51 protein-coding genes (2 of these 51 running past the window's edge) are annotated in these 57217 nt (G+C 64.6%); 29 read left to right on the forward strand and 22 right to left on the reverse strand.

The genetic code is table 11. From position 1 onward, the window contains the following. Positions 1-1405: the 3' portion of a bifunctional protein-serine/threonine kinase/phosphatase gene (locus tag C8C99_RS03435; RefSeq protein WP_056640760.1), read on the forward strand. 353 nt of this gene lie to the left of the window's left edge; 1405 of the gene's 1758 nt are visible here — the last part of the coding sequence; its start codon lies off the left edge, out of view; the stop codon is at positions 1403-1405. 230 nt (positions 1406-1635) lie between these two features. Here C8C99_RS03435 and C8C99_RS03440 read toward each other — a convergent pair whose 3' ends face one another. Then, the gene (locus C8C99_RS03440) at positions 1636-2850 is read right to left on the reverse strand and encodes a nitrate/nitrite transporter (protein ID WP_056640758.1); all 1215 of its coding nucleotides are present in this window, start codon (positions 2848-2850) and stop codon (positions 1636-1638) included. A 574-nt stretch (positions 2851-3424) separates the two neighbouring features. Here C8C99_RS03440 and C8C99_RS03445 point away from each other — a divergent pair. Next, a complete protein-coding gene (locus C8C99_RS03445; protein ID WP_056640755.1) occupies positions 3425-5074 on the forward strand; it encodes a methyl-accepting chemotaxis protein in 1650 nt (549 codons plus the stop codon). Between the two features lie 87 nt (positions 5075-5161). Here the strand turns inward: C8C99_RS03445 and C8C99_RS03450 are convergent, their stop codons facing one another. Then, positions 5162-6187 carry a LacI family DNA-binding transcriptional regulator gene (locus C8C99_RS03450; protein WP_108624964.1) on the reverse strand — a complete coding sequence of 342 codons (1026 nt, stop codon included), beginning with the start codon at positions 6185-6187 and terminating at the stop codon, positions 5162-5164. Between the two features lie 168 nt (positions 6188-6355). Here C8C99_RS03450 and C8C99_RS03455 point away from each other — a divergent pair, with 168 nt between their 5' ends. From C8C99_RS03455 to C8C99_RS03470, 4 genes are read left to right on the forward strand one after another with little or no spacing between them, the layout of a single operon-like run. After that, entirely contained in the window at positions 6356-6877 is a 522-nt protein-coding gene (locus C8C99_RS03455; protein WP_233247152.1) for a gluconokinase, read from the forward strand. Beyond that, the gene (locus tag C8C99_RS03460; RefSeq protein WP_108624966.1) at positions 6874-7386 is read left to right on the forward strand and encodes a TRAP transporter small permease; all 513 of its coding nucleotides are present in this window, start codon (positions 6874-6876) and stop codon (positions 7384-7386) included. Before C8C99_RS03455 ends, C8C99_RS03460 begins: the two co-directional genes overlap by 4 nt. Before the next feature lie 2 nt (positions 7387-7388). Beyond that, the gene (locus C8C99_RS03465; RefSeq protein ID WP_108624967.1) at positions 7389-8681 is read left to right on the forward strand and encodes a TRAP transporter large permease; all 1293 of its coding nucleotides are present in this window, start codon (positions 7389-7391) and stop codon (positions 8679-8681) included. 48 nt (positions 8682-8729) lie between these two features. Beyond that, positions 8730-9749 (forward strand): TRAP transporter substrate-binding protein, encoded by a 1020-nt coding sequence (locus tag C8C99_RS03470; protein WP_056640746.1) that lies wholly within the window; start codon positions 8730-8732, stop codon positions 9747-9749. A gap of 142 nt (positions 9750-9891) precedes the next feature. Here the strand turns inward: C8C99_RS03470 and C8C99_RS03475 are convergent, their stop codons facing one another. Further along, on the reverse strand, positions 9892-10185 hold the full coding sequence (locus C8C99_RS03475) for a hypothetical protein (RefSeq protein WP_056640743.1): 294 nt from the start codon (positions 10183-10185) through the stop codon (positions 9892-9894). An 84-nt stretch (positions 10186-10269) separates the two neighbouring features. Continuing rightward, positions 10270-10560: a hypothetical protein gene (locus tag C8C99_RS03480; RefSeq protein ID WP_056640740.1), complete on the reverse strand. Its 291-nt coding sequence runs from the start codon at positions 10558-10560 to the stop codon at positions 10270-10272. A gap of 539 nt (positions 10561-11099) precedes the next feature. Between C8C99_RS03480 and C8C99_RS03485 the strand changes: the two genes are divergently transcribed. Further along, positions 11100-11537 carry a CBS domain-containing protein gene (locus C8C99_RS03485; RefSeq protein WP_056640737.1) on the forward strand — a complete coding sequence of 146 codons (438 nt, stop codon included), beginning with the start codon at positions 11100-11102 and terminating at the stop codon, positions 11535-11537. 207 nt (positions 11538-11744) lie between these two features. Here the strand turns inward: C8C99_RS03485 and C8C99_RS03490 are convergent, their stop codons facing one another. From C8C99_RS03490 to C8C99_RS03505, 4 genes are all read right to left on the reverse strand, one after another. Then, a complete protein-coding gene (locus C8C99_RS03490) occupies positions 11745-12557 on the reverse strand; it encodes an ABC transporter ATP-binding protein (RefSeq protein ID WP_108624968.1) in 813 nt (270 codons plus the stop codon). A 107-nt stretch (positions 12558-12664) separates the two neighbouring features. Next, positions 12665-13630, reverse strand: a complete 966-nt coding sequence (ntrB, locus tag C8C99_RS03495) for a nitrate ABC transporter permease (RefSeq protein ID WP_108624969.1) — start codon at positions 13628-13630, stop codon at positions 12665-12667. A gap of 63 nt (positions 13631-13693) precedes the next feature. After that, positions 13694-14938 (reverse strand): CmpA/NrtA family ABC transporter substrate-binding protein, encoded by a 1245-nt coding sequence (locus C8C99_RS03500; protein WP_108624970.1) that lies wholly within the window; start codon positions 14936-14938, stop codon positions 13694-13696. Positions 14939-15485: 547 nt separating this feature from the next. After that, positions 15486-16112: an ANTAR domain-containing response regulator gene (locus tag C8C99_RS03505; protein WP_056640724.1), complete on the reverse strand. Its 627-nt coding sequence runs from the start codon at positions 16110-16112 to the stop codon at positions 15486-15488. A 256-nt stretch (positions 16113-16368) separates the two neighbouring features. Here C8C99_RS03505 and C8C99_RS03510 point away from each other — a divergent pair, with 256 nt between their 5' ends. Then, a complete protein-coding gene (locus C8C99_RS03510; RefSeq protein WP_056640721.1) occupies positions 16369-17529 on the forward strand; it encodes a branched-chain amino acid ABC transporter substrate-binding protein in 1161 nt (386 codons plus the stop codon). 45 nt (positions 17530-17574) lie between these two features. Next, positions 17575-18615: a tRNA (adenosine(37)-N6)-threonylcarbamoyltransferase complex transferase subunit TsaD gene (tsaD, locus tag C8C99_RS03515; RefSeq protein WP_056640720.1), complete on the forward strand. Its 1041-nt coding sequence runs from the start codon at positions 17575-17577 to the stop codon at positions 18613-18615. A gap of 230 nt (positions 18616-18845) precedes the next feature. On the opposite strand, the gene C8C99_RS03520 is transcribed toward tsaD, so the two are convergent. Genes C8C99_RS03520 through C8C99_RS03545 form a run of 6 tightly spaced genes read right to left on the reverse strand, consistent with a single transcriptional unit; the run spans position 18846 to position 24829 of the window. Further along, the gene (locus C8C99_RS03520; protein WP_056640719.1) at positions 18846-20297 is read right to left on the reverse strand and encodes an aldehyde dehydrogenase; all 1452 of its coding nucleotides are present in this window, start codon (positions 20295-20297) and stop codon (positions 18846-18848) included. Between the two features lie 50 nt (positions 20298-20347). After that, the gene (locus tag C8C99_RS03525) at positions 20348-21058 is read right to left on the reverse strand and encodes an ABC transporter ATP-binding protein (RefSeq protein WP_056640716.1); all 711 of its coding nucleotides are present in this window, start codon (positions 21056-21058) and stop codon (positions 20348-20350) included. Beyond that, positions 21055-21816, reverse strand: coding sequence for an ABC transporter ATP-binding protein (locus C8C99_RS03530; RefSeq protein WP_056640715.1), 762 nt, complete (start codon positions 21814-21816; stop codon positions 21055-21057). Before C8C99_RS03530 ends, C8C99_RS03525 begins: the two co-directional genes overlap by 4 nt. After that, positions 21809-22741 carry a branched-chain amino acid ABC transporter permease gene (locus tag C8C99_RS03535; RefSeq protein ID WP_108624971.1) on the reverse strand — a complete coding sequence of 311 codons (933 nt, stop codon included), beginning with the start codon at positions 22739-22741 and terminating at the stop codon, positions 21809-21811. Before C8C99_RS03535 ends, C8C99_RS03530 begins: the two co-directional genes overlap by 8 nt. After that, a complete protein-coding gene (locus C8C99_RS03540; protein ID WP_108624972.1) occupies positions 22738-23616 on the reverse strand; it encodes a branched-chain amino acid ABC transporter permease in 879 nt (292 codons plus the stop codon). The genes C8C99_RS03535 and C8C99_RS03540 overlap by 4 nt, the downstream gene beginning before the upstream one ends. A gap of 4 nt (positions 23617-23620) precedes the next feature. Beyond that, positions 23621-24829, reverse strand: a complete 1209-nt coding sequence (locus tag C8C99_RS03545) for an amino acid ABC transporter substrate-binding protein (protein ID WP_108624973.1) — start codon at positions 24827-24829, stop codon at positions 23621-23623. Positions 24830-25044: 215 nt separating this feature from the next. Here C8C99_RS03545 and C8C99_RS03550 point away from each other — a divergent pair, with 215 nt between their 5' ends. The 5 genes from C8C99_RS03550 (at position 25045) to C8C99_RS03570 (ending at position 31110) form a co-directional block, all read left to right on the forward strand. Then, entirely contained in the window at positions 25045-26040 is a 996-nt protein-coding gene (locus C8C99_RS03550; protein ID WP_108624974.1) for a helix-turn-helix domain-containing protein, read from the forward strand. 264 nt (positions 26041-26304) lie between these two features. Beyond that, positions 26305-27696: an efflux transporter outer membrane subunit gene (locus C8C99_RS03555; RefSeq protein ID WP_233247153.1), complete on the forward strand. Its 1392-nt coding sequence runs from the start codon at positions 26305-26307 to the stop codon at positions 27694-27696. Between the two features lie 44 nt (positions 27697-27740). Continuing rightward, positions 27741-29123 carry an efflux RND transporter periplasmic adaptor subunit gene (locus C8C99_RS03560; protein ID WP_108624975.1) on the forward strand — a complete coding sequence of 461 codons (1383 nt, stop codon included), beginning with the start codon at positions 27741-27743 and terminating at the stop codon, positions 29121-29123. After that, positions 29120-29905 carry an ABC transporter ATP-binding protein gene (locus C8C99_RS03565; protein ID WP_108624976.1) on the forward strand — a complete coding sequence of 262 codons (786 nt, stop codon included), beginning with the start codon at positions 29120-29122 and terminating at the stop codon, positions 29903-29905. Before C8C99_RS03560 ends, C8C99_RS03565 begins: the two co-directional genes overlap by 4 nt. Further along, a complete protein-coding gene (locus tag C8C99_RS03570; protein ID WP_056640690.1) occupies positions 29905-31110 on the forward strand; it encodes an ABC transporter permease in 1206 nt (401 codons plus the stop codon). The genes C8C99_RS03565 and C8C99_RS03570 overlap by 1 nt, the downstream gene beginning before the upstream one ends. Positions 31111-31240: 130 nt before the next feature. On the opposite strand, the gene C8C99_RS03575 is transcribed toward C8C99_RS03570, so the two are convergent. Beyond that, positions 31241-31639 (reverse strand): Hsp20/alpha crystallin family protein, encoded by a 399-nt coding sequence (locus tag C8C99_RS03575; protein ID WP_108624977.1) that lies wholly within the window; start codon positions 31637-31639, stop codon positions 31241-31243. 92 nt (positions 31640-31731) lie between these two features. Between C8C99_RS03575 and C8C99_RS03580 the strand changes: the two genes are divergently transcribed. Next, positions 31732-33075: a branched-chain amino acid ABC transporter substrate-binding protein gene (locus tag C8C99_RS03580; protein WP_108624978.1), complete on the forward strand. Its 1344-nt coding sequence runs from the start codon at positions 31732-31734 to the stop codon at positions 33073-33075. 46 nt (positions 33076-33121) lie between these two features. On the opposite strand, the gene C8C99_RS03585 is transcribed toward C8C99_RS03580, so the two are convergent. The 6 genes from C8C99_RS03585 to C8C99_RS03610 form a co-directional block, all read right to left on the reverse strand. Next, the gene (locus tag C8C99_RS03585; protein ID WP_056640850.1) at positions 33122-33883 is read right to left on the reverse strand and encodes an ABC transporter permease; all 762 of its coding nucleotides are present in this window, start codon (positions 33881-33883) and stop codon (positions 33122-33124) included. A gap of 5 nt (positions 33884-33888) precedes the next feature. Next, positions 33889-34881: an ABC transporter ATP-binding protein gene (locus C8C99_RS03590; protein ID WP_108624979.1), complete on the reverse strand. Its 993-nt coding sequence runs from the start codon at positions 34879-34881 to the stop codon at positions 33889-33891. 177 nt (positions 34882-35058) lie between these two features. Then, on the reverse strand, positions 35059-36171 hold the full coding sequence (gene mltB, locus C8C99_RS03595) for a lytic murein transglycosylase B (RefSeq protein WP_108624980.1): 1113 nt from the start codon (positions 36169-36171) through the stop codon (positions 35059-35061). 162 nt (positions 36172-36333) lie between these two features. Beyond that, entirely contained in the window at positions 36334-38373 is a 2040-nt protein-coding gene (locus C8C99_RS03600) for a DUF3488 and transglutaminase-like domain-containing protein (RefSeq protein ID WP_108624981.1), read from the reverse strand. A gap of 115 nt (positions 38374-38488) precedes the next feature. Beyond that, on the reverse strand, positions 38489-39532 hold the full coding sequence (locus C8C99_RS03605; protein WP_108624982.1) for a DUF58 domain-containing protein: 1044 nt from the start codon (positions 39530-39532) through the stop codon (positions 38489-38491). Positions 39533-39535: 3 nt separating this feature from the next. After that, entirely contained in the window at positions 39536-40456 is a 921-nt protein-coding gene (locus C8C99_RS03610) for a MoxR family ATPase (RefSeq protein ID WP_056640673.1), read from the reverse strand. Between the two features lie 53 nt (positions 40457-40509). On the opposite strand from C8C99_RS03610, the gene C8C99_RS03615 reads away from it, so the two are divergent. From C8C99_RS03615 to C8C99_RS03655, 9 genes are all read left to right on the forward strand, one after another. Next, a complete protein-coding gene (locus C8C99_RS03615) occupies positions 40510-41463 on the forward strand; it encodes a histone deacetylase family protein (RefSeq protein ID WP_199226310.1) in 954 nt (317 codons plus the stop codon). A gap of 115 nt (positions 41464-41578) precedes the next feature. Beyond that, the gene (locus tag C8C99_RS03620; protein ID WP_108624983.1) at positions 41579-42364 is read left to right on the forward strand and encodes an enoyl-CoA hydratase; all 786 of its coding nucleotides are present in this window, start codon (positions 41579-41581) and stop codon (positions 42362-42364) included. A gap of 11 nt (positions 42365-42375) precedes the next feature. Beyond that, entirely contained in the window at positions 42376-43704 is a 1329-nt protein-coding gene (locus C8C99_RS03625; protein ID WP_108624984.1) for a mechanosensitive ion channel family protein, read from the forward strand. Between the two features lie 226 nt (positions 43705-43930). Beyond that, positions 43931-44680, forward strand: coding sequence for an electron transfer flavoprotein subunit beta/FixA family protein (locus C8C99_RS03630; RefSeq protein ID WP_108624985.1), 750 nt, complete (start codon positions 43931-43933; stop codon positions 44678-44680). Beyond that, on the forward strand, positions 44681-45613 hold the full coding sequence (locus C8C99_RS03635) for an electron transfer flavoprotein subunit alpha/FixB family protein (protein ID WP_108624986.1): 933 nt from the start codon (positions 44681-44683) through the stop codon (positions 45611-45613). Positions 45614-45689: 76 nt separating this feature from the next. Then, the gene (locus C8C99_RS03640) at positions 45690-47480 is read left to right on the forward strand and encodes an acyl-CoA dehydrogenase (protein ID WP_108624987.1); all 1791 of its coding nucleotides are present in this window, start codon (positions 45690-45692) and stop codon (positions 47478-47480) included. Positions 47481-47613: 133 nt separating this feature from the next. After that, positions 47614-48567 carry a nitronate monooxygenase family protein gene (locus C8C99_RS03645; protein WP_108624988.1) on the forward strand — a complete coding sequence of 318 codons (954 nt, stop codon included), beginning with the start codon at positions 47614-47616 and terminating at the stop codon, positions 48565-48567. Positions 48568-48824: 257 nt separating this feature from the next. Next, positions 48825-49955 carry an ABC transporter substrate-binding protein gene (locus C8C99_RS03650; protein WP_056642699.1) on the forward strand — a complete coding sequence of 377 codons (1131 nt, stop codon included), beginning with the start codon at positions 48825-48827 and terminating at the stop codon, positions 49953-49955. 251 nt (positions 49956-50206) lie between these two features. Then, a complete protein-coding gene (locus tag C8C99_RS03655) occupies positions 50207-51325 on the forward strand; it encodes an acyltransferase (protein WP_056642702.1) in 1119 nt (372 codons plus the stop codon). 65 nt (positions 51326-51390) lie between these two features. On the opposite strand, the gene C8C99_RS24140 is transcribed toward C8C99_RS03655, so the two are convergent. Then, positions 51391-52005 carry a hypothetical protein gene (locus C8C99_RS24140; RefSeq protein WP_233247154.1) on the reverse strand — a complete coding sequence of 205 codons (615 nt, stop codon included), beginning with the start codon at positions 52003-52005 and terminating at the stop codon, positions 51391-51393. A 297-nt stretch (positions 52006-52302) separates the two neighbouring features. Between C8C99_RS24140 and C8C99_RS24390 the strand changes: the two genes are divergently transcribed. From C8C99_RS24390 to C8C99_RS03685, 5 genes are all read left to right on the forward strand, one after another. Continuing rightward, entirely contained in the window at positions 52303-52500 is a 198-nt protein-coding gene (locus C8C99_RS24390) for a transposase (RefSeq protein WP_369818057.1), read from the forward strand. A 101-nt stretch (positions 52501-52601) separates the two neighbouring features. Continuing rightward, entirely contained in the window at positions 52602-53213 is a 612-nt protein-coding gene (pilV, locus tag C8C99_RS03670) for a type IV pilus modification protein PilV (RefSeq protein ID WP_158274153.1), read from the forward strand. A gap of 4 nt (positions 53214-53217) precedes the next feature. Then, positions 53218-54150: a PilW family protein gene (locus C8C99_RS03675; RefSeq protein WP_082576846.1), complete on the forward strand. Its 933-nt coding sequence runs from the start codon at positions 53218-53220 to the stop codon at positions 54148-54150. 13 nt (positions 54151-54163) lie between these two features. Further along, on the forward strand, positions 54164-54775 hold the full coding sequence (locus tag C8C99_RS03680; protein WP_158274154.1) for a PilX N-terminal domain-containing pilus assembly protein: 612 nt from the start codon (positions 54164-54166) through the stop codon (positions 54773-54775). A gap of 4 nt (positions 54776-54779) precedes the next feature. Next, a protein-coding gene (locus C8C99_RS03685; protein WP_158274155.1) for a PilC/PilY family type IV pilus protein crosses the window boundary here: on the forward strand, positions 54780-57217 show its 5' portion. Its footprint extends 2305 nt past the window's final position; only the first 2438 of its 4743 coding nucleotides appear in the window; its start codon is at positions 54780-54782; its stop codon lies off the right edge, out of view.

Below are 57217 nucleotides of genomic sequence, written 5' to 3' on the forward strand. Positions count from 1 at the left end.
GGCCCATGTGGGCGACACGCGCGCCTATCTGCTGCGGGGCGGCCGGCTGCAACTGCTGACCACCGACCATGTGATGGCGCAGCGCGACTTTGCGCACCAGCTCACCCGCGCCATGGGGCTGGACGACCATGTGGTGGTGGACTACAGCCAGGGCGAACTGCACAGCGGCGACCTGCTGGTGCTGCTGTCCGACGGCGTGCACGGCAGCCTGCCCGAGCGCGAGCTGCGCCAGCTTCTGCAGGCGGACGCGAGTGCCCAGGCCCTGAGCGAGGAGATCACGCGGGCAGCCCTGCGCCGGGGCAGCACCGACAACGTGACCGCACTGGTGGTGCGGGTGCAGGGGGCGCTGGAGGCCACCTTGCAGGACGAGTCGCGCCGGGCTCAGCAGCTGCCGGTGCTGCCGCTGCTCAAGGTGGGTGAGCCGGTGGATGGCTTGGTGGTGACGGCGCTGGTGGCCGACAGCGGCATCCACCGCATCTACCAGGTGCGCGACCCGGCCACCCAGCGGTTGTATGCGCTCAAGACCCTGGTGCCCGCTCGCGCGCACGACGCACAAGAGCGCGCCACCCTGGCGCATGAGGCCTGGGTGGCCCGGCGCATGCAGTCCGGCCACGCGGCCGTGCACCTGGCGCGCCTTACCACCTGGCCCCCGGAGCAGGGCGGCACAGCCCCCGGAGCCAGCGCGTTTTATCTGCTGTACGAATGGCATGCGGGCCAGACCCTGGGCCAGCGCCTGCGCGGACGCCAGCACCTGGGCGTGCCGCAGGTCGTGTCGGTGGTGATGCAGGCGGCGCAGGTGCTGGGCTGGCTGCACCGGCAAGGCGTGGTGCACCGCGACATCAAACCCGACAACCTGCACTTGGGCGACGACGGCGTGCTGCGGGTGCTGGACCTGGGCGTGGCCCTGTCGGGCCGCGAGCCCGAGGCCACGCGCCGCCTGCACGCGGGCACCCCCAGCTACATGAACCCCGAGCAGTGGCCGGGCTACGAAAAGAACGGAGACCCGGCCGGCCAGTTGCCCGATGCGGGCAGTGACCTGTATGCGCTGGGCGTCACGCTGTACCAGCTGTTGACGCACGGCCGCCTGCCCTATGGCGAGGTGGTGCCCTACCAGCTGGGCCGCTACCACCGCGACCCGGTGGCCCCCAGCCGCCACCACCCGGGCGTGCCCATCTGGCTCGACCACATCGCACTGAAGGCCGTGGCCCGCCAGCGGTCGCAGCGCTTTGAAACAGCGGAGGAGCTGCTGCTGGCGCTGGAGCGGGGTGCGTCACGCCCTTTGTCCGCCCCTGGCCCACAGCCCCTGATGCAGCGCGATGCCACGGCGCTGTGGAAGATCGCGTTGGCGGTGAGCGTGCTGGTGAACCTGTTGCTGGTGTACTGGCTGCTGTTTTTGCCGAGGTGAGGCGGTTGATTTGCTATTGAAAATATAGCTATCTGTGCAGATGGCAAAAGCACTGGACAGTGATTGGACTTGAAATGTGCCGTGGCGCAGTGCGTTGACTGGCCATGCGCCGCTCACGCTGCGTGCGCGTCCACCCTTTTAGCTTCGGCCCACTTCGTTTCACTTTGCTTCGCAACGTGAGCCTTCGCTGGAAAGGTGGCGAGCGCTTGCGCGCTCACCGGCTACGCCGGTCATGCGCTGCGCGCACGTCCACCCTTCTCCGCCCACGTGCGGGTCCAGCGGATCTGCATCACCCGCAGCAGCACCAGCATGGCAGCGGCGCACACCGCGATGCCCACAAAGCCCCACAGGTAGGTGCCGGTGTACTGGCGCGAGAAGCCCATGCCGTTGGGGATGAGGCCACCGCCCAGTGCGCCGATCTCGCCAATCATCGAGCCCGCTACGGCCGTGGACAGCGGCCAGCGCAGCGGCACCAGCTGGAACAGCGCGCCGTTGCCCGCGCCCAGTGCCGCAAAACACACCAGGAACAGCAGCATCGTCACCGGCAAGGAGTTTTCGGCCAGGCCGCACAGCACCATGCTCACGGCAGTGACGGCCAGTACGCCCGTGAGCGTGTTGACGCCACCCCAATGGTCCGACAGCCAGCCACCCATCACCCGCAGCGCCGCCCCCAGAAAGGCCGCCAGCATGGTCAGTTGCCCCGCCTGCACCTTGCTCACGCCAAACTGGTCGTAGAAGTAGCTGGGCAAGAAGGCCGTGAGGCCGATGAAGCCGCCAAACGTCACGGCGTAGATCAGGCTGAATGCCCAGCCGTCCTTTTCAAACAGGCAGGCAATGTGCTCCCGGAACGTGGCATGGGGCGCCAGGTCGGGTGGCTCTTTGGCAAAGACTGCCATCACCACGGCGGGCACGGCCACGCCGACGGCCGCAAAGCCGTAGACCGCCTGCCAGCCAAATTTCTGGGCCAGTGCAGGTGCCAGCAGCGCGGCCACGGCGGTGCCCACATTGCCCGCGCCCACGATGCCCATGGCAAGGCCCTTGTAGCGAGGCGGAAACGAGCCCGAGCCCAGCGACAGTGCCACGCCAAAGCTCGCACCCGCCACGCCCAGCAGGATGCCCAGCGCCAGCAGGTCGTTGAAGGTGTGCACGAACAGGTAGCCATAGCCCATGGCCAGAAAGATGCCCGCCATCTCGACCAGGGTGGCGCGCTTGCGGCCGATGTACTGCGCCAGGATGCCCAACGGAAACCGCATCAGCGCCCCCGCAAAGATGGGGATGGACAGCATCATGCCCATCTGGGTGGGGGAGAGCTGGAAGCTCTCGCGGATGAACGGCGCCATCGCACCGTTGATGACCCACACCGCGCACGAAAAGCCGAAGTACAGAAACGACGCCCACAGCGTGGGTGCGTGGCCGGATTGGAGGAACTGGCGGAATGAAAGCATGGGATTTGCACAAATAAAGGTAGCGGTGTTCACAGCCTTCGTCGGCCATAAAACAAAAAAGGCGACCACACCAGGCGGAATCGGTAAACCGATACAGCCGGTGGGGACGCCTTCGTCCTTGCCGCCCTTGTGTGCGCCGTTGCACAGGGCATGCGCAGCCCTGTAGAGGCCGCTGTGCTAGGTGCTTGCAATGCCTGTGCCAGATGGATTGCACCAACCCGGTGCCCGAGTGCGCCAGCCCCCCAGGGCGGCATACCTTGCATGCGCTGATGCCGCAACGCTAGGCGGTTGCGCCCTTGCCTTTTTGCCTTGTGTTGGTGCGTGGCACTGCACAGGGCATTGCCAAAGCCAAGCACGCCTTTTACCCAGCATTGCGCAATGAGATATTCTGCATAAATGATATTAATGATGTAAAATTGATGAAAATTTATCAATTGTGCGGAATTGTTTTTTCCCCCAGGTCTCGTGAAATTACGCAATTAACGTTTGCTTTTGTCACGGTTGCGTCCTTAAGATGGTTCTCACGCGGGACCAGCGGCGGTGCAGGGGTAGGACTTTTTCTAGGAGTTTTCCGATGAGAATGAATCTTCCAGTCAGTCAGCATGAATATGCGTTCCCCAAGGGCCAGACCCTGGTCTCCACCACCGATCTCAAGGGCCGCATCCTCTACTGCAACCCGATGTTCATCGAGGTCAGCGGGTACGAAAAGGAAGAGCTGCTGGGCCAGCCCCACAACATCGTGAGGCACCCCGACATGCCCGAGGAGGCTTACCGCGACATGTGGGAAACCATTGCCAGAGGTGTTCCCTGGTCGGCCCCGGTCAAGAACCGGCGCAAGGACGGCACGTTCTACTGGGTGATGGCCAATGTCACCCCGCTCATGCAGGGCGACCAGCCCACGGGTTACATGTCGGTGCGCACCGAAGCCACGCGCGAACAGATCCAGGCGGCCGAGGCGCTGTACCAGCAGATGCAGGCCGAGAAGCAGTCGGGCACGCTGGTGCACAGGCTGTCGGCCGGGCAACTGGTCAAAGACACCTTGTGGGGCCGCGTGGCCCGGGCGCTGTCGCTGGGCCCGCTGGGCAAGATGATGGCGTGCACCCTGGTGCTGGTGGTGGCCTCGTGGTGCGCTGCCCTGCTGGGCGGGCATACCGTGTCGCTGGCCTCGGGCGCTGCGTGGCTGGGGGTGGTGGTGCTGGCGCTGGGCATGGCGGTGTACCTGCACCAGGTCACGGTGGCGCCGTTGTCGCAGATGCTGCTGTGGGCCAACCGCATGGCGGCGGGCGACCTCACCCAGAAGATCTCTGCATCGCGCAGCGACACCGTGGGCCAGTTGCAAAAGGCGCTGGCGCAGCTCAACGTGAACCTGCTGTCCATCGTGCGTGATGCCCGTCAGGAGAGCGAGCACATGCAGGTCTCCACCCGCGAGATTGCCCAGGGCAACCAGGACCTGTCATCCCGCACCGAGGCGCAGGCCAGCAACCTGCAGCAGACGGCTGCGTCCATGGAGGAGATCACCGGCACCGTCAAACAGACCGCCGAGTCCGCGCGCCAGGCGGCGGTGCTGGCCACGCAGGCCACCCAGGTCACCGAACGCAGCAGCGCGGCCGTGGACGGTGTCGCCAGCACCATGAAGCAGATCCAGGCCGCATCGGGCCGCATCAGCGAGATCACGCAGCTCATCGACTCCATCGCCTTCCAGACCAACATCCTGGCCCTGAATGCGGCGGTGGAGGCTGCGCGGGCCGGGGACCAGGGGCGGGGCTTTGCGGTGGTGGCCTCCGAGGTGCGCAGCCTGTCGCACCGCACGCTCTCGGCCGCCAAGGAGATCCGTCAGCTCATCGACGACTCGGCCACCAAGGTAACCGAGGGCCATGAAAAAACCGACGCTGCGCAGAAAACCATGACCGAGTCGCTGGAGCTGGTGCGCCGTGTGAACACGCTGATCGGCGAGATCCACAGTGCCTCGAACGAGCAGCTCAGCGGCATCTCGCAGGTCAACTCGGCGGTGGCGCAGCTGGACACCATCACGCAACAGAACGCCGCGCTGGTGGAAGAGAACGCGGCATCGGCTATGCAGCTCAACGGCCAGGCGCAGACCATGACCGAGACCGTGCAGGTGTTCCGCATCGACGCCTCGGCACCTGCCCACTCGCGCGATGCGGTGGCGCTGCGCAAGGAGATGAAGGCCTCGTCCAGCAGCCGGGCGCTGGCGCCGGCCTGAGTTTGCGAAGCCGCTCCGCATTGGGGGCGGCCCATGAACTCGGTCGGCGTCTTGCCAGGGGCCGGGCGCGATGCGGCGAGGCAGGCGCTATGTGCTCTCGCGCACTGTCAGCTCAAACCCCAGATTCACCGAGTTGTGCTCGGGCGCCTCACCACGCATCAGCGCCAGCAGCATGCGCGCGCTGGCCTCGCCCACGGCTGCGCGGGGCGTGCGCACCGTGGTCAGTGGCGGCAGCATCTGGTCGCTGCCCGCCAGGTCGTTGAAGCCTGCAATCGCTACCTGGCCGGGCACCGACAAGCCCAGGCGCTGTGCCGCCAGCAGGCCGCCCTGGGCCAGGTCGTCGTTGCAGAAGAACACGGCATCGACACCGGGGCGGGTGCGCAGCAACTCTTCCAGCAGTTCGCTCCCCAGCCGCATCGACGAGGGCTGCGGGCTCAGCAGCTCCAGCTTGGGGTCGTACAGGCCTGCTTCGCGCAGGCAGCGGCGGTAGCCTTCGGCGCGCTGCATGGTGCGCGGGTCCAGCTGGGCCGCAACAAAAGCGATCTTTTGGTAGCCCCGCGCCAGCAGGTGGGCCGTCATGCTGTGGCCCGCATCCTGCTGCGAAAAGCCCACGCAGAACACGCCGGGGGCCGAGGTCATCTCCATCAGGTGCACGCAGGGCACGCCGCTGGCGGCAATCAGGTGGCGCGAAGCCTCGGTGCGGTCAAAACCGGTGACCAGCAAGCCGGCAGGGCGGTGTGCGAGGTAGGTGCGCAGCAGTTGCTCTTCCTCCTGTGGGTCGTAGTGCGTGACGCCGATCAGCGCTTGGTAACCCTGAGGAAACAGGGTGCGATGCACGGCCTCCAGCACGTCCACAAACAGCGCGTTGGATAGCAAGGGCACCAGCACCGGCACCTGCACGCTGCGTTGCGAGGCCAGTGCGCGAGCGGCGGGGTCGGGCACATAGCCCAATTGCTCTGCGGCAGCTTTCACGCGCTGCACCAGCTCTTGCGCCACACCACGCTCGCCGCGCAAGGCGCGGGATGCGGTGATGGGGCTGACCTCGGCGGCCTTGGCCACGTCGCTCAGCGTGATGCGGCCGCTGGAGCGGCGTTTTGTCTCGGGTTTGTTCAAGGGTTAACCCTCATGGGCCTTGGGGTTGATTTGATTAGGATAGCGCTGTCCAAACTGAATGGCAAGGCAACTGCAGCCATTTTGGACGAAGTTGCAGAAGTTGCCACAGTTTGTGCGGCATCCACACCGGGTGCCTTTTTTATGGATTGTTTGGATAGCGCTACCAATATGAGTTTTCAAGCGTCACCAACTTTTTTGGTCGTCATGGGCGTGGCAGGCTGCGGTAAGTCCAGCCTGGGCTCGGCCCTGGCACAGGCCGAGGGCCTGCCCCTGATCGAAGGGGATGACCACCACAGCCCCGCCAGTCGCGAAAAGATGCGCCAGGGCATTGCCTTGACCGATGCAGACCGTGAAGGCTGGCTGGCCACCTTGGGGCAATTGCTGCAGGCCCAACCCCATGGCGTGGTCCTGACCTGCTCTGCGCTCAAGAGGGCCTACCGGGACCGCTTGCGCAACGCCTGCCCCGGCCTGCGCTTCGTCTTTCTGGAGATTGACCGCGCCAGCGCAGGCCAACGCGTGGCGGCCCGCGCAGACACCCATTTCTTTTCCAGCGCTCTGGTGGACAGCCAGTTCGCCACGCTGGAGTCGCCTATGGGCGAGGCCGGCGTGCTGCGCCTGAATGCGCTGCTGGACCTGCCCACACTGCAGCAACAGGCATCGGCCTGGGTTGCCACACAGGAGACGGTATGAATTCCCCCGCACAACCGCACGAGCCGCTCAGCCGGTTTGCCAGAGTCTCGCAAATGCTGATGGCCGGGAGCCTGGGCGTGATGGCCGTGGCCGTGTTCATCAACGTGGTGCTGCGCTACGGCTTTGGCAGCGGCGTGGCGGCCAGCGAAGAGCTCTCGCGCCTGCTGTTTGTCTGGATGGTTTTTATCGGTGCCGCAGCGGCCTACCCCGCAGGCGAGCACATGGCCTTTACCAGCCTGGCGGGCCTGTTGGCTAAACGCCCGGTGGCCTTTGGCGTGCTGACGGCCGTGATCCGGCTGCTGGTCATCGCCGCCAGCGCCATGCTGGCCTGGGGCGCGTGGCAGCAGGTGGTGGTGGGCATGGGCAGCCGCTCGGTCGTCATGGCCTACCCGGCGGCATTGCTGCCGCTGCCGGCTTTTTTGTGTGCGGTGGCCATCGGGGTGATGGCGACCATTGAATTGATTCAACGCAAGCCGCTGGACCTCGGTCATGGCGCCGAGGTGGAGTGACCATGGGACCCGAAGCACAGGCTTTTCTTGTTTTTTCATTGGGCATGCTGGTGCTCATGGGCACCGGCATGAACATGGGCCTGGCCCTGGTGCTCACCGGCGCCGGCATGGCCTGGGTGCTCGACTTCTGGGACGCACAGTTGCTGGCCCAGAACCTGGTGGCCGGGGTGGACAGCTTTCCGCTCCTGGCCGTGCCCTTTTTCATCCTGGCCGGTGAGCTGATGAACTCGGGCGGTATCAGCCGCCGCATCATCGACATGGCGCAGGCCTGGGTGGGGCACATCCGGGGCGGGCTGGGCTATGTGGCCATTGGCGCCGCCGTGCTGATGGCGAGCATGAGCGGTTCGGCCCTGGCCGACACCGCCGCGCTGGCCACCATCCTGCTGCCCATGATGCGGCAGCAGGGTTACCCGATGAACACTTCCGCCGGGCTGATTGCCTCGGGCGGCATCATCGCGCCCATCATCCCGCCGTCCATGCCGTTCGTGATCTATGGCGTGACGACTAACACCTCGATCTCGGCGCTGTTCGTGTCGGGCATCGTGCCGGGGCTGATGATGGGCGCAGGTTTGATCTTTGCCTGGCGCTGGGTGCTGCGCGGCATGGACCTGCCCCAAGGCGAGCCCTTACCCATCAAGGACCGCCTGCGCGCCACGGTGCGCGCCTTCTGGGCCATGCTGATGCCGCTCATCATCATCGGCGGCATGAAGACCGGCGTGTTCACCCCCACCGAGGCCGCCGTGGTCGCCGCCTTCTACGCACTGGTGGTGGCGCTGTTCGTGCATCGCGAGATGAAGCTGCCCGACATCTACGGTGTGCTGGTGCGCGCAGCCAAGACAACCTCCATCGTGATGTTTTTGTGCGCTGGCGCCCAGGTGGCCAGCTACATGATCACGCTGGCCGACTTGCCCAACGTGCTCACCAACTGGCTGGGCCCGCTGGTGGAGAACCCGCGCCTCTTGATGGCCGTGATGATGATCGTGCTGGTGCTGATCGGCACGGCGCTGGACCTCACGCCCACCATCCTGATCTTTGCGCCCGTCATGCTGCCCATCGCGGTCAAGGCTGGGATCGACCCGGTGTATTTCGGTCTGATGTTCGTGCTCAACGGCGCCATCGGCCTCATCACCCCGCCCGTGGGCACGGTGCTCAACGTGGTGGCCGGGGTGGGGCGCATCTCGATGCACAGCGTCATCAAGGGCGTGAACCCGTTTCTCATCACCTATGTGCTGATTCTGGCGCTGCTGGTCGTGTTCCCGCAGATCGTGACTGCGCCCGTCGTCTGGCTGCGCTAGCCGTTTGCCTGTTCCCCTTTCCCGTTTTTCTTGCCAATGGAGACAACCATGAAAACTTTCCGTCGCACCCTGCTGGCCGCCCTGTCGGTCGCTGCCATCACTTGCTCGTTCCAGGCCGCAGCGCAAGACTTCAAGCCGCGCATCATCCGTTTTGGCTATGGCCTCAACGAAGACTCCAACCAGGGCCGGGCCACCAAGCTGTTTGCCCAAGAAGTGGAAAAAGCCTCTGGCGGCAAGATGAAGCTCCGCGCCATTGGCGCAGCCGCACTGGGCTCGGACGTGCAGATGCAGCAGGCCCTGATCGGTGGCGCTCAGGAGATGATGGTGGGCTCCACCGCCACGCTGGTGGGCATCACCAAAGAGATGGCCATCTGGGACACCCCCTTCCTGTTCAACAACGCCAAGGAAGCCGACGTAGTGCTGGACGGCCCCGTGGGCCAGAAGGTGATGGACAAGCTGCAGGAAAAGGGCCTGGTGGGCCTGGTGTACTGGGAGAACGGCTTTCGCAACCTCACCAACAGCAAGCGCCCGGTCAACAAGCTGGAAGACATGGACGGCATCAAGCTGCGCGTGATGCAGAACAACGTGTTCCTCGACAGTTTCAAGACCCTGGGCGCCAATGCCGTGCCGCTGCCGTTCTCGGAGCTCTTCACCGCGCTGGAAACCAAGACGGTGGACGGCCAGGAGAACCCCTACAACACCATCCTGTCGAGCAAGTTCTATGAGGTGCAGAAGTACCTCACCGTGACCAATCACGTCTACAGCCCCTGGATCGTGCTGGTCAGCAAGAAGTACTGGGATGGCCTGTCGAAGGCGGAGCAGAAGGTGCTGCTCGACGCCGCCAAGAAGAGCCGTGACTTCGAGCGCCAGGACACCCGTGCCGAGGCCGACAAGGCGCTGGCGGACCTCAAGGGCAAGGGCATGCAGGTCAATGAACTGCCGGCTGCCGAAGCCAACCGCATGCGCGAAAAGCTGGGCGCCGTGAACGCCAGCATTGCCGCCAACGTAGGCGAAGCGCTGTGGAAGGATGTGCAGGCAGCGGTAGCCCAGGCGCGCGCTGGCAAGTAAGTTCTGACGTCAGGGGGTGGCGGCCCCGGTGCTACCCATACCCGCAAGACACAGGCGAAAAAAAGGCCGAGGCCCCGCAATGGGGCCTCGGCCTTTTGGCATTTGCAATCTTCTACCTGCACCGTGGCGCAGGCGGAGCGAATTACAGCGAGCCGATTTCGCCGGAAGAGATCTGGCCAGTGCGCAGGGCTTCAGCAGCTTGGGCACGCACGGCAGCACGGTCAGCGGTGGACTTGTAGGTCACCACACGCGAACCAGCGGGTTCGATCGAGCGGGTCTGGGCCACGGTAGCGGCTTCGGCTTGCACTTCAGCGCGGGTGCGGTTGGTTTCGAACTTGGTCGCGAACTGCGAAGCATCGGCTTCGTCAGCCTGGGCACCAAAAGAAGCGAGGGCAGCCACAGCAGCGATAGAGAGGAAACGGGCAGTCTTGTTCATGATGAAACTCCTGTGAAATTCAAAAAATATGGACGAGGTGTCTGGAATACGCGAGGGGTGAAGCCGTGGATTCAAGAAGTTGAATCAACCGCCTTCTGCAGGGCCCACGCGGCCAGTGCGCATGGCTTGTGCGGCGGCTTCGGCACGCACAGTGGCGCGGTCGGCCGTGGACTTGTAGGTCACCACGCGGGAGCCAGCGGGCTCCTGGCTGCGCATCTGCGCAGCGGTGGTGGCTTCTGCCAATACTTCTGCGCGGGTGCGGCTGGTTTCGAACTTGGTGGCGAACTGCGAAGCGTCGGCTTCGTCAGCCTGGGCGCCAAACGACGCAAAGGCAGCCACGGCGGCGAGGGAGAGGAAACGTGCGGTCTTGTTCATGATGAAAGTCCTTGAAGTTAAAAAAGCGTCTCAAAAAAACCGGGGTGAAGATTCACAACAACTTGCGTCGCACCGGGTTCGGTGAGTCGCCTTGCGGGTTCGGCTCATCGATGGGATGAACTGTACGCCGATGGTGTTCAGGGAAAAACCACCTAGTCGCGAACTAACTGTTCCAGTATTGGAAACAATCGGCTGGGGGCTCTGGGCTGCTTGGTCGCCATCGAAGCCAGGGCGGTTTGCCTGGAACGTCGCTGAGCGCCGACAGGCTACAGAAGCCGGTGAGGGGTGCGTGACCGGTGCGGTGAACATGGGCTCCATCGTGCCGGGCTGGGCAGATGGCGTCGTCTCGCTGCGGTTTCGCTTCTTTTCAGTTTGTTTCGGGTGCGGCGGTATGCAACAGCGCAGAAACATGAGTTGCATTCACCATGCAACAGGATGATCAAAAAGCGCCGCATATCGGGCTTGCGTGGGTTGCGCGCACGGGGCTTATGGGCTGAAATCTCTCTGTGCCCGTTTCCGTTTTCACGAGGGAGGTTTCCATGACCGCAGTCGCCAAGATTCTTCAGTCCAAACCCGACGCCATCGTCCACACCATCAGCCCCGCCGCATCCGTGCTGGACGCCCTTCAGCTCATGGCTGACAAGGGCATTGGCGCGCTCATCGTGACTGAGGGCGCGTCCATCGTCGGCATCTTCACCGAGCGGGACTACGCCCGCAAAATTGCCCTCATGGGGCGCACGTCGGCCGTCACCCAGGTCAAGGACGTGATGACCTCGGCTGTGATGTTTGTGCGCCCGGACCAGACCAGCGAGCAGTGCATGCAGCTCATGAGCAACAACCGCCTGCGCCACTTGCCCGTGGTGGACAACGGCAAGCTCGTGGGCATGATTTCCATCGGCGATCTGGTCAAGGACATCATCTCCGAGCAGAAATTCATCATTGAGCAGCTGGAGAACTACATCACCGGAACGCATTGAGGGGCAACCCCCTGAGGCGCGGCGCGCCTTCCCCCTTCTTCTCTCGAAGGGCTGCGCCATTCGCGAATGGGGGCGCACCCGGCGCGACGGGGCGGCCCTTGCGCGGGTGCTACGGCCCTGGCATGGGGACGTAAAGAAAAAGGGCTCTGACCGATCTGGTCAGAGCCCTTTTGTTTTGGTTGTCTGCGCTGCTTTCGACTGGGCCGCTCAAGCCGCCTTCTCGACGTGCCCCTGGCGCGTGTACAGAAAGTCGATCACGGCCTTGCGGTAGTGCACATACTGCGGGTCCTCGGCCAGTTCCACGCGCTTGCGCGGGCGGGGCAAGTCCACGGTCAGCACCTCGCCAATCGTGGCGGCCGGGCCGTTGGTCATCATCACGATCTTGTCGGACAGCAGCACGGCCTCGTCCACGTCGTGGGTCACCATGACCACGGTGCTTTGGGTGCGTGCCACGATCTCCAGCAGCTCGTCCTGCAGCTTGGCGCGGGTGAGGGCGTCGAGCGCGCCAAAGGGCTCGTCCATCAGCAGCACCTGGGGCTCCATGCTCAGCGCCCGGGCAATGCCCACACGCTGCTTCATGCCGCCCGAGATTTCACCGGGGCGCTTCTGCCCCGCATGCGTCAGGCCCACCAGTGCCAGCGCGGCATCGGTGCGGGCCTTGAGCTGGGCCTTGGTCTCCTTGGCGCCGAACACGCGCTCCACAGCCAGGTAGATGTTGTCAAAGCAGGTGAGCCAGGGCAGCAGCGAGTGGTTTTGGAACACTACCGCGCGCTCGGGCCCCGGGCCTTTGATCTCCTTGTTGGCGCAGAGCAGTGCGCCATTGGTGGGAGTGGTCAGGCCCGCAATCAGGTTGAGCAGGGTGGACTTGCCGCAGCCGGAGTGGCCGATGAGCGCCACGAACTCGCCCTTGGCAATCGTCAGGTGGATGTCCTTCAGCGCCGGGAAAAGGCCCTTGGCCGTCTTGAAGGTCTGCTCGACGCCGTGGATCTCGATGAACTTGGTGGTGAGAGATGCATGCATTAGGAACTCCTGGTTTTTTCGAGGACCACCGTGGAACCGGCTTTGCCGGGCCACGGGTGGTGCCCCCTTGAGGGGGTGACGTGCCGCAGGCGCGGCTCAGGGGTGGGTCAAGTTTTGACCTCTTCGAACGTAAATGCGGTGGCCAGCTTGATGAGTGCAAACTCCAACAGCAGCCCGACGATGCCGATCACAAAGATCGCGATGATGATGTTCTTGACGTTGAGGTTGTTCCACTCGTCCCACACCCAGAAGCCGATGCCCACGCCGCCGGTCAGCATCTCGGCCGCTACGATCACCAGCCACGCGGTGCCCACGGCCAGGCGCACGCCGGTCAGCATGTAGGGCAGCACGGCGGGGAACAGGATCTTGGTGGCGATCTTCCACTCGCTCAGGTTCAGCACGCGGGCCACGTTCATGTAGTCCTGCGGCACGCGCTGCACGCCCACGGCGGTGTTGATGATCATGGGCCAGATGGAGCAGATGAAGATGGTCCAGATGGCCGCCGGGTTGGCGCCCTTGAAGACCAGCAGACCGATCGGCAGCCACGCCAGGGGCGACACGGGGCGCAGCAGGCTGATGAGCGGGTTGAACATGCGCGACAGGAAGCTGAAGCGCCCGATCACGAAGCCCGCCGGAATGCCCACCAGCGCTGCCATGCCAAAGCCGATGGCCACGCGCTGCAGGCTCATCAGCACGTTCCAGCCCACGCCCTGGTCGTTGGGGCCGTTGCGGTAGAACGGGTTGCTGAACACCTCCAGCGCCTGCAGCCAGGTGTCCTTGGGGCTGGGGATGCTGCCGCCCGTGGTGGTGGAGACCACCGCCCACAGGCCGACGAGCAAGCCCAGGCCACACAGCGGCGGCAGCACGGCCAGCCAGAAGCTGCGCGAGACGGCCGACCAGTCGCGGCCTGTAGCCGCCGTGGTGGCGGGCGCTGCAGGTGCCTTGGGGGCAGATGTTGCAACCTTTTGGCTTCTTGCGTTAGTGGATGTTGCGCTTGTCGCTACAGTATTCATAGCATTCTGTGCGGCCACGGGGGCTGCATCCAACGGGGAGTGAAAGACGGCACTGACCATGGTTTTCTCCTGTGCAGGGCTTGCTGGCTGGGTGGTCGGGCGGGCGCTGGGGCAGGGTCGCCGTCAGGCCTTGATCTTGAAGCCGTCGGCGTACTTGGCGGGGTCCTTGCCGTCCCACACTACGCCGTCGATGAGCTTGCTGGTGCGCATCACGTCCTTGGGCACGCTGATCTTCATGGCGCTGGCCACCGACTTGTACAGCTCGACCTGGTTGACTTCCTTGGCCACCGCCAGGTAGTCGGGGTGGCTCTTGAGCAGGCCCCAGCGCTTGTGCTGGGTCAGGAACCACATGCCGTCCGACAGGTAGGGGAAGTTCACCGCACCGTCGTTGAAGAACTTCATGTGGTTGGGGTCGTCCCAGGTCTTGCCCAGGCCGTTCTGGTAGCGGCCCAGGATGCGCTGGTTGATGGCGTCCACGCCCGTGTTCACATACGCCTTGCCTGCCACGGTTTCGGCCATCTTCATCTTGTTGGAGAGGCTGGCATCGATCCACTGGCTGGCTTCGAGCACGGCCATCATCACGGCGCGCGTGGTGTTGGGGTACTTCTTGACGAACTCTGCCGTGGTGCCCAGCACCTTTTCGGGGTGGTCCTTCCAGATGTCCTGCGTGGTGTTGGCCGTGATGCCGATGCCGTCCATGATGGCGCGGTGGTTCCAGGGCTCGCCCACGCAAAAGCCGTCCATGTTGCCCACGCGCATGTTGGCCACCATCTGCGGCGGGGGCACGGTGATGAGCTTGGCGCCCGACAGCGGGTTGATGCCCGCCGCTGCCAGCCAGTAGTGCATCCACATCGCGTGGGTGCCGGTGGGGAAGGTGCCCGCAAAGGTGTATTCGCGCTTCTCGCTGACCATGAGCTTGGCCAGGGACGGGCCATCCACCGCGCCCTTGTCGGCCAGCGTCTTGGAGAGGGTGATGGCCTGCCCGTTGTTGTTCAGACTCATTAGCACGGCCATGTCCTTCTTGGGACCGGCGGTGCCCAGGTGCACGCCATAGACCAGGCCGTAGAGCACATGGGCGAAGTCCAGCTCGCCGTTCACCAGCTTGTCACGCACGCCGGCCCAGCTGGCTTCCTTGTTGGGGACGATGGTCACGCCGTATTTCTTGTCGAAGCCCAGCACCGAGGCCATGACCACGCTGGCGCAGTCGGTCAGCGGGATGAAGCCGATCTTGACTTCCTTCTTCTCGGGGGCGTCGGAGCCGGCTGCGTGGACGAGCGCGCGCAGCGCGGGGCTCACACCCACAGCGCCCACGGTGGCGGCCTGCAGCACGGTGCGGCGGTTGAGGCTGGTTTTCAACAGATCGGTCATGGGGCATCCCTGGTGGCGTGAAAAACAAAAAGGCGTCCTCACACCGCGCCGGGCTGCAGCAAAGCAACGCCAGGAGCGGGTGGGGACGCCTTTGTCCGTGGTGGAGCCTGGAACGGGTCCGGGGCTCCTTGCCAGCACCGGCCCGCCGTTGGGTCAGTGCTGTCAGTGGTCAGACCTGCATTGGTCTTGCACTGTGCAATGCAAAGCGCGTGCCAGCCTTTTTTTACTGGGTTGGGATGAATGAATTATTCAAATTTGATAGCAAAGAAGGCGTATTTGATTGGCGCTTCAAGGCGATTTGGTTTCAATTCACCTCTGCTTGGTCAGTGCGGTGCATTGCACTGCCGTTGTGCGCTGCACCATCGCAGTCCAGGCATCGGGGCCGCCGTGCACGCGGCAGGCGCATGGTGGTCCGTGCCAACGGGTTGCAGGGGGGTAATGCGGTACCACCGTGCATGGGACCGCAGCGGCGTCGCTGCGCGAATGAGGCGGGTGGGCCGTGTTTTGCGCGGAGCGTGGGCCCCGCGATGTGAGAGGGTGAGGGTTATTACCCCAGCAGGTCCATCACGTCCAGCATGCGCTGGGCCACGTCCACCAGCTTCAGGCCCTTGTCCATGGCCGTCTTGCGCAGCTTTTCGTAGGCGGCCTGTTCGGTCAGGCCCTGGCGCTGCATGAGCAAACCCTTGGCGCGGTCGATGGTCTTGCGGCCTTGCAGTTCGGTCTTGGCGTCGGCGAGCTCGGCGCGCAAGGCCTGTTCATGCTGGAAGCGGGCCATGGCCACATCCAGAATGGGGCGGATGCGCTGCGGTGCCAGCCCCGCCACGATGTAGGCAGACACGCCTGCCGCCACTGCATCCTTCACGTGCGAGGTGTCCTCGTCGTTGGTGAACATCACGATGGGACGGCGCTCGTCGCGCGTGGCCATCACCACATGCTCCAGCGCGTCGCGGGCCTCGCTCTCGGCATCCACGATGATCAGGTCGGGCTGCAACTGCGCGATGCGCTCGCTCAGGAACACGTCGGCCGGCAGCGTGGCCACCAGGTTGAAGTTGTTCTCCAGCAGCCCGATGCGCAGCGCCCGCGACCGCTCTGCCTGTTCCACAGCGTGGTCGTCGTCGGGGTCGGTGACTGCCAGATCCGGGGCAACCACCACGATGCGCAAAGCCTCATTCATACCCGTGAGCATAAGCAATTTTTACGCCACAAATTGGTGCGCCGGGGTGGTGCACGGCCTTTGAAGGCCCCGCGATGTCCCCTCGCTCCGGGGCTGCACCCATCCCAAGCCCGCCAGGTCGGGGTGCCGTGCTCTGCGTTGCGGGGCCTGAAAGTTGCTAATACTGACACCGTGGGAGGGCATACCCGGTAGCTCGCCGGGTAGGGCGTCGCATATACATCTGGTCACACAGACACACTGAAATGGAGTTTTTTGCATGAACAAGCACATCAACCGGCGCCGCTTCTCGGCCAGCCTGGCCTTGACCGCAGTGGCGACTGCCGCACTCCTGACCGGATGCGGCAAAGTGCCGGACACCATCAAAATTGGTGTGGCTCAGCCCCTCTCTGGCCCGCTGGGTGCGCTGGGGCAGGATCTGCTCAATGGCGTCAAGCTGGCGGTGGAGGAACTCAACAAGTCCGGCTACACGGTGGACGGCAAGCGCGTGACGCTGGAGGTCGTGTCCGTTGACGACAAGGCCGACGCCACCACCGGCAAGGCCGTGGCGCAGCAGCTGGTGGATGCCGGCGTGGTCGCGGTGGTGGGCCACCTCAACTCGGGCGTGAGCATCGAGACCGCCCCCATCTACGCTGCCAAGGACATCGCGCAGATCGCCATCTCCACGAACCCCAAGTTCACACAGCTCGGGTTTCCGACCACCTTCCGCATGGTGGGCAACGACACCCTGCAGGCCCGCGCCATTGGCTCGTTTGCCGCCACCCAGCTGGGCGCCGCACGCTATGCCGCGCTGGACGATGGCACGCCCTATGGCAAGGGCCTGGCCGATGGCGCGGCCGAACAGCTCAAGGCCGAGAAGAAAGAGGTGGTGGTGCGCAAGTCGTTCGACGACAAGACCGTGGCCTTTGATGGCCTGGCCGGGGAGCTCAAGGCCGCCAATGTGGAGGTGATTGTTTCGACCCTCAACGACTTCCAGGCGCTGGCACTGCTCGAAGCCCTGCAGAAGGTGGGCCACACCAAGGTCAGCCTGCTGGGGGGCGACACCATCAAGACCACCGACATGACCAAGGGCGCAGGCATCGTGCAGGGCGTGTATGCCACATCGCCCGTGCTGGAGGCCAAGGAGTTCACCACCGGCAAGCCCTTCCTTGAAAAGTACATCGCCGCTTTCAAGAAGCCCCCGGCCTACGGCGGCCACTACAGCTACGACAGCACCTACGTGCTCTCGGCCGCCATCCAGAAGGCCAAGTCCGCCGACCCCAAGGACATCACCAAGGCCCTGCACAGCATCAACGGCTACGCCCCGGTGATCGGCACCATGACCTGGGATGACAAGGGCGAGCAGCGCTATGGCGCCGTGGGGGTGTACGAACTGCGCAGCGGCAACTGGGAGTTGCGCATGCGGTCCGACCGCTGGTAAACCGCGTTGCCATGGCAGGCCAGCCCCGGGTTTTACACTCGGGGCATGAGCTTGCTGATCCTGGGTATTGAATCTTCGTGCGACGAAACCGGCGTGGCATTGGTCCGTTCCACGGGCAATGCCGTGCCTACGCTGCTGTCGCACGCGCTGCACAGCCAGATCGAGATGCACCAGGCCTATGGCGGCGTGGTGCCCGAGCTGGCCAGCCGCGACCACATTCGCCGCGTGCTGCCGCTGGCCACACAAGTGCTGGCCGAGTCCGGCCAGACGCTGGCGGACGTGGACGTGGTGGCCTACACGCGCGGCCCGGGCCTGGCCGGTGCGCTGCTGGTGGGGGCGGGTGTGGCTTGCGCGCTGGGCGCAGCGCTGGACAAGCCGGTGCTGGGCGTGCACCACCTGGAGGGGCATTTGCTGTCGCCCTTCCTCAGCGCCGACCCCCCTGAATTCCCTTTTGTGGCCCTGCTGGTCTCAGGCGGCCACACGCAGCTGATGCGCGTGGACGGCGTGGGCCGCTACGAAATTCTGGGCGAAACCATTGACGATGCGGCAGGCGAGGCGTTCGACAAGTCTGCCAAGCTCATGGGCCTGGGCTACCCCGGTGGCCCGGCGCTGTCCCGGCTGGCCGAACAAGGCGATGCGGCGGCCTTCAAGCTGCCGCGCCCACTGTTGCACAGCGGCAACCTCGACTTCTCTTTTGCCGGGCTCAAGACGGCGGTGCTCACGCAGGCCAAGAAGCTGGGCGATGAGCTGGAAGCACGCAAGGCTGATCTGGCGGCCAGCACCGAGGCCGCGATTGTCGACGTGCTGGTGAAGAAGACGCTGACCGCTCTGAAGCAGACGGGCCTCAAGCGCGTGGTGGTGGCCGGTGGGGTGGGAGCCAACCGGCACCTGCGCGCCCAGCTCAACGCCGCCTGCGCGGCGGCCAAGGTGCGCGTGCATTACCCCGAACTGCACTTGTGCACCGACAACGGCGCCATGATCGCCATGGCTGCTGCGATGCGCCTGCAGGCCGGGCAGCAGCAGGCCAGCACCGAGTACGCCTTTGACGTGAAGCCGCGCTGGCCGCTGGATGCCATCACGGTGTGATTCTGAATAAAAAAGGCAGCGAGGGACCCTCTGCACGAATCAGCGCGCCGTGTGCATCAGGGGCCTCGGGCGGTCTGCCGCGTTGCAAATACTCGCAATAGCTACGGCTATTGCTGTGTTTTGCGCCTTGCAGACCCTCCCGATCCGCTGCGCTCACTTGGCCAGCGAGATTCGTGCAGAGGGTCCCTAGCGCAGGTAAATCATGCGCTAGCTGCTATCTTTTTTGATGTTTAGAACGGATAGTGGCGTGGCGTGGTCTGCACCGTCACCCAGCGTAGTTCGGTGAACTCACGCACCCCGGCCATGCCGCCAAAGCGGCCGTAGCCCGAGCTCTTCACGCCCCCAAACGGCATCTGGCCTTCGTCGTGCACCGTGGGGCCGTTGACGTGGCAGATGCCTGACTCGATGCGCGCGGCCACGTTCCAGGCCTTGGCCACGTCGCGGCTGAACACGGCGGATGACAGGCCGAACTCGTTGTCGTTGGCGCAGGCAATGGCTTCTTCCACACCGTTCACGCGCACCACGGGCTTGACGGGGCCGAACGATTCCTCGCGGTAGATGTCCATCTCGGCCGTCACATGGTCGAGCACCGTGGCCTGCATGAGCGTGCTGTCGCTCTTGCCGCCGCAGACCAGCTTCGCGCCCTTGGCCAGTGCATCGTCGATGAGGGCGTTGCAGCGGTGCACCGTGGCCATGTCCACCACCGAACCCAGCACCACCGGGCCCTTGCGCGGGTCGCCCAGGGGCAGTGCCTTCGCGCGCGCGCCCAGCTTGGCCACAAATTCGTCGGCCACGGCGTTGTCCACGATGATGCGCTCGGTGGACATGCAGATCTGGCCCGAGTTGGCGAAGGCGCCAAACACGGTGCCCGCCGCGGCGGCGTCGATGTCCGCGTCATCCAGCACCAGCAGCGGCGCCTTGCCGCCCAGCTCCAGCACCACGGGCTTGAGGTACTTGGCGCAGGTCTGCGCAATGATGCGGCCCACCTTGGTAGAGCCGGTGAAGTTGATGCGGCGCACCGCCGGGTGGGCCACGATGGCCTCGACCACTGCACCGGCGTCGGCCGGGGCGTTGGTCACAAAGTTCACCACACCAGCGGGCAGACCGGCTTCCTGCAGTGCCTCGATGATGAGGCCGTGCGTGGCAGGGCACAGCTCCGAGCCTTTCAGGATCACCGTGTTGCCGCAGGCCAGTGGCGTGGCGATGGCGCGCACGCCGAGGATGACCGGGGCGTTCCACGGTGCAATGCCCAGCACTACGCCCGCCGCCTGGCGCACGCCCATGGCCAGGCTGCCGGGCACGTCGGACGGAATCACCTCGCCCGCAATCTGCGTGGTCAGCGCGGCGGCTTCTTGCAGCAGGCCAGCGGCCAGGTGCACGTTGAAGCCGGCCCACATGCCGGATGCTCCGGTCTCGGCCGCCATGGCCACCGCAAAGTCGGCCGTGCGGGCCTCCAGCGCGTGTGCGGCCTTGAGCAGCAACGCGCGGCGGGCGTTGGGGCCCAGGGCGGACCAGGCCGGGAAGGCCTTGGCAGCCGCGTCGGCAGCGGCCTTGGCATCGGCCACGCTGGCGGCGGGGGCCGTGGTGGCGACCGATCCGTCGAGCGGGTTGCGGCGCTCAAACGTGGCGCCGCCGGTGGCTTGCACGCGCTCGCCGTTGATCAGCATGGAAATGGCAGTCATGGATGAAAGCTCCTGAAAAAGAACAGATGAAAAAGGGTCGGAAGAGGTATTCAAGCGACGCCGAGATAGGCCTGGCGCACCACGTCGGATTGCAGCAGGGTCGATGCTTCGCCTGAGGCCACGATGCGTCCGCGCTCCAGCACATAGCCGCGCTGCGCAATCTGCAGCGCCTTACGCACGTTCTGTTCGACCATGAGCACCGTCACGCCCTGCGCGGCGATGCGCTGCACGATGGCCAGCAATTCATCGACCATGCGCGGTGCCAGGCCCAGCGAGGGCTCGTCCAGCATCAGCAGGCGCGGGCCGCTCATCATGGCGCGGGCCACGGCCACCATTTGCTGCTCGCCGCCGCTCATGGTGCCCGCGAGCTGCGTGGCGCGTTCCTTGAGGCGAGGGAAGTCTTCGAACGCCCGGTGCAACCGCTCGGCACGCACCCGTGAGGGCGCCAGCCAGCCGCCCAGCTCCAGGTTCTCGGTCACCGTCATTTGGGGGAACAGCTGGCGGCCCTCGGCCACCAGGGCCAGGCCGCGCTGCACGCAGGCGGTGGCGTTCATCGCGGGCAGATCGCTGCCGTCCAGCGCCACGGTGCCTGTGCGCGGCAGCAGCCCGGCCAGCGCCTTGAGCAGCGTGGTCTTGCCCGCGCCGTTGGGACCGACGATGACGGTGATGCCGGGCGCGGCCTGCAGCGACAGGTCTTGCAGCACCTGAAAGCCGTGGTAGCCCGTGGTCAGGTTCTGCACGGTGAGGTGGGCGCCGCTCATGCCGTGGCTCCTTGTTCTTTGCCGCTGGCCATTTCGTCACCCAGATAGGCTTCGATCACCTGCGGATCGCGCACCACCTCGGCGGGTGTACCGTCGGCAATCTTGCGGCCCTGGTGCAGCACCAGCACGCGCTCCACATACTTGAGCAGCGTGGTCACCGCATGCTCGATCCACACCACCGTCAGCCCCCAGTCATCCCGCAGGCGGCGGATGCGCTGGGCCATGGCATCTACTTCGGATTCGGTCAGGCCCGCAGCCACCTCGTCGAGCAGCAGCAGGCGCGGGCGCGTGCCCAGGGCCATGCCGATCTCCAGCAAGCGCTGCTGCGACGGTGTCACGTCGGCGGCGGGGCGGTCGGCCAGGTGCGCCAGGCCCAACATGGAGAGAATTTCCTCCTCGCTACGCAGGCCTTCGGGCCCCTGGCGGTGGCGGCCTGCGAACTGCATGCCAAAGCGCACGTTGTCACGCACCGTCATGTCGGGGAACACGCGCGGCGTCTGGAAGGTGCGCGCAATGCCGTGGGCCGCATAGTGGTGCGGGCCCTTGCCGGTGAGGTTGTCGGCGCCGCTCACCAACGTGCCCGAGGTGGGCGGCTGCACGCCCGAGATGGCGTTGAAGAACGTGGTCTTGCCCGCGCCGTTGGGGCCGATGATGCCAATCAGCTCACCCGTGTGCAGCGTGGCGCTCACCCCATCCACAGCAGTCAGGCCGCCAAAGCGCACGGTCACGGCGTCGATGGTCAACAGGGCTTCAGCCATGGCGTGCCTCCGCCGCAGGTTTGCGCCGTTGCCACAGCGTGGCCAGGCCGTTGGGCAGGTACATCACGCACAAAATCAGCAGCAGTCCCAGCACCATCATGTAGCCGTAGGGCAGCTGCAGGCGCAGCGTTTCGGCCAGCAGGCTGAACACGATGGCCGCCAGGATGGGGCCGCCCAGGCTGGTGGCGCCGCCGATCAGCGCGATCAGCACCGTTTGGAAGCCGATGAAGGGGCTGAACACGGCCGCAGGTTCGATGTACGTCCAGCGCACCGCCATGGCTGCGCCCACCGCGCCGGCAAAGGCGGCGGTGATGCCAAAGCCCGCGATCTTGGCCAAGCGCGTGTCCACGCCCAGCGTCTGCGCGCGCTGCTCGTCGGCACCAATGCCCGAGAGCGCCAGGCCAAAGCGGCTGCGCTGGATGGCAATCGCCGTGGCAATGGCGCCCGCCGCTATCAGCAGCACCGTGAGGTACACCGTCTCGTTGCTGGGCACCACCGTGAGCACGCGGCCCACGGTGCCCGACACCTGCTTTTCGACAAAGGTCACAGCGTGGCGGATCAGCTCCGTCATGCCGAAGGTCAGCACCGCAAAGTAGGTGCCGCGCAGGTGCAGCACCGCTGCGCCCATCACCACGGCCACGATGGTGGCGATCAGCGCGCCGCTCAGAATCACCAGCGGCCAGGGCAGCACGCCCAGCAGCATCGCGCTGGTGTACGCACCCACACCAAAGAAGGCCGAGGTGGCCAGCGACAGGTAGCGCGTGGCACCGCAGAACAAGGACCAGCTGGTCGCCAGCGCGATGTACATCAAGCAACTGAGCAGCACCGAGGCCATGAACTCGGACACCAGCCACGGCAGGGTGGCGACCACCGCCACCCCCGCAGCCAGCGCCAGCCAGGGCTTGTTGGAATGTAAGGAAGTCATTTTTTCGAGAACAGTCCGTTGGGGCGCCAGATGAGCACGCCGATGAACACTGCATAGCTCAGCAGCATCTTGAGAGACGGGCTGCTGAAGTGCATGCCCAAGGCTTCGACCACGCCCAGCAGCAGGCCCCCGGCCAGGCTGCCCGCCAGGCTGCCAAAGCCGCCCAGCGTGATGACGATGAGCGCCGTGACGGTATAGGGCTCGCCCATGGATGGCGAAATCTCATACGTCATGGACAGCAGCGTCCCCGCCACGCCCGACAGGCCCAGGCCAATGCCAAACATCATGGGGTGCAGGCGCCGGGTGTTGATGCCCACCAGCTGCGCGCCCGTGGGCGACTGCATTAGCGCCCGCACGGCCTTACCCAGCAGCGTGAGCTTGAGCAGCGCGATCAACCCGGCCGACAGCGCCAGCGCCACGCCGAACAGCACCAGCTTGTTTTCAGTAAAGCGCATGCCCGCAATCTGCACCGGGTCGGCCAGGTATTCGTACCCGCGCAGGTCGCCGCCCCAGATCAGCAGGGCGGTGTTCTGCACCAGGAACATCAGGCCAAAGCCCACCATCAGGCTGCGCGCCTCGAACACGTCCACATTGGGCGCGCGGGCGGCCAAGCGCTTGAAGCACAGCGCATGCACCACCACGCCCAGCGCAAACAGCACGATGAAGGCCAGCGGCATCAGCAGCAGCGGCGAGATGCCCCACAGGGTGTGCGCCGACCAGGTGAGGAAGGCGCCCAGCATCAGGAACTCGCCATGCGAGATGTTCATGATGCGCATCAGCCCGTACTGCAGATTCAGGCCCATGGCCACCAGCGCGTAGATACCGCCGGTAATGAGGCCACTGGCGACCAGTTCGGCCCAGGAAGTCAGAGACACAGTGTTATTTCCAGGCTGGTTTGGATGTGTTCAGCTGCGCTGTGGCACGGTCCTTAGGCCACACGACCTCGAAATCGCTGCCTTGCCACTGGCTCACGGTTCCTGGGATGGACGCGTTCTCGCTGCCCTGGAATCGAATGCCACCCAGGATGGTCTGGAACTCGTTCTTGGCGATGTGCTCGCGCAGCGCCTTGCGGTCCAGGCCCGCCTTTTCCACGGCCTGTTGCAGGATCTGCAGGCCCGCCCAGGCGTGGCCGCTGGCCCAGCGGTCGGGTTCCTTGTTGAACTTCTTCACGTGGGCGTCGAAGTACGCCTTGGCCTCGGGGCTGGTCTTCACGCTCCACGAGCCCATGCCGATCACGCCCTCGGTGTTGGCCTGCATCACGTTCTTGTAGAGCTGGAAGGCCGTGCCCACCGAGGCGTAGAAGAACTTGGGGTTCAGCCCCACTTCGCGTGCCTGGCGGCTGGCCAGGATGGTGTCGGGCGGGTAGGTGATGCCGATGAAGGCGTCGGGGTTTTGGTCCTTGATGCCACGCAGCACGGGCGCCAGATCCTTCACGCCCAGCGGGTAGCTCTTGCGCTCCAGCACCTGGATGCTGGTCTTCTTGAGCGCGTTGTTCAGCGCGGCAAAGTTTTCGAGGCCGAACAGGTCGTCCATGTAGACGATGGCAATGGTCTTGACGTTGTTGGCCACCAGCATCTCCACCAGCGCGCCCATCATCTTGTCGGGCTGCTGCAGCAGCGAGAAGAAGTAGGGCAGGTTCATGTCGATCAGCTTGCGCGACAGCGCCGTGGGCGCCAGCAGCGGGTAGCCAAAGCGGTTCGCCAGCGGTGCAATGGCGAAGTTGGCGCCCGAACCCCAGGGCGGCAGGATCAGGTCCACCTTGTCGCTGCCCATGAGCTTTTCGTAAGTGCGCACGCAGGTTTCGGTCTCGCTGCGGTCGTCGTAGCCGATAAGTTCAATGGGGCGCTTCGTGCCCTTCACGCTCAGGCCGCCCGCTGCGTTCATCTGCTCGGCCCACAGCAGGTAGTTGGGCTCCTGGCTCACCTGCGCGCCGGCCGCCCAAGGGCCTGTGCGGGCTATGGCGTAGCCGATGCGGATGGGGGCTGCGCTGCTGCCCTGGGCCCACAACTGGGGCGCCACGGCCAGGGTGCCGACCGTGGCGGCGGCGCCTTTGATCCACTGGCGCTTGGAGGGTTGGTGTGCTGTCATTGTGTGTCTCCTCGGATGGAGCCTGCGTGGTGCAGACCGTGCGGGGATCGTAGGCAGAGGGGCCGGCGCCTGCTGCGCTCAGCGTGCACAAAACACTTGCCTGAGCGTGCAGGCGGCAGCGGGTTTACCCGGATTTCCACAGTGGGCGCGGGACAAAGCGTGCGTCCGATAATCGCTGCACGACCAGTGGCGCCAGCCGCTGACCTGGAGACACCATGGCCCACCCCCTGATGGAGGTATCCACCGATACCGTGGCACCGCGCGACCGCCTGCACCTGTGGGGCGATGCGGTATGGCGCCTCATTGGCGGGCTGGAGTCCGATGCGTTTGGTGACGATGCCTTTGCGGGCCACATCACCTCGGGCCAGGCGGGCTATGTGAACCTGTGCCAGCTGGACGTGAGCCGCCACCGCGTGGTGCGCACCCCCAGCCTCATCCGGGGCAGTGACCGGGCCTACATCAAGGTGGTGGCGCAGCTCGAAGGGCGTGCCTGCTTCGAGCAAAACGGCCGCCAGGTGTGGCTGTCACCCGGCGAGTGGAGCGTGTACGACACCACCCGCGCCTACGCCGTGAGCAACCCCGAGGCCGTGCGGCAGATGGTGCTGATGATTCCCAAGGAACAACTGCCCGAGCGCAAGCTCAAGCTCGACGACCTGATGGTGCAGCGCTTTTCGGGCACCACGGGCGTCTCGCGGCTGGCATGGGACACCATGCGCGCCGCGTTTGCCGAGCTGCCCACCATGTCCGACGCCGCCGCCGACGGCGTGGCCGACGTGATCACGCACCTGGTGCAGCTGTCGCTGCTGGAGCGCAATGGCCAGCAAAGCCTGCTGTCGCAGCGCGAGGCGCTGCGCGACCGCATCAGCCAGTACATTGACCGCCACCTGGGTGACCCCGACCTCACCATCGACCGCATGGCCCAGGCGCTCAACTGCAGCAAGCGGCACCTGTACAACGCGGTGGCCGACGATGAGGAAACCCTGGCCGCCATGATCCAGCGCCGCCGCCTGGAGGCCTGCCTGCGCGACCTGCGCCACCCGGCGCATGCACAGCGCTCGGTCACCGACATTGCGCTGTCCTGGGGTTTCAGCAACAGTGCGCATTTCAGCCGGGCGTTCCGCGCGCATGTGGGCTGCAGCCCCAGCGAATACCGGGCCCGGACGTGGGGGCCCTCCATGGTGTTGCTCGATCCCCCGCTGCTTGCGCATTGAGCGATGGATGCAGGGCCGGTGGCGTAGCCGCCCGCGGGCGCGGCGCGGTGGTTGGTGCGTTGCATCATTTCTTTACGCTGGCTTGACCCACGGGGTACCTTTTGTGCGCAATCGCTGCTCACAATGGGGTTTTCCCTTGCGCCGCTACAGCCCATGCGTTTTATCCACCCGGCCTCTCCAGCCGCTGCGCCCACTGCCCGGGCAGCGCGCTCCCTGCGCCCACAGCGTCCCCTGAGTCCATCGCACGCTGTGCCCTGGCGGCACATGGCCCTGACGCTGTGCGTCGTGCTGGCCGCCACCGGATGCGCCAGCCTCGCCCCACTGGACGGGACCCCGCCCGTGGTGGCTGTTCCCGCGGCCTGGTCGGCAGCGGGCACGAGTGGTCCACAAGGCGTCGCAGCCACCCCCCAGGGATTCAATCTTGTGCAATGGTGGCAGCGCCTGAATGACCCCTTGCTCACCACACTGGTGGAGCAGGCCTTGAAGGCCAACACCAGCGTGCGCACCGCTCAGGCCGCGTTGCAGCAGGCGCGTGCGCAGGTAGATGTGCAATCGGCTGGGCTGCTGCCCAGCGTCGGTGCATCTGCCTCGGCACAGCGCAGCCGGGCGAACAACAGCACAGGCAACACCTTCCAGGCCGGTTTTGACGCAAGCTGGGAGCCCGATGTGTTTGGCCGCGTGCGCAGCGGCGTGAGCGCCAGCGAGGCCGATGCGCGCGCGGCAGAGGCCAGCCTGGCCGACGTGCAGGTGTCGCTGGCGGCCGAGGTGGCCGTCAACTACATCGAGCTGCGCGGGCTGCAGGAGCGTTTGGCCATTGCGCGCAGCAACCTGGCCAGCCAGCAGGAGACCCTGCAGCTCACGCAGTGGCGCCTGCAGGCGGGGCTGACCACCTCGCTCATCACTGAGCAGGCCCTCGCAGCGGCCGAGCAGACGGCCGCGCAGATTCCCTCGCTCGAAGCCAGCCTGGCGCAGTCGCGCTACAGCCTGTCCGTGCTGACCGGCCAGGTGCCCGGGGCGCTCGACGCCACCCTAGCCGCCAGCGCGCCCGTGCCGCAGCCCACGGCAGAACTGGCGCTGGCGATACCGGCCGAGACGCTGCGCCAGCGCCCCGATGTGCGCGCGGCCGAACAACGCATTGCCGCCGCCCTGGCGCGTGTGTCGCAGGCCGATGCGGCGCGCTACCCCAGCTTCTCCCTCGGCGGCTCGCTGGGCCTGCGCGCTCTCACGCTGGGGGCGTTATCGGGTGGCAGTGCCGTGACCAGTGCCTTGCTGGGCAGCGTATCCATTCCGCTGCTCGACGGTGGCGCCGCCCGCGCGCAGGTGCGTGTGCAGTCTGCCGCGCTGGAGCAGGCCCGCGTGGCCTACGAGTCCACGGTGCTCACCGCCCTGCAGGATGTGGAGAACGCGCTGGTGGCCCTGCGCGGCGACCGCGAAAAGCTGGAACGCCTGACCGCCGCCGCAGACGCGGCCCGCAACGCCGCCCTGCTGGCGCAGCAGCGCTACAGCAGCGGGCTCATCGACTTTCAGGCGGTGCTGGAGACCCAGCGCACGCTGCTGTCCACGCAAGAGAGTGTGGCCACCACCACCGCTGCCGTCGCGGCAGACCATGTTCGTTTGTACAAGGCGCTGGGGGGCGGCTGGCAGCCGGCCCCGTAACCCGGTCGCCCTGTTGCATGACCCCATTTTCTGATTCACGTCCCATGCCCAATACCGAAACCTCCGTGACCTCTACCGCCTCCGCGTCCGCCAAGGCAGCTCCTGCCGACCTGAGCGCCTTGCTGGGCGCCGACCGGCCCCGCCGTTGGTGGCAGCGCACCACCGTGTGGCTAGGAGTGGCGGCGTTCGTCGTGGTGGGTGGTGGCTTGTATGCCTGGCAATCTCGCCAGAGCGCCAGCACCGCACCCACCTATGTGACCGAAGAGTTGCGCCGGGGCAACCTCACGCTCACCGTGTCGGCCAACGGCACACTGCAGCCCACGCGCTCGGTCACCATTGGCAGCGAGCTGTCGGGCACGGTGCGCAACGTGCTGGTGGATGTGAACGACAAGGTCAAGAAGGGGCAGCTGCTGGTAGAGCTGGACACTGCCAAGCTCGAAGCGCAGGTGCTGCGCTCGCGTGCCTCGCTGGCGTCGGCGCAAGCCCGCTTGGCCCAAGCCGTGGCCACCACCAAGGAGGCCATTGCCAACTTTGGTCGGCTCGAAGAAGTCGCCCGCCTGTCCGGCGGCAAGGTGCCCTCAGCCTCCGAGCTGGACGCAGGCCGCGCCACGCTGGACCGCGCCCGCGCCGACGAAACCAGTGCGCGTGCCACGGTGGAAGACGCACGCGCTGCGCTGTCCACCGACGAAACCAATTTGTCCAAGGCCTCCATCCGCTCGCCCATCGACGGCGTGGTGCTGACCCGCACGGTAGAACCTGGCAATGCGGTGGCTGCATCACTGCAGGCAGTAACGCTGTTCACCGTGGCCGAAGACCTCACGCGGCTGCGGTTGGATGTGAGCGTGGACGAGGCCGATGTGGGCTCGGTCAAGGTGGGGCAGGACGCGAGCTTCACGGTCAGCGCCTATCCCTCGCGCCGCTACCCGGCCCAGGTCACGCGCGTGTCGTTTGGCTCCACCAAGACGGACAACGTGGTCACCTACATCACCTGGCTGGAGGTGAACAACAGCGACATGAGCCTGCGCCCCGGCATGACAGCTGCGGCCACCATCACCTCCACCGAGCGCAAGGACGTGCTGCTGGTGCCCAACACGGCGCTGCGTTTTACGCCCGCGCAGGCTGCCGGGGGCGATGCGAAGCCCGGGGCGGGTGGCACCAAGCCTGCTGCATCGGGCAGTGGTGGCGGCATCATGTCGCAGCTCATGCCGCGCATGCCACGCTCGGGCTCGGGTCCACGTAAACCGGGCGAGGCAGGCGATGGTGCGGGCAAGACGCGCCAGGTGTGGGTGCTGCAAGACGGCGCCGCCAAGCCTGTCACCGTGCAGGTGGGCATCAGCGATGGCCGCCACACCGAGGTCACAGGCGAAGGCCTCACCCCCGGCATGGCCGTGATCACCGACCAGCGCGCGGCAGGGGCCAAGTCATGAGTGTGGCGGGCGATACCCCCATCATCCGCCTGCGCGGCGTGACCAAGGTTTATGGCGAAGGGGCGCTGGCCTTTCAGGCGCTCAAGGGCGTGGACTTGGACATTGCGCAGGGCGACTTTGTAGCCATCATGGGCCCCAGTGGCTCGGGCAAGTCCACCGCCATGAACACGCTGGGCTGCCTGGACCGGCCCACCATGGGCGAGTACCTGTTCAAGGGCGTGCATGTGGAGGCACTCTCGCGCGACGAGCGGGCACGGCTGCGGCGGCGCTACTTTGGCTTTGTGTTCCAGGGCTTCAACCTGCTGGCGCGTACCTCGGCGCAAGAGAACGTGGAGCTGCCCCTGCTGTACCGGGGCGAGTCGGCCGCGGCGCGCCATGCGGCGGCGGCGCGTGCGCTGGATGCGGTGGGCCTCAAGGGCTGGGAGCACCACACGCCCGCCGAGCTGTCGGGCGGGCAGCAGCAGCGCGTGGCGATTGCGCGGGCCATCGTCACCGAGCCCGATGTGCTGCTGGCCGATGAGCCCACCGGCAACCTCGACACCCAGCGCAGCGTCGAGATCATGGAGCTGCTGTGGCGCCTGAACGCCGACCACGGCATCACCGTGCTGATGGTCACGCACGAGCCCGACATGGCGCAGTACGCGCGGCGCATCGTGCGGTTTGTGGATGGGGTGGTGGACAGCGATGCGGCCAACCCGCACCCCAAGGGGCTGGACGCGGATGCGGTATCGAAGGCATCGACCGCAGCGGCTGTGGTCAGCTCGGATGCAGGAGGCCACTGATGCTGCTCAACACCCTGCTGCTGGCGCTACGCTCCATCCGGCGCAATCTCATGCGCTCCTTCCTCACCATCCTGGGCATCGTGATCGGCGTGAGCGCCGTGATCACCATGGTCACGCTGGGCAACGGCGCCACGCTGGCCATCCAGAACCAGATCTCGGGCCTGGGCACCAACCTGCTGCAGGTGCGCCCCGGCCAGCGCATGGGGCCCGGCGGCGGCACGGGCGCCCCGGCCTTCAAGGACACCGACGCCGACGTGATCGCGCAGCAGATCGGCGGCATCTTGGCCGTGGCGCCTGAGGCGCGTGCTGCCGCCACGGCTGTGGTGGGCGGGCGCAACTGGACGACCAGTGTGATCGGCAGCACCAACGCCTGGCTGGAGACCGGCAACTGGACGGTGCGCACTGGCCGCGTCTTTACCGATGCTGAGTTGCGCGCGGGCGCTGCCGTCTGCCTGATCGGCGAGACCGTGCGGCGGGAGTTGTTTGGCACCGCCGATCCCGTGGGCGGCCAGCTGCGCGTGAAGGCGTTTTCGTGCGAAGTGGTGGGCGTGCTGGCGTCCAAAGGGCAGGGCGCGTTTGGCAACGACCAGGACGACACTGTGCTGGTGCCCCTGCGCACGCTACAGCGCCGTGTGACCGGCAACACGCGGGTGAACACGCTGCTGGTGTCGATGAAGGATGGCAGCGACCCCGAGCGGGTGAAGGCCAGCCTCACGCAACTGCTGCGCGAGCTGCGCAAACTGTCGGACTCGGACGAAGACAACTTCAACGTGCTCGACACCAAGCAGCTGGCCGACACGCTCTCGGGCACCACCAAGGTGCTGACCACGCTGCTGGGCGCGGTGGCGGCGGTGAGCCTGCTGGTGGGCGGCATCGGCATCATGAACATCATGCTGGTGAGCGTGACCGAACGCACGCGCGAGATCGGCCTGCGCCTGGCCATTGGCGCGCTGGAGCGCGAGGTGCTGCTGCAGTTCCTGATCGAGGCCGTGGTGCTGGCCGCCTTGGGCGGGCTCATCGGCATCGTGCTGGCCACGGGCGCGTCGCTCGCGCTGTCGGGGCTGATGGGGGTGCCCTACCTGTTCAACCCGGGGGTGAACCTGCTGTCGTTCCTGTTCTCCGCCGGTATTGGTGTGGTGTTTGGCTATTTCCCGGCGCGGCGTGCGGCGCGCATGGACCCCATCGATGCGCTGCGGCATGAGTGAGGGCGTTTGCAGGGAGTTCTGAGCGGAAATACAAGCAAAAAAGGCATGAAGCGCCAGTGCATCATGCCTTGATTGCTATTGAAAATATAGCGATGGCCGTCACGCGCCATCGCTTGGGGAACGGCCAGATTTAGTGAATGGTCAGCGTGGTGGCCTTGCTCACGGGCTCCAGGCGGACCAGCGTCAGGGTCAGCACACCGTTTTCCAGCTTGGCGGTGCTGGCGCTGGCATCGATCTCGGTGGGCAGCTCCCACGCACGCTGCACCTTGCGCGGTGCGCCGTCCACGCTTTGCACCTGCACCACCTGGCCTTCAATGCTGATCGAGAGCTGTTCGCGGGCCAGGCCGGGCACGTCCAGCTGCAGGGTGGTGGCTTTTTCGTCCTGCGTCACGGTGCAGCCGGCGGCGGGTGCTGCCGCTGCGGATGCAGGCTGTGCCAGCGCGCCCATCAGAAAACGTTGCAGCGCCAGGTCGGCGGAACGGGGGGCTTGGGCATAAGCGGCGCGGCGGATCACGGGGGCGAAGATCATGGGTAACTCCTATACACTGCGCGGCTCTCGACGTGGTCGCCGCATGGCAGAGAGGTGTGTGCGGCCACGCCGCATTTCAAGGGAAAAATGCCATGAATAAATTGCAATCCGTGGGCTTGAAATCAGGCGCTGCGGCATTACGTCACACCGTTTGGGCGGCCGCAGTGGCCCTCGCAGGCGCCGTGGCGTTGGCGCCCGCCGCGCGGGCGCAGGCCCCGGCCCCCGCCGCCGTGGCCCAGGCCAAGCCGGTCAAGCTGGCACTCATCGAAAGCCTCTCGGGCCCGTTCGCCAACACCGGCGAGGCCGTGTACCGCAACATCTACTGGGCCATGGAGCGCGTGAACACGCGCGGCGGCGTGCAGCTGCCTGCCGGTAGCGGTGGCCCCCGCCCGCTGGTGCTGGAGCGCTACGACAGCAAAGGCCAGAACGAAGAGGCTTTGTCTGCCTTGCGCGCCGCGATCGACGATGGCGCGCAGGTCATCCTGCAGGGCAACTCGTCGTCCACGGCTGCCGTGCTGATCGAGGCCATCAACAAGCACAACGAGCGTGAGCCGAATAAGCGCGTGCTGTTCCTCAACTACTCGGCGGTGGACCCCATCCTCACCAACGAGAAGTGCAGCTTCTGGCACTTCCGCTTTGATGCCCATGCCGACATGCGCATGGCCGCGCTGATGGAGGTGATGCGTGAGGACAAGGCCTTGAAGAGCGTGTACCTCATCGGCCAGGACTACAGCTTTGGCCAGGCCGTGCTGCGCGAGGCCAAGAAGCAGCTGGCCGTCCAGCGCCCCGATGTGGCCGTGGTGGGCGAAGAGCTGCACCCCATCGGCCGCGTGAAGGACTTTGCCCCCTACGCTGTCAAGATCAAGAGCAGTGGCGCGCAGGCCGTGGTCACCGGCAACTGGGGCAACGATCTCACGCTGCTGGTCAAGGCCGCGCGGGACGTGGGCTACGAGGGCAGCTTCTACACCTTCTACGGCAACGCGCTGGGTGCGCCCGCTGCGATTGGCGACGCAGGCATCGGCAAGGTGGTGGCCGTGGCCGACTGGCTGCCCAACGTGCCGGGCGCGCAGAGCGAGGCGTTCTACCAGTCCTTTCGTACACGCTTTCCCAAGCCGCAGGACGACTATGTGCACATGCGCATGCAGCTGATGATTGAGGCACTCGCGCAGTCCATCGAGCGTGCGGGCAGCACGGATGTGGTGGCCGTTGCGCGCCAGATGGAGTCGGCCAACGTGCAGCTGGCCGGCCAGGGCGGCACCATGCGCGCGGCTGACCACCAGTTCCAGCAGGCGCTGGCGGTGGGCGTGATGGACAAGAAAGGCGCGCCCGGCGTGAAGTTCGACGTGGAAGGCTCGGGCTACGGCTTCCGCGTGGTTCGGCAGATTGCAGCGGCCAAGGCGCAGCAGCCGCACAGCTGCCAGATGCAGCGCTACTGATACGTGGATTCGCTCCGGGCGGCCGGGGCGACCGGGGTGATCGCGCTCAGCGCCGGATCCGGTGGCCGGTCTTGAACACCCACCACACCACGGTGAGGCACAAGGCCATGAACACCAGCGTCATGCTGGTGCTCACCGCGATGTGCACGTCGGCGTGGCCGTAGAACGCCCACCGCAGCCCGCTGATGAGATAGACCACCGGGTTGAACAACGAGACGGTCTGCCAGAACGGCGGCAGCATGCTGATGCTGTAAAACGCTCCGCCCAGAAAGGTGAGCGGCGTGATCACCAGCAGCGGGATGACCTGCAGCTTCTGAAAGCTGTCGGCCCACAGGCCAATCAGGAAGCCGAACAGGCAGAACGTGACGGCCGTGAGCACCAGAAAGCCCACCATCCACACCGGGTGCGCCACCTCGTACGGAACGAACACCCGGGCGGTGGACAGAATGAGCACCGACACCAGCAGCGACTTGCTGGCCGCCGCGCCCACGTAGCCCAGCAGCACCTCCACCCAGTTGACGGGTGCGCTCAGCAGCTCATAGATGGTGCCTGACCACTTGGGCATGTAGATGCCGAAGGCTGAGTTGGAAATGCTCTCGGAGAGCAGCGACAGCATGAGCAGGCCGGGGATGATGTAGGCGCCATAGCTCACCCCGCCGATGTCGCCCATGCGCGAGCCGATGGCGGAGCCGAAGACGATGAAGTACAGCGCGGTGGTGAGCACCGGCGCAATGAGGCTCTGCATCCAGGTGCGGAAGGCACGGTTCATTTCAAAGCGGTAGATGGCGCGCACGCCATGCAGGTTCACACCGGTCATGCTGGGATCGCTTTCTGGGCCGAAGGGGTGGGGGCCTTGTCCTGGTGCACCAGGCTCACGAAGATGTCTTCGAGCGAGCTTTCGCTGGAATGTAGGTCCTTGAAGTCGATGCCGTGCTCCGTCAGGGCGCGCAGCAGGGCGGCGATGCCGGTGTCTTCCTGCTGCGTGTCGAAGGTGTAGGTCAGTACGGTGCCGCCCTGGCTCAAAGATAGCGGCCACCGGGCGAGCGTTGCGGGCACCTGCTCCATGGGCTGCTGCAGTGCGATGGCAAGCTCCTTCTTGCCCAGCTTGCGCATCAGCACGGCCTTGTCTTCCACCACGATCAACTCGCCCTTGCGGATCACGCCGATGCGGTCAGCCATGTCCTCGGCTTCTTCCAGGTAGTGGGTGGTCAGGATGATGGTGGTGCCCGCGTCGCGCAGCGCCCGCACCAGGCGCCACATGTCGTGGCGCAGCTCCACATCCACGCCCGCGCTGGGCTCGTCGAGGAACAGAATCTTGGGTTCGTGCGACAGCGCCTTGGCGATCAGCACGCGGCGTTTCATGCCGCCCGACAGCGCAAGGATCTTGTTGTCCTTCTTGTCCCACAGCGACAGGTCCTTGAGGATCTTCTCGATGTATGCGGGGTTGGGGGCCTTGCCAAACAGCCCTCGGCTGAAGTTCACCGTGGCCCACACGGTCTCGAACGAGTCGGTGTGAAGCTCCTGGGGCACCAGGCCAATCGCCGCACGGGCGGCGCGGTAGTCGCGCACCGTGTCGTGCCCATCTGCCGTAACGGTGCCCGCCGTGGCATTGCTCATGCCGCAAATCACGCTGATCAGCGTGGTCTTGCCCGCGCCATTGGGGCCGAGCAGGGCAAAGATCTCGCCGCGCCGGATGTCCAGGTCGACGTTCTTGAGTGCCTGAAAGCCGCCGGCGTAGGTTTTGCTCAGGCCTCGTACGCGGACGATGGCGTCCGTTTCGGGTGCTGGAGAAGGTGATGCAGGCATGGGGAGGGTTCTCTTGGAAGGCCAGGGCGCGCCGCCTTGGCCGGGCCGCTGCACAAGCGGTCGAAGCGGGGCATTGTGGACTGACTTGCGCAAGCGTGCAGCGCGGGGGCTCCGTGCCCGCAGAAACCTCCGGGTTCAGCCGGTGGGTGCGTGGTTCGCAGCGCGGGGGGGGGGCCATCAGCGCGCCGCCGCCACCTCGCGCCCCAGCTCGATCACCGCCATGGCGTAGTAGCTGGACCAGTTGTAGCGCGTGATGGCGTAGAAGTTCTCGGTGCCCGCCACGTAGCTGGGCGCATCGTTGCCGTTTTGCAGTTCCACCAGCGCCAGCGGGCCGGTGTGCTGCGCACCCTGGGCATCGAGCACGGCGCCCTTGGCCAACATGCTGGCGGCACTGAAGGTGGGCAGGATGTCGGGGGCGAGCAGGTCGTCCAGCTGTAGGCGCGCGTTGTCGAACTGCACCCCAAAGTGCGTGGGCATGCCGGGCGTCCAGCCGTGGCCGCGGAAGTAGTTGGCCACCGAGCCAATGGCGTCGGCCGGGCTCTTGAACAGGTCCACGCGGCCGTCGCCGTCGAAGTCCACCGCATAGCGCACCCAGCTCGATGGCATGAACTGGCCCAGGCCCATGGCGCCAGCGTAGCTGCCGCGTGGCTCAAAGGGGTCGGTGTTGCTGCGGTTGGTGAGGCTCAGGAACTGCTCCAGCTCGCGGCGGAAGAATTCGGTGCGCTCCTTGGCGCGCGGGTGGGCCGAGGGGAAGTCAAACGCCAGGGTGGCCAGCGCGTCCATCACGCGGAAGGTGCCCATCTGCTGGCCGTAGATGGTCTCCACCCCGATGATGCCCACGATGATCTCGGCGGGCACGCCAAATTCGCGTTCGGCATGCTCCAGCGTGGCCTGGTTTTCCTGCCAGAAGCGCACGCCTGCACGGATGCGAATGGGGTCGATGAAACGGCTGCGGTACACACGCCAGTTCTTGGCCGTGCCCTTGGCCGGAGGCAGCATGAGGCGCGGCACCTGGGGCAGAAAATGCGCCTGGCCGATGGCCTGACGCACCCATTCGCGGTCCAGGTCGCGGCGCGCGGCCAGGTCGTCGGCAAACTCCATGGCCTCGGGCCGCGCCGCGTAGAGCACCGGGGCCTTGGCACTGGCCCGCCCCTGGTGGGCCTGGCCGGCTTTGGCATGCGCCTTCTGGGCTGCTGATTTGGGTTGGTTTTCGGGCTTTGCGCTAGCGGGTAATGCACAGGCAGCTATCAAAAAAATAGCTGCTGCGGTCCAGGGTGCTGTCTTCTTCATGTCAATGGTTCGTCATGTTGTGGCTCCCTCAAGCGTCCGATACCGGCGCGCTCCAAGACCAGGGATGCCAAGCAAGGGCCGCCCCGCAGCGAGGGCATCGTCCCCCTTCCCGCGCAAAGCGCGAGAGAAGGGGGAGGCGGCGCAGCCGCTCAGGGGGATGGTTCACTGCTTCGGCCAGGCGATGCTGCGGAACTCCCGCCGCAAATCGCCCAGGGCGGCCTCAGGGTGGGGGGCGTAGCGCACGCGCTCCAGCCGCAGCAGCCAGTCGGCCACCGCCGCAGCGGGTGCGCCGAATTGTGCCTGCACCCGTTCGGCCATGGCCCGTGGCGGCAGGGTGTCGGGCACCACCAGCCCGGCACGGGCCAGGCGTTGGCGGGCGCGTGCCAGCAGACGCAGCCATGGGTCGTGCTGGCTGCGCTCCCACAGGCTCCAGCCCATGCCCCCGATGGCTGCCACGATGATCAGGATGCCTAGCACCATGGTCAGGTCCTGCCAGCTGGGCGACTCGAAGCCCAGGGACTTGAGCAGGTCCAGCTGGCGGCTTTGCGTGTAGTTGAGCACCCACTGGTTCCAGCTGTTGTTGACGGCCTCCCACACGGCGCGCAGGTTCTGCGCGACGCCCGGGCTGATGACCGTGCCCATGGCAGTGGCAAAGGCGCCCTGGGGCGCGCGCAGCCGCTGGAAGGCGCCGGTGCGACCGGGCGACACCGCGCCCGTGGGGTCCACCCGCACCCAGCCCCGGCCGGAGAGCCAGACTTCGGCCCAGGCGTGGGCGTCGCTCTGGCGCACGGTCCAGAGCTTGTCCACGGGGTTGCGGTCGCCGCCCTGGTAGCCGGTGACGATGCGGGCCGGAATGTCGAGCGCGCGCATCAGCACCACAAACGCCGAGGCGATGTGTTCGCAAAACCCCTCCTTGCGGTCAAACCAGAACTCGTCGGCCGTGTGCTGGCCGTACACGCCGGGTTCCAGCGTGTACACGTATCCGCCAGTGCGCAGGCGGGTCAGGGCGGCGTTGACCAGCGCCTCGGCGTTGTCCTGCGAAGGGTTGGGGTTGAGCTGCGGGTTGCTGCGCAGCTCCTGCGCCAGCGCCAGCGTGCGGGGGTTGAAGCCCGCAGGCAGCTCGGTGTAGACGCGCAGGGCCGCGTTGGAGGCACTGGGGCCATGCTCGAACTGCGTATAGCTTTCTGCCTTGTAGCGCACCACGTCGTTGATGGCACGGCTGGTCAGCCACTGCAGGTCCTGCGTCATGAAGGTGTCCATGCCCGCCACGGCGGGCTTGTCCACGGCGGCGTCCAGCAGCAGCAGCCAGGGGCGCTGGTGAGGCTCCAGCGTCACTTCGTAGCGCACGGGTTGGCCGCGCACGCGCAGGTTGGCCGCAGTGCTGGCGCGCGCCTGCGACAAGTCGCCCGGGCGGGGCGATACCGGGTGCCACTCGACACCGTCGAAGGTACCGAACACTGGGCCGCGGAAGTACAGATCGCTTTGGGGCGGTGCCGCGCCGTCAGGGGTGTCAAACCGCACGCGCATGGCCACGGTGTCGTCCAGCGCCAGCTCGGCAATGTTGCCCACCTTCATCACACCCGACAGGCCGCTGCGCCCGCTCATGGTGTCGCTGGGCATGCCCCACAACGGCGCCATGCGTGGGAACAGCATGAACAGCGCCGCCATGATGGGCGCGCCCAGCAGCGCCATGGCGCCCGCCGTGCGCAGCGCCTGCGACAGGGGAGGCCGCCCCACGGGCATGTGGGCATTGACCAGGGCCGTGAGCAGCCCCAGCAGCGCCACCAGCATGGCGGCGGCCGTGAACAGCGACTGCGAGAAGAAGAAGTTGCTGAGCATCGTGAAGAAGCCCAGGAAGAAGACCACCAGCGCATCGCGCCGCGCGCGCAGCTCCAGCATCTTGAGTGCCAGCAGCATCACGATCAGCGTTACTCCCGCGTCGCGGCCCAGGATGGTGCGGTGCGTGTACAGCGTGCCTGCCACGGCCAGCACCAGCGGAATGGCCAGCACCCAGCGTGCGGGCAGCGGGCGGCCCTTGAAGGCCAGCCAGCCGCGCCACAGCATCAGTCCGGCCGCCAGCAGGCTCGCCCAAGCGGGCAACACGTTGACCTGCGGGGCGATGACCCACGCAATCACGACCAGCAGGAACAGCGTGTCGCGCGCGTCGCGCGGCAGTGCGTGGAGCGTCTGGCGCAGGCTCATGGCAGCGCGGCGGAGTGGAGGGCGACGGATTTCATTTTGCTACTAACTTGATAGCTATTAAGGCAATATGAACATGCGCTTGCGGCCAATATGGACTGAATTAAGCGGCAACGGGTCAACACAGGGCCAATGCCTCCAGGCAGCGGCGGCGGTGGGCCGCACCGGTGTCGGGCGCGATCTCGGTGCTGGGCAGGCGCAGGCCATAGTCCAGGCCCAGGCGGTCGGCCTGCAGCACCCAGGCCGTCAGTCGCGACACGCGTGCCTCGTGGTTGGGCAGGGCGGCGTGGGCCAGGTCCAGCCACAGCTCGTGCCGCTGCGCCTGTTGCGCGTCACGGCTCACCAGATCGTCGGTACCGGTCGCCAGCGACTTGGCGGCCTTCTTCCAGACCACCAGCTTGAGCGGGTCGCCGCGCCGGTAGGCCCGCACACCGTCGAATTCGCCAATGCCCTGCGACGGTGCATTGCCCGTGCCTCCGGCGCGGGGCTCGCCCGGCGGCAGGGGCTGCGGCGGCACTTCAGGCGCCGGGTACACCAACACCTCGGCAGCGGGGCGCCAGTAGGTCCACACGCGGAAGGTGCCGAGCGGAAACCGCGTCTCGGCCGTCAGGGTGGGCACGCGGTGCAGCCCCCGGCGACCCGGCTGGAAGGCGACCTGCACGCTGGCCTGGCCCTGGGCAGGCACGTCGGTCCAGGCCCAGTGGTGTTCGGCCTTGCCGGCGCCGTGCACCGCCAGGGCAATGCCATAGCGCGGCGACTTGCGATCACTGGACAGCTGGATCTCGAACGCCGTGCTCGTACCCAGAAAATGCGGCTCGGGCGCTTTCAGGTGCAGCGTCAGCCCGCGCAGGTTGGCGTGGCAGATGTGCATGCCCACCACAGCGCTGCCCGCCAGCAAAAAGGTCAGCAGGTAGCCCAGGTTGAGCTGGTAGTTGATGGAGGCCACCAGCAACACCACGAGCGTGAGGGCCAGCATCCAGCCCGAGCTGGTGGGCAGGATGTAGACATTGCGCTGGGTGAGCTGCAGCGTGTCGGACAGCGGCAGGCGTGCCTGCCACCAGCGCTGGAAGCGCCTGCGAAGGCGCGCCACGGGGCTGAGCCGCGCGGCCAGGCTGCGCCAGCCCGTGGGCGTTGCGAGGGATGGGTGGGCGGCGGATTCCATTGGTCAGGGCAGCGGCACGGCGTCGACCATGGCGCGCACCTGCTCGACCGCGCCGCGCCCGGCGTCGCCCACGGGCACCAGGCGGTGGGCAATGGTTTGCGGCAGCACGGCCTGCACATCGTCCGGCGCCACATAGTCGCGCCCGCTGATGAGGGCCTGGGCCTTGGCCGCGCGCAGCATCGCAATGCCCGCGCGGGGCGACAGGCCCTGCAAGAACCAGCGGCCCGAGCGGGTGGCGGCGATCAGGTCCTGCACATAGTTGAGCAGCGGATCGGCGGTGTGCACGGCCTGCACCTGGCGCTGCAGTTCGGCCAGCTCCTCGGCGGACAGCAGGGGCAGCAGGCTGCTCACCATGTCACGCCGGTCGTCGCCCGACAGCAGCAGCCGCTCTGCGGCGCGGTCGGGGTAGCCGATGGAGATGCGCATCAAGAAGCGGTCAAGCTGCGACTCAGGCAGCGCAAAGGTGCCCAGCTGGTCGTGCGGGTTCTGGGTGGCGATCACGAAGAAGGGGTGGGGCAGGGCGCGGGTTTCGCCCTCGACCGAGACCTGCTTTTCTTCCATGGCTTCGAGCAGGGCGCTCTGCGTTTTGGGGCTGGCGCGGTTGATCTCGTCGGCCAGCAGCACCTGGGCAAACACCGGGCCGGGGTGGAACACAAAGGCTTCCTTGCCGCGTTCGTATACCGACACGCCGGTCAGGTCGCTGGGCATCAGGTCCGCAGTGAACTGGACGCGCGAGAACTGCAGCCCGAAGGTGTGGGACAGCGCGTGCGCCAGTGTGGTCTTGCCCACGCCAGGCACGTCTTCGATGAGCAGGTGCCCCCCCGCCAGCAGGCAGGCCACGCAGTCCTGAACCTGGGCCTTTTTGCCCACGATCACCGTGTTAAGCTGATCCAGGAGCGATTTGATCTTGTGCTGTGCATTCATGGCACGACGTTATCCGAAAAACGGCAAAAAATGCGAGACGCGGGGACAAGACTGTGAGCAAGACGGGCTATTTCACCCACCGGGATTGTTGGAAGCACGAGATGGGCCCGGGCCACCCCGAATGCCCCGAGCGGCTGGATGCGATTGAAGACCGTTTGCTGGTCACCGGCGTGGGTGACGCGCTGGAGCGCTACGAGGCCCCTGAAGCCTCCCTGGCCGACATCGAGCTGGCCCACGGCCGCATGCACATTGCGGCACTGCGTGGCCTGTCCGACCGGCTCAACGAAGAGCTGATGGCTGGCGGCCCGAGCTACGCGCAGATCGATACCGACACCTCCATCAATGCCCATACCTGGAAGGCGTCCCTGCGTGCCGCAGGTGCCGCGCTGGCCGCCACCGATGCGGTGATGGCGGGCGAGGTAGAAAACGCGTTCTGTTCCGTGCGCCCCCCAGGGCACCATGCCTGCCGCGACAAGGCCATGGGTTTCTGCTTTTTCAACAACGTGGCGGTGGCCGTCAAATACGCCTTGCAGCGTTACAACCTGCAGCGGGTGGCGGTGGTGGACTTTGACGTGCACCACGGCAACGGCACCGAAGACATACTGGCCAATGACCCGCGGGCGCTGATGGTGAGCATCTTCCAGCACCCGTTCTACCCCTACAGCGGCGACCACGATCCCGCCCCCAACATGGTCAACGTGCCCGTGCCGGCCTACACGCGCGGCATGGACATCCGCGAGATCATCGAAATGATGTGGATGCCCCGGCTGGAGGCTTTCAAGCCCGAGATGATTTTTGTGAGCGCGGGCTTTGATGCCCACCGCGAGGACGACATGGGCCAGCTGGGCCTGACCGAGCAGGACTACACCTGGATCACCCAGCGCGTGAAGGACGTGGCCCGGCGCTACTCCAAAGGCCGCATCGTGTCGTGCCTGGAGGGGGGCTATGTGATGGGGCCCCTGGCGCGCAGTGTGGAAGCGCATCTGCGAGTCCTTGCGGATCTGTGAGCCCTCTGGCGGAGGGCGCCACCGGTGCTCTGGCAAGGTTGCCTCCACGGCAGCGCTGGCCCGGAGGCCTGCCGGTTTCGGCGGTGCCGGGCATGCAAAACACTGGAGAAGAATGATGACGAATTCCAATGATCTGCTGCACATTGCCCGCGACACACGCGGCGTAGTCACCCTGACCCTGAACGACCCTGCCCGCTTCAACGCGCTGGGCAGCGAGATGCTCACAGCCCTGCAGCAGGCGCTGGACGGTGCTGACCGCGACGAGTCAGTGCGTGTGGTGGTGCTGGCGGCAGCCGGCAAGGCGTTTTGCGCGGGCCACAACCTCAAGGACATGGCGGCCCACCCGGAGCTGGCGTACTACCAGAAGCTGTTTGCGCAGTGCAGCCGCATGATGTTGACCATCCACAAGCTCAGCGTGCCTGTCATTGCGCGGGTGCAGGGCATGGCGACGGCTGCGGGGTGCCAGCTGGTGGCGCAGTGTGACCTGGCCGTGGCGGCCGACAGCGCGAGCTTTGCGACCAGCGGTATTCACTACGGTCTGTTCTGTGCCACGCCCAGCGTGCCGCTGGTGCGCAATGTGCCTGCCAAGCGGGCAATGGAAATGCTGCTCACCGGTGACTTCATCGATGCGCCTACCGCGCTGGCACAAGGGCTGGTGAACCGTGTGGTGCCGGCCGATGCGCTGGATGCCGAGGTCGAGCAACTGGTGCAATCCATCCTGCAAAAGCCCCGTGTGGCCGTGGCCATGGGCAAGGCGCTGGTGTACCAGCAGCGCGAGCTGGGCATCGACGCCGCCTACCAGCTGGCGGGCCAGACCATGGCCACCAACATGATGGACGATGCCGCCCAGGAGGGCGCCCGTGCGTTTGCCGAGAAGCGCCAGCCCGCCTGGAAGCGTTGAGGCACGGCACGATGGACAAGCCGATGCTCGACGACGTGGGCCTGTGGGTGCAGGCCTTTCTCAGCCCCACGGTGCTGGTGGAGCTGGCCGTCCTGGCTGTCTGTGTGGGCCTGGCCTGGGGGCTGGTGGCGCTGCTGCAGCGCGGCCTGCGCCGGGGCGACCCGCGCTCGATCCTGTTTGGGGTGCGGATTGTGGACGGCGCGCTGTTCCCGCTGGTGCTGCTGAGCCTGGCCTACATCGCGCGCACCTTGCTGCACCACTGGGTGGCGCTGGCGGCTTTCAAGATTGCGATCCCCGTGCTGGTGGCGCTGGTGGTCATTCGCATCGGCGTGAAGGTGCTGCAGGTGGCCTACCCGGATGCTGCCTGGGTTCGGCCCATCGAGCGCTCCATCTCCTGGATGGCGTGGCTGGGCATGGTGCTATGGGTCACCGGGCTGCTGCCGCTGGTGCTGGACGAGTTGGACCAGATCCACTGGAAGGTAGGGGGTGCGACGCTGTCGGTGCGCACCATCATCGAAGGGGCGGTCACCGCCGCTGCGGTGCTGCTGATTGCCTTGTGGATCTCGGCGGCCATCGAGTCGCGCCTGCTGCGCTCGGCCACGGGGGCCGAGCTGTCGCTGCGCAAGGCAGTGAGCAATGCGGTGCGGGCGCTGCTGGTATTTGTGGGCTTGCTGGTGGCCTTGTCGTCGGTGGGCATCGATCTGACTGCGCTGTCGGTGCTGGGTGGTGCGGTCGGCGTGGGCATCGGCTTTGGCCTGCAGAAGCTCGCGGCCAACTATGTGAGCGGGTTTGTGATCCTGGCCGAGCGCAGCATGCGCATTGGGGACAACGTCAAGCTCGACACGTTCGAGGGGCGCATCACGCAGATCAATGCCCGCTATACCGTCATCCGTTCGCCGTCGGGCCGCGAGTCCATCGTGCCCAACGAGCTCCTGATTACCCAGCGGGTGGAAAACCTTTCTCTGTCGGACCCGCGCGTGTGGATGTCCACCGTGGTCAGTGTGGCCTACGAGAGCGATGTGGACCAGGTGGCCCAGTTGCTGACCAACGCCGCCCTGGTCAGCCCACGGGTGCTGCGTGACCCGGCCCCCAGTGCGGCGCTGTCAGCCTTCGGTGCTGATGGGCTGGAGTTCACCGTGGGGTTCTGGATTGCGGACCCTGAAAACGGGTCGTTGGGACTGCGCTCGGACATCAACCGGGCCATCCTGAGTGCGCTGCGGGCCCATCAGATCGAAATTCCCTATCCACAGCGGGTTATGCATGTACAGGTGGATGGAGCGCTGCCTACGGGGGTAGCCCCTGGGGCGCCCACCGCGTCTGCACCGACTGCGGCGGCATGAACCAGGGGTGGGCGGCATGTTCCGGCAAACCTGCGGTAGCGCAGGCGACAGCAAACTCTAGACACCGGCCGTGCGCACTCGCCTATAATTCGCAAAAAGCACGATCGTTCTTTTTTGTGATTGTGCCGCCTGTGTGCTGGTTCCGTAGCGGTTTCGCTGCAGTGCGACATAGAATGTTCTAGTTTACGTAAACGTCAATTCAACCAACTCTCTAGGAGCCGCAGCAATGAAGGTCTTGGTCCCTGTCAAGCGCGTGGTGGACTACAACGTGAAGGTCCGCGTGAAGTCGGACAACACGGGTGTGGACATCGCCAACGTGAAGATGAGCATGAACCCCTTTGACGAAATCGCCGTTGAAGAGGCCGTGCGCCTGAAAGAAAAAGGCCTGGTGACCGAAGTCATCGCAGTCTCCTGCGGCGTGGCCCAATGCCAGGAAACCCTGCGCACTGCCATGGCCATCGGCGCCGACCGCGCCATCCTGGTGGAGACCGATGCCGAACTGCAGCCCCTGGCCGTGGCCAAGCTCTTGAAGGCCCTGGTGGACAAAGAGCAGCCCGGTCTCATCATCCTGGGCAAGCAAGCCATCGACGACGACGCCAACCAGACCGGCCAGATGCTGGCGGCCCTGGCCGACCTGCCCCAGGCCACGTTCGCCAACAAGGTCGAACTGGCTGCCGACAAGGTCAGCGTGACCCGCGAAGTCGACGGCGGCCTGGAAACCCTGGCCCTGACACTGCCCGCCGTCATCACCACCGACCTGCGCCTGAACGAACCCCGCTACGTCACCTTGCCCAACATCATGAAGGCCAAGAAGAAGCAGCTGGACACCGTCAAGCCCGAAGACCTCGGCGTGGACGTGACCCCGCGCCTGAAGACCCTCAAGGTGACCGAACCCGCCAAACGCGGCGCAGGCGTCAAGGTGGCGGATGTGGCCGCCCTGGTCGAGAAACTCAAGAACGAAGCGAAGGTGATCTAAATGTCGGTACTCGTTATTGCTGAACACAACAACGCGTCCATCAAGGGCGCCACGCTGAACACCGTCACGGCCGCAGTGGCCTGCGGCGGCGAAGTGCACGTGCTGGTGGCCGGCCACAACGCCGGTGCTGCTGCACAAGCCGCCGCGCAGATTGCCGGAGTTGCCAAGGTCATCCACGCAGACGCAGCAGGCCTGGAACACGGCCTGGCCGAGAACGTGGCCGCCCAGGTGCTCGCCATCGCCTCCAACTACAGCCACATCCTGTTCCCCGCCACTGCCAGCGGCAAGAACATCGCCCCCCGCGTGGCCGCCAAGCTCGATGTCGCCCAGATCAGCGACATCACCAAGGCGGTGAGCCCAGACACCTTCGAGCGCCCCATCTACGCCGGCAACGCCATCGCCACCGTGCAAAGCCAAGATGCCGTCAAGGTCATCACCGTGCGCACCACCGGCTTTGACGCCGCAGCCGCCACCGGTGGCAGCGCAGCTGTCGAAACCGCCGCCGCCACGGCAGACGCCGGCAAGAGCAGCTTCGTGGGCAGCGAAATCGCCAAGAGCGACCGCCCCGAGCTCACGGCCGCCAAGATCATCGTCTCCGGTGGCCGGGCGCTGGGCAGCAAGGAAAAGTTCGACGAAGTCATGACCCCGCTGGCCGACAAGCTGGGTGCGGCTCTCGGTGCCAGCCGCGCGGCGGTGGACGCAGGCTACGCACCGAACGACTGGCAAGTGGGCCAGACGGGCAAGATCGTGGCACCGCAGCTGTACATCGCGGCCGGTATCTCGGGTGCCATCCAGCACTTGGCGGGCATGAAGGATTCGAAGGTGATCGTGGCGATCAACAAGGACCCTGAGGCGCCGATCTTCAGCGTGGCGGACTATGGGCTGGAAGCGGATCTGTTCACGGCTGTGCCTGAACTGGTCAAGGCCCTGTAAGAACGCCCCTGTGCACACAAAGGCATCGCTCGCGATGCCTTTTTTTTGACGAAATTTTGCTTTCCCGGAGACACCCATGAGCTACACCGCCCCCGTCAAGGACATGCTGTTCGCCATCGAGCACCTGGCAAACATTGAACAGATCGCGCAAATCCCCGGTTTTGAAGACGCCGGACTGGACACGGCCGCCGCCGTGCTGGAAGAGTGCGCCAAGTTCAATGAAGGGGTGCTGTCGCCGCTCAACTGGGAAGGCGACAAGAACCCGTCGAGCTGGAAAGACGGCGTGGTCACCACTACCCCCGGCTTCAAGGAAGCCTTCCGTCAATATGGCGAAGGCGGCTGGCAAGGCCTGCAGCACCCCGCCGACTTCGGTGGCCAGGGCCTGCCCAAGACCATCGGCGCGGCCTGCATCGAGATGACCAACAGCGCCAACATGAGCTTCGCGCTGTGCCCGCTGCTCACCGACGGCGCCATCGAGGCGCTGCTGACGGCGGGCAGCGATGAGCTCAAGGCCACGTACCTGGAGAAGCTGGTGACTGGCGAGTGGACCGGCACCATGAACCTGACCGAACCGCAGGCGGGCTCGGACCTGGCCCTGGTGCGTACACGTGCCGAGTCGCAGCCCGATGGCACTTACAAGATCTTCGGCACCAAGATCTTCATCACCTACGGTGAGCACGATATGGCCGAGAACATCGTGCACCTGGTGCTGGCCCGCGTGCAGGGCGCGCCCGAAGGCGTGAAGGGCATCAGCCTGTTTGTGGTGCCCAAGTTCATGGTCAACCAAGACGGCACGCTGGGCGCGCGCAACGATGCGCATTGCGTGAGCATCGAGCACAAGCTGGGCATCAAGGCCTCGCCCACCGCCGTGCTGCAGTTTGGCGACCATGGCGGCGCCGTGGGCTACCTGGTGGGCCAGGAAAACCGCGGCCTCGAATACATGTTCATCATGATGAACGCGGCCCGCTACGCTGTGGGCATGCAGGGCATTGCGATCTCTGAGCGTGCCTACCAGAAGGCCGTTCAGTACGCCAAAGACCGCGTGCAAAGCCGCCCCGTGGACGGCAGCATCAACGCCAGCGCCGCCATCATTCACCACCCCGATGTGAAGCGCATGCTCATGACCATGCGCGCCACCGTCGAGGGTTGCCGCGCCATGGCCACGGTGGCGGCTGCGGCGTTTGACGCAGCACACCACCACCCCGATGCCGACACGCGCAAGCAGAACCAGGCGTTCTATGAATTCATGGTGCCGCTGGTCAAGGGCTACAGCACCGAGACGAGCCTCGAGGTGACCAGCCTGGGCGTGCAGGTGCACGGCGGCATGGGCTTCATTGAAGAAACTGGCGCGGCCCAGTACTACCGCGACGCCAAGATCCTGACCATCTACGAAGGCACCACGGCCATCCAGGCCAACGACCTAGTGGGTCGCAAGACGGCGCGCGATGGTGGCCAGACGGCCAAGGGCATCGCCGCGCAGATCGAGAAGACCGAGGCCGACCTGCTGGCCAGCGGCACGCCTGCTGCGCTGGCTGTGGCGAAGCGCCTCACGGCGGCGCGCAAGGCGTTGCTGGATGTGATCGACTTTGTGGCCGGGGGCACCAAGGCCCAGCCCAACGCCGTGTTTGCCGGCAGCGTGCCGTACCTGATGCTGGCGGGCAATGTGGTGGCGGGCTGGCAGCTGGCCCGCAGCCTGCTGGTGGCGCAAGACCTGTTGCAAAAGGGACAGGACGAAGCCTTCATGCGCGCAAAAATCACCACGGCCCAGTTCTATGCCGACCACATCCTGGTGAAGGCCCCGGGCCTGCGCGACAGCATTGTGGAAGGCGCGGCCAGCGTGACCGAGCTGGCGCTGGAAGCCTTCTGAAGGACTGGCGTGTTGTGAGGAGACAGGCCGCCTGCAGGGCAGGGGCCTTGATATAAAAATGATAGCTGCGGACGCATAATTCACTAGCGCATCCGGGCTATTTCATCCCTATTTTGTTCTGGAAGTTGTAGCCATGTCCAAACTGCCTCCCGTGTTGCAAAACCTGTCGCTGCCCGTCATCGGGTCGCCGCTGTTCATCATCAGCAACCCCAAGCTCGTGATCGAGCAGTGCAAGGCCGGTGTCGTGGGCTCCATGCCCGCGCTCAATGCTCGTCCTGCCGAACTGCTGGACGAATGGCTGGCCGAGATCACCGAGACCCTGGCCGCCTACAACAAGGCCAACCCCGACAAGCCCGCCGCGCCCTTCGCCATCAACCAGATCGTGCACAAGAGCAACGACCGGCTGGAGCACGACATGCAGGTCTGCGCCAAGTACAAGGTGCCGATCATCATCACCAGCCTGGGCGCGCGCGAAGATGTGAATCAGGCCGTGCACGCTTGGGGCGGCGTGGTGCTGCACGACATCATCAACAACAAGTTCGCGCACAAGGCGATCGAGAAGGGGGCTGACGGCCTGATCGCCGTGGCGGCCGGTGCCGGTGGCCATGCCGGCACCAAGAGCCCATTTGCGCTGATCCAGGAAATCCGCCAGTGGTTCGACGGCCCGCTGGCGCTCAGCGGCTCCATTGCCAGCGGCGGCGCGGTGCTGGCCGCGCAGGCCATGGGCGCGGACTTTGGCTATATCGGCTCGGCCTTCATCGCAACGCATGAGGCGCGCGCCAGCGACGCGTACAAGCAGGCCATCGTGGAAGGCAACTCGGATGACATCGTTTACAGCAACCTGTTCACCGGGGTGCATGGCAACTACCTGGCGCCCTCGATCCGTGCGGCAGGCATGGATCCGGACAACCTGCCCGAGTCCGACCCCAGCAAGATGAACTTTGGCGGCGATGCCAAGAAGGCCTGGAAAGACATCTGGGGCTGCGGCCAGGGCATTGGATCCATCGGCGCCGTGACCAGCACCGCCGAACTGGTTGCCAAGCTGCGCAGCGAGTACAAGGCAGCGCGCGCGCGCCTCAAGCTCTGAAATGGCGCTGTGCGACGGTGAGGTGGCCCCTGTCCCCAGGGTCACTGTGCCGGACGCCGACCCTTGAAGGCTGTTTCGCCCGCCATGTGCTGCAGCACATGGCGGGCGAATGTTTTTTGGGTGGGCTGTGCTGCGGTGTATCCGAGGGGAAACCCCCGTGAAGTGGCGCGGGTCTCTGCAGATAATGGTGATGAAAAATAATCAAAAACCAATGTGAAATCATTGGTTTTGCCGCCGCGTTGCGAGGGAGATGGCTGATGTTCCGTGCTTTTCTGTGTCTGCTGGTCATGTGCGCCACCACCTTGGTACACGCCCGCAATGAAGGCGTGTCGGCCGATGAAATCCGCCTGGGGGCCTCGGCGGTGCTGTCGGGCCCGCTGGGACCGCAGACGGCACAATATGGTGAGGGTTCGAGGCTGCTGTTCGATGCGGTGAATGCGCAGGGCGGCGTGCATGGCCGCATGATCCGCTACACCACGCTGGATGACGCGTTTGACCCACAGAAGGCCGTGGACAACACACGCCAGCTGCTCGAGAACGACAAGGTGTTCATGATCTTCCACAGCACCGGCACCGCCCAGACGGCAGCCATCCTGCCGTTGATCAAGGAGCAGCGCACCCTGCTGTTTGGCCCCGTCACGGGCGCCTCGGTGTTCCGTGAGGCGTTCAATCCCTATGTGTTCCATGTGCGCGCGGGTTATGCGAATGAGGCCAGCAAGATCGTGTCGCAACTGCGCCAGCAAGGCATCACCCGTGTAGCCGTGTTCTTTCAGGACGATGGCCTGGGCAAGACACTGGCGGGCGAGCTCAAGAAAGCATCGGAAGAGGAGAAGCTGCCCTTCCTCGCCGAGATCAAGGTAGACCCCAAGCAGCCCGACTTTGCCGCAGCCGCACAGGCCACCGAGAAGGCCCAGCCTCAGGCTGTGATCGTGGCCACGGGCGGCACCACCTTCACCAGCTACATCAAGGCCGTGCAGGCCACGGCAGCGCGGCCTGCCTACTACGGGTTCTCGGTGGCCAGCATGGACGTGATCCAGCGCGAACTCAAGGACAAGGCGCGGGGCATCATCCTCGCGCAGATCATGCCTTCGCTGCGCAACACCACCATCCCGGTGGTGGCCGAATATCTGAGCCTGCTGCGCGCCAAGTCGCCCGGCGCCCAACCCTCGGCCTCCCAGTTCGAAGGCTTTGTCCACGCCCGCTTGCTGGTGGAAGGGCTGCGCCGCACCGGGCGCAACCTGACCACCGAGTCGTTCACCAAAACGATGGAAGACGCGGGTGAAATTACCTTTGGCCGTTTCGGCGTGAAGTATTCACCGCGCAATCACAATGGCTCGACCTACGTCGAGCTGGCCATCGTCGATGCGGAAGGCAGCTTGCGCTACTGAGGGCCGAAACATGTGGAGCGGCGGAGGCGCATGCAGGCGCGGTGCGGGTCATTTGGCCCTTTGCGGCTGATGGAAGACCAGCTGGCGACACCACAGCCGTGCAAAAAATCCTTTGACGGAGGACAATAGCGGGTTTTGTTACTCCAATCCCGCGTGAGTCTGTCTTGGCGTTTGATGCAAAAGACGGGGCTGGCTCGGGTGGATCTGGATATCCGGCGGCGCCTTGCCTGCTGGAGTTCACACCGCATCACATGTCTTCGTTCACATCCCGCACTCCCTTGATCGACATGGTCAAGGGCATGGCTTGCGCCACCATTGTGTGGCATCACTTGGCCTTCTACGGCCCGATGTCTGACATCGCCCATCCCCTGGCCCCCGCCCTGATGGCTTGGCTGTATGACTATGGGCGCATGGCGGTGCAGGTGTTTCTGGTGCTCGGCGGGTATTTGGCCGCCGCCAGCCTGGCGCCAAAGGGCTTGGCGCGGTTTGATCACGCTGGTACTGCCGTGGCCAAGCGCTTTGTGCGGCTGGTGGTGCCTTATGCCGTTGCTTTGATGCTGGCGGTGTTCGTCTCCGCCCTCGTACGACCTTGGCTGGAACACCACTCGGTGCCGGACCAGCCCACCTTGTCCCAGTTGCTGGCAAACGCCCTGCTGCTGCAGGACATCGTGGGTGAGGGTGCGTTGTCTGCCGGGGTCTGGTATGTGGCCATCGACTTCCAGCTCTTTGCGCTGACCGTGCTCATGCTGGCCGGTGTGCGGGCGCTGCCTGCGCCCTGGGCGCGGCACCATGCGGCGGCCCTGTCGCAGGGGCTGGTGCTGGCAATGGCTGCGGCCTCGTTGTGGGTGTTCAACCGGATGGCGGGGTTGGACATGTGGGCGCTGTACTTTTTTGGGGCCTACGGGCTGGGCATGCTGGCCTACTGGGCGACGCAAGCGCCACGGGCGCAGGCATGGACAGGCGTCATGGTGCTGTTGGCGGGAGGCGCGCTGGTGGTGGACTTCCGTGCCCGCATCGCCGTAGCGGCGGTCACGGCCCTGTGCATGGTGGTTGCCATGCGTTCAGCCCGCGTGCGCGCGTTGCATGGCGTGTCGCCGTTGGTCAAGCTCGGCCAGATGTCGTATTCGGTGTTCTTGGTGCACTTTGCGGTGTGCTTGCTGGTCAACGCTGTCGTCAGCCACCTCTGGCCCACTTCGCCAATACTGAATGCGGTGGGCATGCTGCTGGCATTTTTGCTGTCGTTAGCAGCTGGCCGCTTGCTGTATCTGCGGGTGGAGCGGCATGTGCCATCCTGGTCCACGGCCTTGCGCTGGCAGCTCGGGCTGGTGGGGGCAGGCATGCTGGTCGTCATCACAAGCAACTGGGCCTGAACCTCTCGCGCTCTTCAGTGCGGTTGCCTTCGGCGGCGAGCTACGCCCTTGGGGCGAGAGCGGTACTACCGCAAAAGTTTGCGCTCCCGGCGTTTGCGTTGCTTGTCCAGAAACCAAGCCATGAACGGCAGCAGCAGCATCGAACCGGGGATCACCCAGATGAAGAGATAAGGGCTGACCGAAGAAGCCGACCGCATCACATCGCGCAAATGGGCTCGCTCCTCGGCACTCCAGGTGCCCTGGCGGCGCTGTTGCACCAACCAGACCACCGAGCCCCTCATGGTGGCCATCTCGCGACGCAGGCGGCTCTTTTCCCGGCTGTTGCCCGCTAGAAAAGAGCAAAACCACTCGGGTGCGCGTTCCATCCGACGCTGAAATGCCAAGGTCGAATCCGGGTCAAATGCGTCGGCGGGGGGCGGGGTTTCAGCGGGTTGTGGCGTGGTCATGGCGAGAGCCATTGTGTCTGTAGATGCGAACAATGCCAAACAGGCTTTCAGCCGTTGCTTCGGCAAAGCACGGGTAATAGCCCCAATGAGGTGGAGTTCGACTTCGCTTTCCGGCTGATCAAGGATGTCTTTGTTGCACACGGCAATCGTTTCGCCTCCGGGTTGTTTCCACCCTAGCTCATCCCCGATGAGCTGATTGAACAAGGCGCTGCCCAATATCGACAGACGATTCACGCTATCTTCTTCGTCATACGGACAAACGAGGGTTTAGTGGAACTTCCTGCCGATCTCCAGTAAGCGAAGAGCTGGACGTTCTAGTACTGAGGCCTCCTCTTTTGAGGGTATGGGGGGAGGACGAAAAATGTGACTGCCAGGAGATGATTGATTGACTCCGACGGACTCGCCTCGAACCGTCGAGCTCGTCGTCCAGCTCGGTAAGCGCGCTATACCCACCCTCAGACAGTCGGGGTAACTCACTACCCCTCGGGCCTCCCCATCTGTGAATCAATTCAGCCCATTATCCGAAGAATGATGGAGGGGAAGAAGAATAAGTGCAGCGAGGGACAGATCATTTGGTCCCTGCGGCAGGCGGAGTCGGGCATGGCTATCAGGGAACGTTGCAGCAATGGGGGTTTCCGCAACGCCACCTTCTACAAGTGGTGGTCCAAGTTCGGCGGCATGCAGATCTCTAAGGCCCAGGGCTTGCATGGGTTGGAGCCAAGACTTTGACTTTCGCTTCCGCCGCTCAGCACCTCTTGATGGCCGCTCGTCGAATGCCCATCGATTCTTTGGTGAGGTGTCCGTAGACTGGCACGATGCGGCACATACACATGAAAGCGTCTTCAATATCGCGTGGTTCAGTCAACAGGGAAAGTGGATTCTCTTTGATTGAAATATTGGTATCCATAGTTGTTTTTGGTATCGGATTGCTGGGGGCTGCGGGTCTGCAGTTGGCGACAATGCGCAGCAATCAATTCACTGCTCAGGCCAGTGTCGCTACTCAGCTCATCCGGGATTATGAAGAAATTACCCAGATGCTGCGCTCCGCCGACCTATCGACCTCCGAGGGGAGCAATGTGCTTAGCAGCTTGGATACCAATACTGCTGACACGACAACCGTCAATTGCCAGAGTTCCGGCGCCACATGCACGTCCAGCGAGTTGGCGGCATTCATGCTTAAGGAGTGGAAAAGCCGCGTCACTACAGAGCTTCCAGGGGGGCGAGCCGTGATCTGTCGCGACAGTGCGCCCAAAGATACTTCTGGCGCCAGTTCAGGTCTGTATCACTGGGCTTGCGACGACCAAGGCGACATGCTGATGGTCAAGATTGGCTGGGCCGGAAAAGCTGACAAGGCTGACCAGACCCAACAAACTATCGCTGCCGAGAACCGCCCGAGAATCGTGATGACGGTTTTCGGCAATCAAAAAGACTTCACGGATTGATGCGATGAAATATTCTGCTCGTATCACCCAGCAAGGTCTGACCTTGGTGGAGCTGATGGTTTCGCTGGTGTTGGCCAGCTTGATCACTTTAGCTGCAGTCGGACTCTATACCGTTGGTATTTCCAGCTATCGCACCGTTGATGCGGGGCAAGAGCTCCAAGATAATGGGCGTTTTGCTCTTGAAGTTATTGGTCAGGCTGCACGCCAGGCGGGATATGAAAATTATCCTGAGGGATATGGCTTGCGCTGGACGGATACGTACGCCACCAATACTAGCTTGTTTCCCTCAGTCCGGGGTGCCAATAATGCCAAGGTAGCGAGCGTTACAAGCGTCAACGATGATGGCACCAATGACAATGGCGGCTACAACAGCAGCGACACGCTTGCCTTCAGATTTCATGGGGCGAGCCTCCAAAGTGATCGCACAAAAGCTGATGGCTCGATGATCGATTGCCAGGGGGTCGCCCAGACGGCACCACTTCTCCCTAATGATATGAGCGACGTGGCCGTGAGTCTTTTCTGGGTGAAGGTCGACAGCACAGGGGAGCCATCACTGCAGTGCATTTCACGCGGAGATCCTGCTTCACCCAGCCGGAACACTCAACCTATTATCAAAGGCGTGGAATCCTTTCAAGTGATGTACGGTCTTGATGTCAATGCCAACTCCGTACCCGAAAAGTGGGTCAGTGCAAACGACGTTACCAACTGGACGCAGGTATCTGCGGTTCGTGTGGGGTTTGTTCTGCGGGGGCCGCCTGGCAGCAGTCAAGGATACCAGGGAGCATCCGCCACAGCCAATGAAAACAAGCTGTATCCCCTTGGAGCGACATTTACTGGAAGTAGCACTGAAGCGGCGCTGATTTTCACACCGCCTGCTGATGGGCGCCTGCGGCGCACCTTCAACGCGACATTCACGCTGCGCAATCCCCAAAACTGAACACGTGATCCCAATGAAATCCAATCCTATGGGGAATCGTCCCTCCCAACATGGCGTATCACTCGTGGTGGTGCTCATTTTGATGAGCGCCATTTTTCTGATGGCAGCGTTTGGCGCACGCCTGACTTTGTTGGGCGAAAAATCGTCCCGCAATGACCGGGATAGGCAGATTGCATTCCAAGCGGCTGAAGCTGCCCTCGGCGATGCAGAAATTGATCTGATGGGCCCAAATACGGCGACCAACAGCCGGGTTTGCGCCACAGCGAGCAAACAGGTTTCACTTTTTACAGAAGGCTGTGGGAATACGGATGCAAACCGCGGGTTTTGCACCAACTCTACTAACCAACCCCTGTACAAGTCCATTGACTTTGAAGAAACCGGCAGTTCGCGCCACTATGTCACGCTGGGTGAATACACGGGCGGACGCGAAACTGGTTTTGCAACCGATAACAGTGCACTACCCGCCCAGAAGCCGAGGTACATCATTGAGGTTATTTCCTATCCCCGCCCCAAAGGCACGAATGAAACGGCCTTTTTGATTACTAGCCTAGGCTACGGTTTGAACAAGAAGACCCAAGTCATGTTGCAAGGTGTTGTTTACAAACCCGATGTGCCAGGATGCTGAAGCCATGAACAACAAACAAAAATTCGCATTGATTGGTGCAGCCGTTGTCACCATCTTTGTTGCCGGAAGCGGCGCGCAGACCACTCCCATGCCTGCCGTGGATCTCAGTGTGGGGCCTTTGGCCGTAACAACCCAGGCCGTGAATGTGGCCCTGGCGCTGTCGGTCGAGTTTCCCACCGCTGGCGCGGCCTATCGGACAAGTACATACGACCATACCCAAGAGTATTTGGGCTATTGGGATCCAAAAGGCTGCTACCAGTATGGCGATGTCTCTGACACGAGTACTTTGACTGGCAATTATTTTCGCCGCGTTGGCACGGTCGATAGCAGCAATTACTGCTCTGGTGGTGCTAGCTACAGCGGAAATGTGCTCAATTATGCAGCCACATCCTCCATTGACTTGCTGCGCTACGCGCTGACGGGGGGAAATCGTGTTCTGGATACATCCAGCCAAACCGTCCTGGGACGAGCATTTTTGCCTACAAACTTCAATGGCATTCGCAACGCGTCCTACTTCCCGCAAAAGGAGGTTCCAGCCAGCTTGGTCGGCTTGGTGACTCCCCAGTTTCTAACCCCTGGTGCGGCGACCAACTACACAGGGACGGTGTATTTCAACTCTTGTGATGATTTGCTGCTGGTTGGCAATGCTTCCACAGGTGGTACATGCGCAACACCGGGGAGCACCAACGCCTTCGGCCCCGTGATCGCAGACACCAGCAGTGCTTACACCGAGCAGGGTTTTGTAACCCCTCCGACCAACACCTCGACGACGGTGTACGTGGTGGACCCCGCGGGCAAAAAAGAGTGGCGACGCACCCAACCACAAGCCACAACCACCGTCATGCCCAGTGGTTCAGACCCCAATGCGGGGACTTTGGTGCCAGAGGCAGTGACGCCGACCCCACGTAACACTACAGTTGTTTCGACGGGGCCGACCCCCCAATGGGCTGGGGATCCTCAAGTGGGCACCATATATACCCTGACAGGCGCTTTGACGACCACTGTACCGCCTACCGGGGCGCCTGACACCTCACCCCAGGGATCGAGGTGGGATCCGAACGTGGCGGGTGCAGATACAAACCCCAGCAGTGCCCATGGCGTTCGCGATGGTGAAGGTTTGCTTTCTGAGTTGGCCGCCGGATCGCCGCAGACCGTTGTTCACACTTCAAACCACAACGTCTGCCGATCAGGGACCACCAATATCCGGCTGCGGCTCAACAGTGCGGGCGACACTTGCACTGGCTCCGGCGGCTCCTCGAGTAATCGCAGCGTCACAACGTATGTGATGTACACCAAAAAGACCCTCTACAGGGAATACACCACCACTCCTGTCTATAACTATTACCAGGAGATTCCGACCTGGTATCAGATGAGCCTGTACACCATTTATCGTGTCTACGGCACCAAACAGGTACGGATGAAGGCCAATGTACAAGTGTGCGACAGCACCGAAGCCACCACCCGGCAGGACTCCGACGGTGTGAAACTTTGCAAGCGCTATCCAGACGACACGGCGGGGTCTGGCAACTACAAGCCCGTGGGTGAACTCCAGCGCAAAGCAGAGGGCGTCCGTGTATCAGCCTTTGGTTACGCCATGGAAGATGGCAATGGCCGCTATGGCGGCGTGCTGCGCGCACCCATGAAGTTCTTGGGCAACAAATATCGGGATACCAGCGGCGTCATTCAGTCAAATTCCCAGGCCGAGTGGGACGCGAGCACGGGGGTGTTCATCACCAACCCACTCAACGATGCCACCTACGGCATCAGTGGTGTCGCTAATTATCTGAACAAGTTCGGGAAGACCGGTAAATACAAAAGCAACGACCCGGTGGGTGAGCTTTATTACGAAGCACTGCGTTATTTTCAAGGCCTTCAACCTACCAGCACAGCCGTGAGCAGTTTGTCCACTGCGGGTTACGACAATTTTCCAATTTATACCTCGTGGACCGACCCTGTTCAAAATGCTTGCCAGCGGCGTAACTTCATTCTCACCATTGGTGATGTCAACACCCATTACGACAAACAACTCCCAGGGCACAAATCGCCCATAGGTGTGAATGAGACCACGACCGACCCCGTGAGGGCAGCTGAGCCGATTCCCGGGGGGTCGTCTTCTCAAACATTCAATGCCGTGGACTGGACTAGGCTGTTGACCGGATTTGAAACCGGGACCAGCGCCAGTTACACGGATGCTCTGGGCCGGGCACAAAATACTTTGGGAAATCCCAATGTGGTGGCGGGTAACACGTCACTGGATACGAAAGCCACGGGTTCATCGTCCAGTGCATATTACTGGGCCGGCGCAGCTTATTGGGCTAACACGCAATCAATACGCCTAGATACTAAAACGGTCGATGGCACAGCCCAGAGCATGAAAGACATTCGTGTTAAGACGTTTACCATTGACGTCGACGAGGGTGGGAATGGCTCCATTGATGCCAA

The sequence above is a fragment of the Acidovorax sp. 107 genome (assembly GCF_003058055.1).
Classification (GTDB): Bacteria; Pseudomonadota; Gammaproteobacteria; order Burkholderiales; family Burkholderiaceae_C; genus Acidovorax.

Bases quoted from the DNA above. Each gene is read 5' to 3' on its own strand.
- C8C99_RS03440 (WP_056640758.1), bottom strand. From the start codon at position 2,850: ATGCTTTCATTCCGCCAGTTCCTCCAATCCGGCCACGCACCCACGCTG.
- C8C99_RS03445 (WP_056640755.1), top strand. From the start codon at position 3,425: ATGAGAATGAATCTTCCAGTCAGTCAGCATGAATATGCGTTCCCCAAG.
- C8C99_RS03455 (WP_233247152.1), top strand. From the start codon at position 6,356: ATGAGTTTTCAAGCGTCACCAACTTTTTTGGTCGTCATGGGCGTGGCA.
- C8C99_RS03460 (WP_108624966.1), top strand. From the start codon at position 6,874: ATGAATTCCCCCGCACAACCGCACGAGCCGCTCAGCCGGTTTGCCAGA.
- C8C99_RS03465 (WP_108624967.1), top strand. From the start codon at position 7,389: ATGGGACCCGAAGCACAGGCTTTTCTTGTTTTTTCATTGGGCATGCTG.
- C8C99_RS03470 (WP_056640746.1), top strand. From the start codon at position 8,730: ATGAAAACTTTCCGTCGCACCCTGCTGGCCGCCCTGTCGGTCGCTGCC.
- C8C99_RS03475 (WP_056640743.1), bottom strand. From the start codon at position 10,185: ATGAACAAGACTGCCCGTTTCCTCTCTATCGCTGCTGTGGCTGCCCTC.
- C8C99_RS03480 (WP_056640740.1), bottom strand. From the start codon at position 10,560: ATGAACAAGACCGCACGTTTCCTCTCCCTCGCCGCCGTGGCTGCCTTT.
- C8C99_RS03485 (WP_056640737.1), top strand. From the start codon at position 11,100: ATGACCGCAGTCGCCAAGATTCTTCAGTCCAAACCCGACGCCATCGTC.
- C8C99_RS03490 (WP_108624968.1), bottom strand. From the start codon at position 12,557: ATGCATGCATCTCTCACCACCAAGTTCATCGAGATCCACGGCGTCGAG.
- ntrB (WP_108624969.1), bottom strand. From the start codon at position 13,630: ATGGTCAGTGCCGTCTTTCACTCCCCGTTGGATGCAGCCCCCGTGGCC.
- C8C99_RS03500 (WP_108624970.1), bottom strand. From the start codon at position 14,938: ATGACCGATCTGTTGAAAACCAGCCTCAACCGCCGCACCGTGCTGCAG.
- C8C99_RS03505 (WP_056640724.1), bottom strand. From the start codon at position 16,112: ATGAATGAGGCTTTGCGCATCGTGGTGGTTGCCCCGGATCTGGCAGTC.
- C8C99_RS03510 (WP_056640721.1), top strand. From the start codon at position 16,369: ATGAACAAGCACATCAACCGGCGCCGCTTCTCGGCCAGCCTGGCCTTG.
- tsaD (WP_056640720.1), top strand. From the start codon at position 17,575: ATGAGCTTGCTGATCCTGGGTATTGAATCTTCGTGCGACGAAACCGGC.
- C8C99_RS03520 (WP_056640719.1), bottom strand. From the start codon at position 20,297: ATGACTGCCATTTCCATGCTGATCAACGGCGAGCGCGTGCAAGCCACC.
- C8C99_RS03525 (WP_056640716.1), bottom strand. From the start codon at position 21,058: ATGAGCGGCGCCCACCTCACCGTGCAGAACCTGACCACGGGCTACCAC.
- C8C99_RS03530 (WP_056640715.1), bottom strand. From the start codon at position 21,816: ATGGCTGAAGCCCTGTTGACCATCGACGCCGTGACCGTGCGCTTTGGC.
- C8C99_RS03535 (WP_108624971.1), bottom strand. From the start codon at position 22,741: ATGACTTCCTTACATTCCAACAAGCCCTGGCTGGCGCTGGCTGCGGGG.
- C8C99_RS03545 (WP_108624973.1), bottom strand. From the start codon at position 24,829: ATGACAGCACACCAACCCTCCAAGCGCCAGTGGATCAAAGGCGCCGCC.
- C8C99_RS03550 (WP_108624974.1), top strand. From the start codon at position 25,045: ATGGCCCACCCCCTGATGGAGGTATCCACCGATACCGTGGCACCGCGC.
- C8C99_RS03555 (WP_233247153.1), top strand. From the start codon at position 26,305: ATGGCCCTGACGCTGTGCGTCGTGCTGGCCGCCACCGGATGCGCCAGC.
- C8C99_RS03560 (WP_108624975.1), top strand. From the start codon at position 27,741: ATGCCCAATACCGAAACCTCCGTGACCTCTACCGCCTCCGCGTCCGCC.
- C8C99_RS03565 (WP_108624976.1), top strand. From the start codon at position 29,120: ATGAGTGTGGCGGGCGATACCCCCATCATCCGCCTGCGCGGCGTGACC.
- C8C99_RS03570 (WP_056640690.1), top strand. From the start codon at position 29,905: ATGCTGCTCAACACCCTGCTGCTGGCGCTACGCTCCATCCGGCGCAAT.
- C8C99_RS03575 (WP_108624977.1), bottom strand. From the start codon at position 31,639: ATGATCTTCGCCCCCGTGATCCGCCGCGCCGCTTATGCCCAAGCCCCC.
- C8C99_RS03580 (WP_108624978.1), top strand. From the start codon at position 31,732: ATGAATAAATTGCAATCCGTGGGCTTGAAATCAGGCGCTGCGGCATTA.
- C8C99_RS03590 (WP_108624979.1), bottom strand. From the start codon at position 34,881: ATGCCTGCATCACCTTCTCCAGCACCCGAAACGGACGCCATCGTCCGC.
- mltB (WP_108624980.1), bottom strand. From the start codon at position 36,171: ATGAAGAAGACAGCACCCTGGACCGCAGCAGCTATTTTTTTGATAGCT.
- C8C99_RS03600 (WP_108624981.1), bottom strand. From the start codon at position 38,373: ATGAGCCTGCGCCAGACGCTCCACGCACTGCCGCGCGACGCGCGCGAC.
- C8C99_RS03605 (WP_108624982.1), bottom strand. From the start codon at position 39,532: ATGGAATCCGCCGCCCACCCATCCCTCGCAACGCCCACGGGCTGGCGC.
- C8C99_RS03610 (WP_056640673.1), bottom strand. From the start codon at position 40,456: ATGAATGCACAGCACAAGATCAAATCGCTCCTGGATCAGCTTAACACG.
- C8C99_RS03620 (WP_108624983.1), top strand. From the start codon at position 41,579: ATGACGAATTCCAATGATCTGCTGCACATTGCCCGCGACACACGCGGC.
- C8C99_RS03625 (WP_108624984.1), top strand. From the start codon at position 42,376: ATGGACAAGCCGATGCTCGACGACGTGGGCCTGTGGGTGCAGGCCTTT.
- C8C99_RS03630 (WP_108624985.1), top strand. From the start codon at position 43,931: ATGAAGGTCTTGGTCCCTGTCAAGCGCGTGGTGGACTACAACGTGAAG.
- C8C99_RS03635 (WP_108624986.1), top strand. From the start codon at position 44,681: ATGTCGGTACTCGTTATTGCTGAACACAACAACGCGTCCATCAAGGGC.
- C8C99_RS03640 (WP_108624987.1), top strand. From the start codon at position 45,690: ATGAGCTACACCGCCCCCGTCAAGGACATGCTGTTCGCCATCGAGCAC.
- C8C99_RS03645 (WP_108624988.1), top strand. From the start codon at position 47,614: ATGTCCAAACTGCCTCCCGTGTTGCAAAACCTGTCGCTGCCCGTCATC.
- C8C99_RS03650 (WP_056642699.1), top strand. From the start codon at position 48,825: ATGTTCCGTGCTTTTCTGTGTCTGCTGGTCATGTGCGCCACCACCTTG.
- C8C99_RS03655 (WP_056642702.1), top strand. From the start codon at position 50,207: ATGTCTTCGTTCACATCCCGCACTCCCTTGATCGACATGGTCAAGGGC.
- C8C99_RS24390 (WP_369818057.1), top strand. From the start codon at position 52,303: ATGGAGGGGAAGAAGAATAAGTGCAGCGAGGGACAGATCATTTGGTCC.
- pilV (WP_158274153.1), top strand. From the start codon at position 52,602: ATGAAAGCGTCTTCAATATCGCGTGGTTCAGTCAACAGGGAAAGTGGA.
- C8C99_RS03675 (WP_082576846.1), top strand. From the start codon at position 53,218: ATGAAATATTCTGCTCGTATCACCCAGCAAGGTCTGACCTTGGTGGAG.
- C8C99_RS03680 (WP_158274154.1), top strand. From the start codon at position 54,164: ATGAAATCCAATCCTATGGGGAATCGTCCCTCCCAACATGGCGTATCA.